Source organism: Mesorhizobium sp. USDA 4132 (genome assembly GCF_056279545.1).
Map to the genome: position 1 here is coordinate 1,590,223 of NZ_JBWCCP010000002.1, position 48,677 is coordinate 1,638,899.

Here is a 48,677-nt window from a genome sequence, read left to right on the forward strand (position 1 = left end):
GAAAGCGTCGCGCGGCGTGAGACGGCCCGGATCAAGGCCGGCGCGGAACGCTGAAACACGAGAAGGCAACGGGGGAGACGACATGGCGAGCGAACGCGAAAAGATGGCAGCCGGCGAATGGTATTGCTGTCTGGATCCGGAACTCGACACTTTGAGGAACAAGGCGCGCATTGCCGTCCATGCGCACAACACCATGCCGCCCACTGAACGCGGCGTGATGGCGCCTGCCCTGCGGACGCTGTTCGGGGCAGCCCCGGACGCCTTTCTGGAAGCCCCCTTCCACTGCGCCTACGGCTTCAACGTCTTTCTTGGGCAAGGCGTCTATCTGAATGCCGGCTGCACGATCCTCGATAGCGCACCGGTCAGGATCGGTGCCCGCTCGATGCTGGGACCTGGCGTGCAGCTCTATTGCGCCGATCACCACCGCGACCCCGTCCTGCGCGCTCAGGGCCGCGAGATTGCCCGCCCGATCGACATCGGCGACGACGTCTGGATCGGCGGCGGCGCGATCATCCTCGGCGGCATCACGATCGGCGACGGGGCGATCGTCGGCGCCGGCTCGGTGGTGACGCGGGACGTGCCGGCGGGCGCCACGGTTGCGGGAAATCCAGCCCGGTTGATCACGCCGCGCGTCTGATTTCAGAACATCGCCGCGCGTAAAGATTGGATTCAGCATTTTTTGGTAATTTTCCGTTAGCAATTCCTGTCAGGGGTTCTCGACGGCAAGGGGCAGCCGTCTTTGTTGTTTTGCGTACGGGTTTTCAAATGCGTTTATCGGCTGTGCCAGCACTCCTCGTCACCTGCTTCGCCTTGGCGGGCTGCGCCTCGACATCCGGCCCGGAAGAGCTGGTGGCCGGCGTCGCGACGCAGGAGAAGACGGGCTCCGTCGACCTGCCCGCCGCCCCCGTTCCATCGGTCGGTGTCGGCAAGACCTCCCGGATCGGCGCACAGCAAACACCCCAGCGGCAGGCGCCGCCACAGCAGGATATCGCCTGGACCGGTCCGATGCCGGAGCCGCAAGCCTTCGTGCGGGAAACGACGGTCGGCATGCCGCTTCCCGCCGAGCGACCGGTCGCCATGCTGATGCCCGACAGTCCGGAGGCGGAACCCGCCCCTCGCCGCGGTCGCATGCAGATCTACAGCCGCCAGTTCCGCGATGCCAAGCCGATCAATTTCGGCAGAGTGTCGCCGAGAAGTTATGCCGTCCACGGCGTCGACGTGTCGCGCTGGCAGGGCGATATCGACTGGGCGAAGCTGAGGACGCAAGGGGCCAACTTCGCCTATATCAAGGCGACCGACGGCGGCGACCATCTCGATCCGATGTTCAAGACCAATTGGCGCGGAGCCAAGGAAGCCGGCATCAAGCGCGGCGCCTACCACTTCTTCTACTGGTGCCGCACCGCCGGCGAACAGGCCGACTGGTTCATTCGAAACGTGCCGCGCGATCCGGACGCGCTGCCGCCGGTCATCGACGTCGAATGGAATGGCGAGTCGAACTGCAAGGCAAAACTTTCGCGCGCCCGGGTGCTCGACAAGATGCAGGTCTTCATGGACAAGCTGGAGCGCTATTACGGCCAGCGGCCGATCATCTATACGGCGCCGGATTTCTACGAGGACAACCTGTCGGGCGAGCTTCCCAATTATCCCTTCTGGCTGCGTGCCGTCGCCCAGCATCCCTCCAAGGTCTATCCGGGCCGCAAATGGCTGTTCTGGCAATATTCCGGCTCCGGCCTGTCGCACGGCGTCGCCGGCAAGATCGACCTCAACGTCTTCCATGGCTCGGAAGAGCAGTGGCACAGCTGGATCGGGCCGCGCACGACGCTGGCGCAGAACTGAGCACGACGGCAGGCGGCCCCCTGAGCCCGGTTGACAGCTGTCAACTCATTGTTAACCACAACGGGCAAGGGCCCGTTCGAGGCTCCGGAATATCCTCGCATCCTCGGACTGCGCCACGTTGAAGCGCAGGAAACTTCCGGCGTTCTGGGAGAGGCTGAACGCGTTGCCGGGGGCGAGCACGATATTGTCGGCAAGGCAGGCGCGCGCCACCTCCGCAGCCTCTATCCCGTTCGGAAGCCTGCACCAGAGAAACAGGCCGGCGCGCGGCTGCAGCCAGGGGGTGATGCCGAGCGTTGCCAGCCGGCCGGTCGTCGCGTCCATCGCCCGCGACAGCCGGACGCGCAGTTCTTCCAGATGCTTCCGGTAGCTGCCGTCGGTCAGCAGCAGCAAGACGAGCTCCGAGGACAACCGGCCCGCCGCGAAGCTGGTGGCGATCTTCAGGTCGACCAGACCTTCGATCCATTCCGGCCTGGCGGCGATAAAGCCGCAGCGGACCGAAGCCGACAGGGTCTTCGAAAAGCTGCCGATATGCACCACGCGGTCAAGGCCATCGAAGGCGGCAAGTCGCGGCGCCGGCTCGTGTTCCAGGTCAGCGAAGATATCATCCTCGATGATCGTCAGGCCGGCGCGGTCGGCGAGTTTCAGCAGCCGGTGCGCCACGACCGGCGAAAGCGTGGCGCCGGTCGGATTGTGGATTGCCGAATTGGTGATGTAGAGCCGCGGCTTGTGCGCCTCGATCGCGTTTCCGAAAGCCTCGACATCCGGCCCGGCCGGCGTCATCGGCACGCCGACGACTTTTGCGCGATGCGCACGCAGCAGGGCGTGGAAATTGAAGTAGCAGGGATCGTCGACCAGAACCGCATCGCCCGGCTCGACCAGGAAACGGCAGAGAAGATCGATCGCCTGGGTGCCGGATTCGGTGAGGATGATCTGGTCCGGCGCCGCCGGTATACCGTGCTCGCTCATCCGACGGGAGAGGAGCTGCCGCAGCTGCGGCGAGCCAAGCGGTGTGCCGTAGTCGGACAGGACCCGGTCCTCGCTGCGCGACAGGCTGCGCAGAGCCCTCCGGATCGCCGCCTCCGGCATCCAGGAGGACGGCAGCCAGCCACAGCCGGGCTTCAGCAGGTCACCCTCCTCCAGCGCCTGGCGTGACACCCAGAACGGATCGACAGCCCTGTCGAGCTTCGGGCCGATCTCGGACAGCGACAGCGGCGCCAGCGGGGTCGACACGTAGAAACCCGATCCGGGTCGCGAGCGGATCAGCCCCTCGGCGGCCAGCCGCTCATAGGCCTCCACCACCGTCGAGGCGGAGACATGCATCGCCTTGGCGAAGGCCCGCACCGAAGGCAGCCGCGAGCCGGGCACCAGCCCGCGCCCGGCGATGCGACTGCGGATCTCCGCCATGACGGCGCCGATACGCTGGCCGCCGCCCTTCTGATCCACCCTTGCATCCACCGTACTGCTCCGCAAACCATAACAGTTTCTGGGAATTGTATCGCATTGTCTCTGGCGCCGCCATGGCTTCCGGCCGATAGCGGGAAAATACCCAAGGAATGTCTGCGAAGAACGTCCAAGGGAGACGTTCAAGGGCGATGCTTCGCCCAATACAGGAGACTTTCGATGAACAACACGACAAGCGGCTGGATCAGCGGTTTCGTTGGCGTTCTGATCTTCAGCGGGTCGCTTCCCGCTACCCGCATTGCCGTTGCGGATTTCGATCCGCTGTTCCTGACCGTGGCCCGCGCCACGATCGCCGGGTTGCTCGCCATATGCCTGCTGCTCGCCTTTCGCGAAAGACGCCCGGCGCGCTCCGATCTCCTGCCGCTTGCCATCGTCTCGCTCGGCGTCGTCATCGGCTTTCCGCTGCTGACGGCGCTGGCGCTGAAACACATCACCTCGGCCCATTCCATCGTGTTCGTCGGCCTGCTGCCGCTGTCGACGGCGATCTTCGGGGTGCTTCGGGGCGGCGAGCGCCCGAAGGCCGTCTTCTGGTTGTTCTCCTGCCTCGGCAGCGCCATCGTCGCCGGTTTTGCGCTGTTTCAGGAAGAGGCAGCCTCCTCGGTCGGCGATCTCCTGATGCTCGGAGCGATCCTTGCCTGCGGGCTCGGTTATGCGGAAGGCGCCAGCCTGTCGCGCAAGCTCGGCGGATGGCAGGTTATATCCTGGGCGCTGGCACTTTCCCTGCCTGTGATGCTGGCCCTGTCGATTGCGGTGATGCCGGTCTCCTTGCCCGATCTCGACAGCACGTCCTGGTTCGGTCTTGCCTATGTGTCGCTGTTCAGCATGCTGATCGGATTCATCTTCTGGTATCGCGGCCTGGCGCTGGGCGGCATTGCCGGAGTGAGCCAGTTGCAACTTCTGCAACCCTTTTTCGGCCTGGTCCTGGCCGCCGCACTCCTCGGCGAAAAGGTCAATCTCGGCATGTTCGCGGCGACGCTTGCGGTGGTTGCCTGCGTGGCGGGCGCCAAGAGATTTGCGCGTTAATTCGGCACAGCCTGGATTTCCCGGTTCACGAAATCGGGAACCAAAGGCGTATCGGGGCATTATCCGGCTGCAGAAGGAGGAAGCAAAGCATGACTTATGATCCCAATGACAGAAAGTTCGAGACCCGTGATCCGGACCTCCGGACCACTGAAGTCCGGAGCAGCACCTCTTCGTGGGTACCGTGGGTGGCGGTGATCGCCGTCATTCTGGTCGGCGCATTCGTATGGTCGCAGATGGGCGGTTCCTCGACCGACCAGCAGACCACGTCTTCGACCAACCCGCCGGTAACCGACAACTCCAAGTCGTCTCCCGCACCTGCTCCGATGACCCCGGCAGCCCCGCCGGCTAACAATGCCACCCCGGCAACTCCGCCGGCTGGCGGCGCAACGGGCGGCACCGGCACGCGGCCTTAAGCCTCCCGCCCGAGAGATTACCAAAGCCGCCCGCGTTCGAAGCGGGCGGCTTTTCTGTTGGTGCAATTAAAATTCGATCTCGCCCGGCACCGCCTGCGGCCACCGCTGCAGCGCCTGCCGCCCGGCCTCCGTCAGTCCGTAGACGCCCTTGTCGATCCGTTCGAACCAGCCGTAATAATTGGCGCGCAGGATCGCGCCGGCAGTGGATGCCGCTTGCTTCAGGTCGCGCGGGCGGAGCGGTCCGCCGCTCAGCGCCGAAGCGCAGGCGAGCGCCTGCTGGCGATAGGCGGTCATCACCGGCACCTTGGTGCTGCCGCCGACGGCCGGATCGCCTTTGCGCTTGCGATGTTCCCTGACGAGCCGCGTGCGCCGTTTCGGATTGGTGCGCGGCATCGGCGAGACCGAACTGACCAGCACGCTGACCTCGCCCTGATCCGAGACACCAAGCATGCCGATGCCCAGCCGGCGGCAGAGATCGCGATACCGCTTGTCCGCCTCCCGACCCCTACCCTTGGCGGAAACCCGCGCAGCGATCCACACCTCGTCCGAAACACCCGCCCGGTCGACCGCCTGCAGGATCAGTTCGAGATTGAAGGTGAGCTTCAGCTCGCAGATCACCACGACCGGCGGATCCGTCTCGCTCAACCCCACCAGATCGCAGCCGCCCACTTCCCCCTTCACCTCGTATCCGAAGCTTTCGAGAAAGGCTTTGACGGGGAGATAAAGCGAAGTTTCCATGCGGTCCGGCGGTGGTGAATCAGTCGGCGGACAGTATCATATCATTCCCACCTGAGCCGCATGCAGCCGGGTATAGGCACCGCGTTTGGCGATCAGGTCCTGGTGTGTGCCCTGTTCGAGGATGCCGTTGCCGTCGATGACGACGATGCGGTCGGCGCCCTGGATCGTGGCGAGGCGGTGGGCGATGATCAACGTGGTGCGGCCTTGCGAGAGTTCGCCAAGCGAACGCTGGATGGCGCGTTCCGTCTCCGTGTCGAGCGCCGAGGTCGCCTCGTCGAGGATCAGGATCGGCGGGTTTTTAAGGAACATGCGGGCGATCGCGACGCGCTGTTTCTGGCCGCCCGAGAGTTTCACGCCGCGCTCGCCGATCACCGTGTCGAGCCCCTGCGGCAGGCCGGCGAGCATCTCTTCCAGCCGTGCCTGCCGTGCCGCCTCGATGATATCCGCTTCGCTGGCGCCGAGGCGTCCATAAGCGATGTTCTCGCGGATCGTCCCGCCGAACAGGAAAACGTCCTGCTGGACGATGCCTATCTGCTGGCGCAGCGACACTTTCGTCATCGCGCGGATGTCCATGCCGTCGATGGTGATGCCGCCGCCGCCGATCTCGTAGAAACGCGGCAGCAGCGAGCAGATCGTCGTCTTGCCGGCGCCCGATGGCCCCACAAAGGCGATCGTCTCGCCGGCGCGGATCGAAAGATCGACGTTTTCGAGCACCGGCTTGTCCGGACTGTAGCCGAAGGAGACGTTCTGATAGGCGATCTCGCCCTTGAGGTGGTCGACGTCGACCGCATCGGGCGCATCGGCGATATCCGGCTCGGTATCGATCAGCTCGGTGAAACGGCGGAAACCGGCGATACCCTTCGGATAGGTCTCGATCACCGAATTGATCTTCTCGACCGGGCGGAAGAATACGCCGACCAGCAGCAGGAAGCCGATGAAGCCGCCGGCGGTCAGTTCGCCCGACAGCACGAAATAGGCGCCGGCGATCATCACCACCATCTGGGTCAACCGCATGCTCATATAGCTGAGCGAACTGCTCGCCGCCATCAGCTTGTAGGCGTCGAGCTTGACGCGCCGGTAATTCTGGTTGTCCTGTTCGAACAGTTTCCGTTCGTGTTGCTCGTTGGCGAAGGCCTGCACGACGCGGATGCCGCCGACATTCTCCTCGATGCGGGCGTTAAAATCACCCACACGCTGGAACAGCCGGCGGAAATTATGGGTCATGCGGCCGCCGAAATGGCTGGTGACCCAGGCGGTCAGCGGCACGACGACAGCGGTGATCATCGCCAGCTGCGGGTTGACCGAGAACATCAGCGCGAGAGCGCCTGCAAAGGTCATGATGGCGATGAACAGGTCTTCCGGCCCGTGATGGGCGACCTCGCCGATCTCTTCCAGGTCCTTGGTGAGGCGCCCGACGATATGGCCCGTCTTCTGGTTGTCGAAATAGCTGAACGAGAGCTTCTGCAGGTGATTGAAGGCGGCGCGGCGCATGTCCGTCTCGATATTGATGCCGAGCATGTGGCCCCAATAGGTAACGATCGCCATCAGGCCGGTATTGATCGCATAGATCACCAGCAGCGCCGCCGAGGCGAGCAGGATCAGCAGCCATTCCTGGCTGAGGAGAAGCCGGTCGACAAACAGCTTCACCGCCATCGGAAAGCCCAGTTCCAGCACGCCCGACACGATCGCGCAGCCGAAATCGAGGATGAAAAGGCCGCGATAGGGCCGGTAATATGAGAAAAAACGGCGAAGCATCGGACACTCTGAAATCGATAGATGAGCAACAGGGGCAAGTTTTTGAAACCCGCTTAGCCGGGTTCGCCGACGAGGTAAACTCCGCTCTCCTGATCGCCCGGACAATAGGTGCGGGATAGATATCAGGCGCGGCGGCTGCGCAACAGGGTGCGGGCGGAGGTATGCGGTTCGGCGAGCTGATCCGCCTCCAGCGAGGCGAACAGCCAGTCGATGAAGACCCGCACGATCGGCGCCGAGCGCATGGCCGGCCGGCAGGCGACATAAAAGGCGTCGTTGGCCGGAACGCTGAGGTCGAAAGGCACGACTAGTTCGCCGCGGGCGATCAGCTTGCTGGCGGTGATCGTATCGCCGAGCGCGATCCCCTGGCCATGCAGCGCCGCTTCCGTCGAAAACCGGGCGTCGCCCATGAAATATTGCTGCCGGCGCGGCAGGTCGACGGCGTCGGCAGCGGAAAGCCAGGTGTTCCACTCACGCCCGTCCGCATCGCCATGCAGTAGGACGTGGTCTTCCAGATCGCGCATCGAACGCAGCGGCCGGCTGTTGAGCAGGGTCGGGCTGGCGACCGGGAAAAGCTGCAGGTTGCTCCACAGCCGCGTCCAGGCGTCCGGCCAGTTGCCGTCGCCATAAAGGACGGCGACGTCGACATCCGAAGAATGCAGCACGGCCGGATCGTTGGAGGCGGCGAGCTTCAGCCTGACGCCCGGAAACTGCTCGGTGAAGGAATTGAGGCGCGGGACGATCCAGAAGGACAGCAGCGCCGGTACGCAGGTGATCGACAGCTCGCCCGATGTCGCCGGCCGCTTCATCTGCGCGGTCGCGGCGGCGATCTCGCCGAACGCCTGGCTGACGGCGGGCAGCAGCAGCGCGCCCTCCGAGGTGAGCTTCAGTCGCTTGGCGCCGCGTTCGAACAGCGAGACCTGCAGCGAGCTTTCCAGCGCCTTGATCTGATGGCTGACCGCGCCGTGGGTGACGTTGAGCTCGCGGGCCGCTGCAGAAACCGAGCCGCGGCGGGCCGTTGCCTCGAAGGCGCGAAGCGGGTTGAGGGGCGGCAGCCGGTTGGTCATTTCATTCCTCGGATTGAACCTAAGTGTGAGTTTTTCTCACACTGACTGCTAGAACAATCTCAATTGCTTTTCCACCCGCACCTGACGGATAATGATGAAAACAAGGGCGGCAAGCCCGGTGGAACAAAAATTAGGCTGCGCACAAGCGGCCCTGCAGACAGGCGAGGCGATCATGACATTCGACGCGAAGAAGCTCGGCGAATTGCGCGCAAAATACCTCGATAGCCGGGGTGGCGAGATTTTTGACCCGAAATTCAAAAAGGTCGGCGAGAAGATCTTCGACAAGGCCGGCACCCGCGTCGCGCCCTATGCGGGCATTCCCACGCTTCTCGATGCGCCCTACAGGCCGCTCGATGCGGAGAACCCGGATTTCGGCGACCTGCAGGTGGCGATGGTCGGCATGCCGATGGATCTCGGGGTCACCAACCGGCCGGGCTCGCGTTTCGGGCCGCGGGCGCTGCGCACGATAGAGCGTGTCGGACCCTACAACCACGTGATGGAATGCGCGCCGATCTATGAGCTTAACGTCGCCGATATCGGCGACGTCGCCTTCCGCAGCCGCTACCGGCTGGAGATGAGCCATGACGATATCGAAAAGCGGGTGGGCCAGATCGTCGATGCCGGCGTGCTGCCGCTCTCGGTCGGCGGCGACCATTCGATCACCCATCCGATCCTGAAGGCGGTCGGCAAAAAGGCGCCGGTTGGCATGATCCATATCGACGCCCATTGCGATACGAGCGGCTTTTTCGACGAGACCAAGTTCCACCACGGCGGCCCGTTCCGCAACGCGGTGCTCGACGGCGTGCTCGATCCGACCCGGACGATCCAGATCGGCATCCGGGGTGCGGCCGAATATCTCTGGGAGTTCTCCTACGAGTCCGGCATGACCGTCATCCATGCGGAGGAAGTGACCGGCATGGGGCTGCCCGCGATCATCGAGAAGGCCAAGACAATCGTCGGCGATGGCCCGACCTATCTCTCCTTCGATATCGACAGCCTCGACCCGAGCTTTGCGCCCGGCACCGGCACGCCGGAGATCGGCGGGCTCACCACCCGCGAAGTGCTGGAACTGGTCCGCGGTCTCAAGGGCATCAACATCGTCGGCGGCGATGTGGTCGAGGTGGCGCCGCAATATGACGCGACCAACAACACTGCCCATGCAGGCGCTCAGATATTGTTCGAAATTCTGAGCCTGATGGTGTTCAGCCCTTCCGTGAAGGGCCGCGCCTGACATAAACTGCAGACAACAAGGGAACTCGCCAGCCGGCAAAGCACCGGCAGGCCTAAAAAACAAAGGAGAACATCATGCGTGACATTCTGAACGCCAAACTCGGACGCCGCGGCGTGCTCGGTGCCGGTCTCGCCGGCGCCTCCATGCTGGCCATGCCCTCGGTGCTGCGCGCCCAGGACAAGTCGCTGAAGGTCGGCGTCTATGGCGGCTTCTTCAAGGATTCGTTCGACAAGAACATCTTCCCGGACTTCACCAAGGCGACCGGTATCGCGATCGAATCCGTCGCCGAGCCGACCGGTGAAGCCTGGCTGGTTCAGCTCGAACAGGCCGCCAAGGCGGGTGCGGCTCCGGCTGACGTTTCGATGATGTCGCAGGTGGCGATGCTGAAGGGCCAGACGACCAAGCTCTGGGCGCCCCTCGACGCAGCCAAGCTGCCGAATTCCAAGAACCTCATCGACCACTTCGTCAACAAGTACCCGGACGGCAAGATCGCCGGCATCGGCGCCGTCTCCTGGTACATTACGCTGGTGACCAATACGCAGGCATACAAGGAAGCCCCGACGTCCTGGGCGGCCCTGTGGGACAAGGCGAATGCCGACAAGCTCGGCCTCCTGGCGCTGGTCTCCAACTCCTTCCTCCTCGAAGTGACCGCCAAGACCTTCATGGGCGGCACCAAGGCGCTGGATACCGACGAGGGCATCCTCAAGGCGCTCGAAAAGCTCTCGGAGGTAAAGCCGAACGTCCGCCTCTGGTATCGCGACGAGGCGCAGTTCGAACAGGCGCTGAAATCGGGCGAAATCCCGATGGGCCAGTATTACCACGACGTCACCGGCCTTGCCGCCTCGCAAGGCAGCCCGGTCCGCTCGACCTTCCCGAAGGAAGGCGGCATCCAGGACAGTGGCTGCTGGGCGCTGTCGCGTGCCTCGAAGAAGACCGAGGAAGCGCACACGTTCATCAACTACATGTGCCAGCCTGCCATCCAGGCGACCCTGTCGCGGAAGGTCGGCACCTCGCCGACCGTCAAGCGCGACCTGCTCGACCTCACCGCCGCCGAATTCGCCTCGGTCTCCTCCGACATCGAGCCGATCATCCCGCGTTACGATCTCTACCAGACCAAGTCCGACTTCCTGAACCAGAAGTGGACGGAGATGATCGCGGGCTGATCACAGCCTCGCGCTCCAAGGCCGCCCCTCACCCTAGCCCTCTCCCCGCTTGCGGGGAGAGGGGACGTGCCCAACGCTCAAGTTTGCGATAGCCGAGACGGTGCGGCATATTCCTTCTCCCCGCAAGCGGGGAGAAGGTGGCGGCAGCCGGATGAGGGGCACTAGCCCTGCCAAGACGTACGGAGACCGAATGTCCGGATTGAACCTCAACCATGTGACGAAGCAGTTCGGCAATTTCACGGCCGTCAACGACGTGAGCCTTTCGGTTCCGGACGGCACGTTCGTCTGCCTGCTCGGGCCATCCGGCTGCGGCAAGACCACGCTGATGCGGATGATCGCCGGCCTGGATCTTCCGACGCGCGGCTCGATCGAGCTCGGCGGCGCCGATATCACCGCGGTACCCACCCACAAGCGCGATCTCGGCATGGTCTTCCAGTCGCTGGCGCTGTTTCCGCACCTGACGGTCGGCGAGAACATCGCCTATTCGCTGCGCATCCGCGGCGTGGCCAAGGATGTGCAGAAGAAACGCGTCGACGAGCTCTTGGCGATGATCCATCTGCCGGGCTTCGCGGATCGTTCCGTGGCAAAACTCTCCGGCGGCCAGAGGCAGCGCGTGGCGATCGCCCGGGCCTTGGCGATCTCCCCAAAACTCTTCCTGCTCGACGAACCGCTGTCGGCGCTCGACGCAAAACTGCGCGAGGCGATGCAGGTGGAACTGCGCCAGCTGCAGCAGCGGCTCGGCATCACCACCATCGTCGTCACCCACGACCAGCGCGAGGCGATGACCATGGCCGATACCGTCGTCGTCATGAACGGCGGCGAGATCCGCCAGGCGGCCGCCCCGGTCGATATCTACCGCCGCCCGGCCGACAGTTTCGTTGCCGACTTCATCGGCCAGACCAACCTCCTGCCCGTCGCAGCCGACAGCGCCGGCCGCGCCAGCGTGCTCGGCGAGGTGGTCGAGGGCATCGCGCTGCCCGCAGGTGCTGCAAAAGGCATGCTGTCGGTGCGGCCGGAAGATGTGCAGCTCACCGCCCCCGGCCACGGCGCGATTGCCGGCACCGTCACCTTCATCCGCGATCTCGGCGGCGCCATCGAAACCTTCGTGGAGGCGGGCAGCACCCAGGTGATCGCGGTGTCTTCGCCGCGCAACCGGCCGGACGTCTCGGTCGGGCAGAGCGTCGGCATCAGGCTCGATCCGGCCACCAGCGTGGTGCTTGCCAGATGAGACGCGAACCGCCGCAGCGTCTTGCCGATTACGGACCGCTCTTTTTCCCGGCGGGCATGCTGACCGTGTTCTTTGTGGTGCCGTTCGCCACGATGATCGCCGTGTCCTTTTTCCAGCGCGAACAGGGCGGCTTTTATACGCCCGCCTTCGTGTTCGACAACTATGCCCGTTTCCTCAGCCTGTTCTTCGGCAAGGTCCTCGGCTTTTCGCTGTTCCTGGCGATCGCAGTTGCGGCCACCTGCGTGGTGATCGGCATTCCCTTCACCTATCTGCTCTCCCGCTCGGCGCGAAGAATCCAGATCGTCTGGCTGGTGGCGCTGCTCTCCATCCTGTCGCTCTCGGAAGTGATGATCGGCTTTGCCTGGTCGACGCTGTTTTCGCGCACCGCCGGCATTACCAACCTGTTCGTCTGGCTGGGGCTGATGGCCCAGGCCCCAGGCGCTGACCCCGAGTTTCGGGGCGGTCATGACCGCCATGACCTACCAGGCCTTCCCCTATACGGTTCTGGTCCTCTATCCGGCGCTGGTGCGCCTCGACCCGACGCTGACGGAAGCGGCGCGCACGCTCGGTGCCTCACCGGTCAAGGCCTTCTTCACCGTCGTGGTGCCGGCGCTGCGCAACACCATTCTGGCAACGCTGATCATGGTCTTCATCTTCGCGCTTGGCTCCTACCTGCTGCCGCAGCTGCTCGGAAGGCCGCAGCAGTGGACGCTGTCGGTGCTGATCACTGACCAGGCGATCTACCAGTCGAACATGCCCTTTGCCGCCGCCATGGCCGTTTTCCTCGTGCTCGTGTCGCTGGCGCTGGTGGGCCTTGCGCTTTACGCCGGAAAGCAGAGGCAAGCGAAATGACCGCGCTGCGCCGCCTTTTCTTCTTCGTCGTCGGCCTGTTCCTGGCCCTCCCGCTGATCGTCGTCGCCGGCGTCTCGATCAATGCGCGCCAGACGCTCGCCTTTCCGCCGCAGGGCTTTTCGCTCTCCTGGTACGGCCAGATCTTTACCAATGCCGAATGGCGCAATGCGCTGATCGCCTCGCTGACGCTTGCCGCCTCCTCGGCTTTGCTGGCGTTGCTGATCGCCCTGCCGCTTGCCTGGTTCCTGTGGCGGCGGGTCGCCCCCTGGGCCAACATCTTCCAGCTTTTGGGTGTCGCACCCTTCACCCTGCCGCCGGTCATCACCGCGCTTGGGCTCCTCACCTTCTGGGCGACCACCGGTTTCTACGGCCAGGCCTGGACGGCGGTGATCAGCCACGGCATCTTCTTCGTCACCCTGCCGCTTGTCACGCTGTCGCTCGGCTTTTCGGCGATCGACCGTTCGCTGGTGGAAGCGGCCGCGACGATGGGCGCTGACGACCGGGTCATTTTCCGCACCGTCGTTCTGCCGCTGATCCTGCCCTATCTCGTCTCGGGTTATGCCTTCGCCTTCGTTCTGTCGCTGAACGAATATATCGTCGCCTACATGACCGTCGGTTTCACCATGGAAACTCTGCCGATCAAGATCTTCAACGCGCTGCGCTACGGCTACACGCCAACCATGGCGGCGGTCACGGTGCTGTTCCTGGTCATTGCGGCAGTGATTTTCGGTCTGGTGGCACGCTTCGGAGACCTGCCGAAACTGCTCGGCGCCATGTCCGACGAGCGCTAAAGGGAAAAGCCCATGAAAATCGCCGGTTTCCAGATGCAGCCCGTCGTCGGTGACATCGAGGCGAACCTCGCCAAGATCGAAGCGGCAGCTGACGAAGCTGCCGCCATGGGCGCGGCGCTGCTGATCGCGCCGGAGCTGGCGCTGACCGGTTATGGCGCGGCGGAGAAATTTCCCGATCTCGCCACGCCCGCGCACGGCGAGGTGACCGGCCGGTTGTCGCAGATCGCTTCAAAACGTGGCCTGGCGATCGTCGCCGGTTTTGCCGAAAAGACATTCGAAAACACCTTCAACAGCGCCTTCTTCACCGACGGCATGGGGCAGACGGCGGTCTACCGCAAATGCAACCTCTACGGCCCCTATGAGCGCAAATGGTTCGCCCAGGAGGACCGCCGCCAAGTTCTGGTAACGCTCGGCGGCATTAGGCTCGGGTTCCTGATCTGCTACGATGTCGAGTTTCCCGAAAACGTCCGGCAGCTCGCGAAAGGCGGCGCCGATCTCGTCGTGGTGCCGACGGCGTTGCCGACCGGGTGGTCCGGTCAGTTCATCGCCGAACACATGATCCAGGTCCGCGCCTTCGAGAACCAGGTTTTTGTCGCCTATATCAACCACAGTGGTTCGGACGACTTGTTCGCCTATGCCGGCCTGTCGCGGATCGCGGCACCGGACGGCAAGCTGATTGCCGAGGCGCCCGCCGAGGGCGAAGCCCTGATCATCGCCGAGGTCGATCCGGCGGCCTACACCCGGTCGAGGGCGGAAAACACCTACCTCGCCGATCTCGTGTGAACTCCAGGCCGACCGGAGTAATCGACCCCAAGTCAATAAGACCTTAGCCAAACTCCCATTTCCTTTGATAATGTTGTACAGCATTCGGCGTTACAGCATTCCGGGGGGAGGCATGACACGTATATTCCGGGCGCCGGCCTTTTATATTCAAGGCCCGGGAGCCCTGAGCCAGCTCGGCGAAAAGGCGGCGACGCTCGGCCGTTCGGTCGTGGCGATTTGCGACGCCGTGGTGCTTCCGCATATCGAGGCGGATCTCACCGAGACCCTGAACCGGCAGGATATCACGCCAACCGTCATCCCCTTCGACGCGGATGTCACCCACAGGGAAATGGACCGCCTGGCCGAAATGGTGCGCGCCAGGGGCGGCGAAGTGGTGGTCGGTATCGGTGGCGGGCGCACGCTCGACGTCGCCAAGGGTGCCTCTCGCCGCACCGGTCTGCCCTTTGTCAGCGTGCCGACGGTCGCGTCCACCGATGCGCCCTCGACCCGCGGCATCGTCATCTATGACGACCATCACAGGATGGTCGCCGTCGAGCAGATGGACCAGAACCCGGCCTTCGTGATCGTCGACACCGCGATCATCGCCAGGGCGCCTGCCCGGCTGCTGCTCGGCGGCATCGGCGATGCGCTGACCGCAAAATTCGAGACGGAAGGCGCCTGGAAGGGCACCGGCCTTTCCAAGCAGGGCACGCGGCCCTTGAAGACCGGCGTGATGCTCGGCGACGTCTGTTACCGGATGCTGCTCGAACACGGACCGGGTGCCGTGCGGGTGGCCGGCACCGGCCAAGTGACGCCGGATCTCGAAGCCGTCGTCGAGGCCATCCTTTGGCTCAGCGCCGTCGCCTTCGAAAACACCGGCCTCTCCATCGCCCATGCGGTCGCGACCGAGCTCGGGGCGATCGAGCCGGTGCGAAAACACTCGCTGCATGGCGAACATGCAGCCTACGGCACGCTGGTGCAGGCAATGGCGGAAGGCCGCCCCGAGGACGAACTGACGACGCTGTTCGGCTTCTATGACGAGATCGGCATGCCGCGCCGGCTTGTCGACCTCGGCATGCCCGATATCGGCGATACGGCGATCGAAAATCTTGGCGCAGCCTGCGCAAAAAGCCCGTTCCTGGTCAACCAGGAGCGGATGCTCGATGCCAATGATCTGGCCGCCGCCTTCCGGGCTGTGGAAAACTACGTTTAAAGCGGGCTCGACCTGCTACAGATATAAATATAATCAACTGGGAACACAGGGGATTTAGGATGCCGTCAGATAAGACCAAGGCGCCGGTGGAATGGACCCAGCGCCGCATTCAATCGATCGAGGTCGGCTTCCAGGTCATTCGCGCCATGGAGGCGGCGAACGGCCCGCTGCCGCTGCGCGATATCGCCGCCGCCGCCGGCATGCCGCCCAGCAAGGCGCATCTCTACCTCGTCAGCTTCGTCAAGGAGGGCGTCGCCTTCCAGGATCCTGTCACCGGGCATTACGGGCTTGGCCGTTTCGCGATCCAGCTCGGCCTGTCGGCCATCCGCCAGCTCGACGTGGTGGAATTCGCCCGCGAGGAGCTCGCAGCGCTGCAGCGCACCGCCGGTTTCGCCACCTATCTTTCACTCTGGGGCGATCGCGGCCCGGGCATCGTTTCCAAGGTGGACGGCGAGCGGCAGGGATCGCTTGCCGTGCGCCTCGGCTACGTGCTGCCGCTCCTGACCTCGGCGACCGGCCAGGTCTTCCTCACCTATCTCGACGAGAGCGAGACCATGGCGGTGCGGCAGGACGAAATTGCCGCGGCCAAGCGGGATTCGTCGGATGACGCGGCCTCGCTCTCGCCGCGCGTTACCAGCACCAAGGAAATCCAGAAGATCATCGAGACCGTGCGCCACCAAGGTTATGCGATGACGGTCAACAGCATCAATTCGAGCTTCGCCGCTATCGCCGCGCCGGTCTTCGATTATAGCGGCCGGATCGTCGCGACCATGACCGTGCTCGGTTCCGACAAACAGCTCGCCGGCCCCCGCAAGAAACCGACGATCGACGCCCTGATGGCAGCCGCCCACCGGCTTTCCGAACGGCTCGGCGCACCCGGCCGCGGGGCAAAGGGCGAGGACAAGGTCAAGCCGCCCGCGCCACCGAAGCCGACGCGGGCGAAGAGCACGGCGGGACGATAGGCGGATCTCCCCCACAAAGGGAGGAGATCAGGAGAGCCCGCGGCAATCCCAATGCAATTGACCTCCCCAAATTAATTAGTATACCTTACGATCTTCGGCTGGAGGAGCCGAGGAGGAGGATTTCATGCGCGAGATCGATGCCACCACCGTTGCGAAACGGGAAGAATTTTATGCGCGGCTCAAGCCGCACAATATGGCCCCCCTCTGGGAAGTGATGAAGGGCATGCTGCCGCCCGAGCCGACTTCGAAGGCGCAGGCGCATCGCTGGCGATACGATGACATCCGCCCGCTGATCCTCGAATCCGGCAGCCTGCTGACCGCCGAAGAGGCCGAGCGCCGGGTGCTGATCCTCGAGAACCCGGCCTTCCCGACCCAGTCGCGCGCCACCTCGACGCTTTATGCCGGCATCCAGATCATCATGCCGGGCGAAGTGGCGCCGGCTCATCGCCACACGCCGTCGGCGCTGCGCTTCATGCTGGAAGGTTCGGGCGCCTATACGACCGTCGGCGGCGAGCGCACCCGCATGGCGTTTGGCGATTTCGTCATCACGCCCGTCTGGGCCTGGCACGACCACGGCAATGACGGTTCCGACCCGGCCGCCTGGCTCGACGGTCTCGACGTGCCGATGATCGCCTTCTTCGAAGCGGTGTTCCGCGAGGATTCCAATGACACCGAGCAGGAACTGCTTCGGCCGGAAGGCGACTCGCTTGCCCGGTTCGGTTCCGGCATGCTGCCGATCGGCGGCGCCAGCCCCTATGGCCAGACGACGCCGATCTTCAACTATCCCTATGAGCGCAGCCGCGAAGCCCTCTACCACGCCTCGCGTGGCGAAGAAATCGACGCCCATATCGGCACGACGCTGCGCTATGCCAACCCGATCGACGGCGGCTGGACGATGCCGACCATGTCCGCCTGGCTCAGCCATTTCCCGAAGGGCATGGAAACGGCGAAGATCCGCTCCACGGATCATATCGTCATGTGCATCGCCGAAGGTACCGGCTCGATCACGATCGGCGCCAAAACCTTCGACTTCGGCCCCAAGGACGTGATCGTCGTGCCCGGCTGGTCGTGGCGCTCGTTCAAAGCCAACGAGGACGTCGTCGTATTCTGCTTCTCCGACCGCGTGGCGCAGGAGAAGCTGGGCTATTTCCGCGAAGACCGCACCCGCGTCTGAGCGAACGACATCAGGGAGAGAAATCATGCGTTTTTGCCGCTACGACGATAATCGTCTCGGCGTGGTCGTCGGCGATCAGGTGAAGGATGTCACCAGCGTCCTCGATCGCCTGCCGAACTACCGTTACCCCTTCCCCCATGGCGACCAGTTCATGGCCCATTTCGCCGAGCTGCGGCCAGTCATGGAGGAGATGGCGAAGACCGCGGCTTCGAAGCCGCTGTCCGAAGTCGCGCTTCTCAGCCCGATCGCCAATCCCGGCAAGATCGTCGGCGCCCCGGTCAACTACCGGCTGCATCTCGACGAAGTGCTGGACAGCGACCAGTTGCATCACGGCATGAAGATCAAGCCGATCGCCGAGGCCGGCGTGTTCCTGAAGGCGGTGAGCTCGCTGGTCGGCCCCTCGGAAGGCATCGTCGTCGACTGGGCGGATCGCCGCACCGACCATGAGATCGAGCTCGCCGTCATCATCGGCAAAAAAGGTTTTCGCGTGTCGGAAGCCGATGCGCTGGATTACGTCGCCGGTTACGCGATCTGTTACGACATCACCATCCGCGGCCCTGAAGAGCGCAGCTACCGCAAGTCGCTCGACACGTTCAGCGTGCTCGGACCGTATATGGTCACCGCAGACGAGATCCCGAACCCGAACAATCTCGATTTCGAACTGACGATCGGTGGCGAGAGCCGACAGAAATCGAACACCAGCATGCTGATCTTCAACGTCCAGAAGCTGATCGAATTCGCCAGCAAGGCCTACACGCTCTATCCGGGCGACATCATCATGACCGGCACGCCGGAAGGCGTCGCACCGATCGCTCCCGGCGACGTGCTGCACGGCAGGTTCGAAGGCATCGGCGCGATGGACGTGAAAGTCTACGGCAACTGGAACAAGACATGAGTTTGGAACCGAATGCACCGGCAGAGAGAGATGGCCATGCCGTCCTTCTCGACGGTGTCGTCGGCATCCGCATCCGCCGCCTGCAGGCGTTGTTCGGCATCCACTGGCAGAACTGGTTTCGCGCTCGCTCGCTTGCGGTCACCCCGGTCCAGGGTGGCGTGCTGCTCCTGATCCGCCGTTATCCCGGCATCAGCCAGATCGCGCTCGCAAGGCGGCTGCGCATCGAACCGCCGACCCTGGTCCAGACGCTTAGCCCCCTCATCAAACTTAAACTCGTCGAACGCGACCGCGCCGCCGATGACGGCCGCGTCTCCGAACTGCGGCTCACCAAGGCCGGGCTGGACGCCGCCGCACTGGTGGAAACCTCGCTGCCGCAGCACGAGGCCGACCTGCTGCGGTTTTTGTCCGTCGAGGAGCGGCAAGCGTTTCTGGAACTGCTCGACAAGGCGATTGCCGGCGCTGAGGCGGCGATCGAGGGGCAGGAGAACGTGGAGTAGCGGGACTCGATACGGCGGCCCTAAGCTGCCCTCGTTCTCCTTTCCTTTATGGAGAGCCATCCCAACCTCTCCGCAGCTATCCAACCTCTCCGTCGTCATCCTCGGGCTCGACCCGAGGATCCATCCACGCGAAGTCCTTCGCGTGAAAAGAGCCCTTCGCCGCAGACGCGGCGCTGGATCCTCGGGTCGAGTGTAAAGCCCGGGGACATAGCTGACAGATGTTCGGAGACATGCCTGACAATCAGTGCTGGCTTTTGAGGTCGATTTTTGCGACCTGTGTTGCGCCGAAGAAGACGCCGTAGAGGCCGTCGCGCTGGAGCGGCCGGATGGCGAGGCATTCGGTTCTGAATGCATTTGGCACGCGCCAGAAGCGTCCCTTGAAGCTGACATAGCCCTTGGTTGATCCGACGCGGCGCACGATCTCCGAGCTGTCATAGGCCGGTTCGGGCAGGCGGTCGGGAAACGGGCGCGGTGAAGGTCTGTACCGGCTGGCCGGCACGGCCATGTCGATACCCTGGTGGGGGCGACAATGGTTGTAGATGTCGCGCCAGCGATCGAAGGCTCGTTGCGCTTGGGTGTGGCTGGCGAACGCGGCGAAGTCGAAGACCTCGGCCTTGAGGCTGCGGTGGAAACGTTCGTTCTTGCCGCGGCCCTGGGGGTGGTAGGGCCTGGCATGAATGAGGTCGATGCCGAGCTTGAGCAGCCAGACACGCAACCTCGTCCATTGGTTGGGCACGCCGGTGCCCCATGGATTGCCGTTATCGGTATAGATGGCGATAGGCAGGCCGTGGCGGCGCAGGATGGGCTCCAGCCGGCCGCGGACGGTCTGCATGCGCTCGTCGGCGCAGGCTTCGAGCCCGACGGCGAAGCGGGAATGGTCGTCGATGATTGTCAGGGGATGGCACCAGAGGCTTGAGACGAGCTGCGTGCGGCCCTTGAAGTCCATCTGCCAGAGCAGGTTGGGTGCCTCACGTTCGAAGCGGCCGAGCGCCGGCCGCCCGCCTGTCTCCGGCCCAATGCGGTCGTGGCGCACCAGGATGGCATGGACGGTGGATGCAGACGGCGGCTCAGTCCCGAGATCCTGCAGGCGGCGGGCGATCTTGCGAGCCCCCCAAGCCGGATGTTCGTCACGGATATCAAGAACCACGCGCTCGAGATCGGCTCTGGTCCGCCGCGGGCTCGCATGCGGCCGGCGAGAGCGGTCCTCCACCGGCTCGCCCGCCTGCAGGCGCCGCAGCCAGACGTAACCCGTCTGCCGGCTGATGCCGAAGCGCTGGCAAAGCTCAGAGACGTTCGCCCCCTCCAGCCCTGCCAGCCGGCAGAATTCCAAACGCTCATCCACAACTGACCTCGACCGCCAAACCATGCCAACCTCCCGACAAATCATCCCGGAAGTGTCAGGCATGTCTCCGAACATCTGTCAGCTATGTATCAAGGCCGTACACTCGACCCGAGGATGACGACCGTGGTTGGGCAGCCGCCACGATTTTGAACCAGCGCATAACCCAACTCCATTTCCCAATTGCCACATAACAGGCACCCTGATATGTTCCATACATCTGGGAGGAGCTAGATCATGCGGTCATGGCAAGTATTCGAAGCATCGGAAGTGCTCCGGGAGGTCGAGGAGGCGAACCCGCAGCCGGCGGGCTCGGAGGTCGTCGTTTCGGTATCCCATTGCGGGCTTTGCCATTCGGACCTGACCCTGTGGAAGGGCATTTTCGACATGGGCGACAGACAGGTGTCGATCGACAGTATCGGCATGAAGCGCCCGCTCACCCTCGGCCATGAAATCCTCGGCACCGTCACCGCCATTGGCCCCGATGCGACGGACGTGAAGGTCGGCGATAGAAGGCTCGTCTATCCGTGGCTCGGTTGCGGCGCGTGCGAAACCTGCCGTGCCGGACAGGAGAACCTCTGCATGCAGGGCCGGCCGCTCGGCATGCGCAGGCCCGGCGGTTTCGGCAGCCATGTGGTGGTGCCGCATAGCCGCTATCTCATTGACACCGGAGATCTCGACCCGGCGCTTGCGGCCACCTATGCCTGCTCCGGCCTCACCGCCTATTCCGCCATCCGCAAGGCCATGCCGGTGCGCCCCGACGAGGCGATCGTCGTGGTCGGCGCCGGCGGGCTCGGCCTCAGCGGCATCGTCATCCTCAAGGCGCTCGGGCACGAAAACATCGTCGTGGTCGACGTCTCCGAGGAGAAGCTGAAGATCGCAACCGATGCCGGCGCCCACAAAACCGTGCTTGCGACCGGCGACGACGTGACGGCGAGGATCGTCGATACGGTCGGCCGGCCGGTGCGCACCATCATCGATTTCGTCAACAACAGCCAGACGGCCGCCTTTTGTTTCCCGGCGCTGGCGCGCGGCGGCCGCATCATCATGGTCGGCATGTTCGGCGGGCAGCTCACCATCCCGACCATGCGCATGGCGCAAGGGGGCCTGAGCCTGATCGGCAGCATCACCGGGTCTTTGCAGGAATTGCGCGACCTGGTGGAACTCGCCAAAAGCGGAAAACTTGACGCCATTCCCTATGAAGCCATCCCGAAATCATCGATCAACGATGCGATGAGCCGGCTCTCCAAGGGTGCGGTCAAGGGACGTATCGTTCTGGAGGAGGAGCCGGCGTGAGTGCGCAACAAGGCGAAATGCCCGAAGCCCCGATGATCGAGGTTTGGCGCGGCAGCGTGCGCCAATGGGAAGTGGACGAGAACGCCCACTGGAACACCCAGTATTACGTCGCCCGCGCCAATGAGGGCCTCGCGGTTCTGTTCGGCCTCAACGGCCTGACGGGCCTGTTCTCGCCGACGTCGGCCACGACGATCGCGTATAACGAACATCATATCCGTTTCCATCGCGAAGCGCATGCGGGCACGTCGCTGCATATGACAGGCGGTTTCCTCGAGATCGGCGAGAGAACGGCGTTTGCGGTGCTGATGCTCTACAACAGCCATTCCGGCCAACTGGCCGCGAGCTTCAGGGTGCGGCTGACCCATGTGGATACGGCCGACCTCCAGACGCCCCTTTCCTGGCCAGCGGCCTTCCGCGAAAAGGCTTCCATCTCGCTGGTCGACGCCCCCAGGGAGGCGCTCGCCCGCGGTACCGGCGATGAGCCGGTAACGATCAGCGCCTCGCGCGACCGGGCAATCACGCTCAGCCTGAAACGCACCGCGATGAGCCTGATCGAACCGGAGGCCTGCGACGCCTTCAACCGCCTCGCCCCCCAGAAATTCATCGGCGCGGTCGGCGGCGGGGTGAAGCAGCTCACCGGCCCGATCCGCCAAGTCGTCAGCAAACATGCCGAAACGCCGCCCGGCAAGGTCGGCGGCGCGGTGCTGGAATTCCGCATCCTTTATGGCGAAACGCCGCGTCTCGGCGACTGTTTCGAGATCTGGGGCGGATTGCAGAAAACCGACCAGCGCGTCATGTCGCTGATCTTCTGGATGGTCGATCCCTTCACCGGCCGGGTATTCGGCACGATGCAATCGGTCGCCGTCGTGTTCGATCTCGATGCACGGGCCATCGTGCAGATCTCGCCGGCGGCCACGGAGGCGCTGGCTCCGCTGGTGACCGAAGGTCTGGCGCTTTAGGCGGCCGCTCTTGGGAACCGCGTAGACCCGAAGCAGTTCAGGCTCTCACCTCGAAGATCATGTTGAATGGAGTTTCGCTCGCCCGCCGGAAGTGCGAATAGCCGGCGTCGAGCACCACCTTGCGAAGCTTCATCTCCCCAGCCTGCGCTCCAAGGCCAAGGCCTACCTCCTGTGCCATGGAGGCGGGGGTGCAGATCATCGTCGAAGCGCCGTAATAAACGCGCCCGACCGGGTTGAGATTGTCCTTCAAGCCGTCATGCGCGAAAGGTTCGACGATCATCCAGGTGCCACCCTTCGCCATCGTCTCGCGGATATGACGGCCCGCTCCGACCGGATCGCCCATATCGTGCAGGCAGTCGAACATGGCGACGAGATCGTAATTGCCGCCGGGGAATTCCTTCGCCGAAGCCTGATGGAACGTCACCCGGTCGCCGACGCCAGCCTCCTGCGCTGCGCGTTTCGCCCGCTCAATGGAAGGGGCGTGGTAGTCGAACCCGTGGAAATGCGACTTCGGAAAGGCCTTGGCCATGAGGATCGTCGAGGCGCCATGGCCACAGCCGACGTCGGCGACCTCCGCCCCTCGCTCCAGCTTTTCCCTGACGCCTTGAAGCGCCGGAATCCATTCGTCGACCAGATGGCTGTTGTAGCCGGGCCGGAAGAAGCGCTCGGTGCCCCGGAAGAGGCAGGTGCTGTGTTCGTGCCAGCCGAGCCCGCGGCCGGTGCGAAAGGCTTCCTCCACCTTCGGTTCGTCCATCCACATCGACTGGACGATTTCGAAAGCGCCCCCGAAAAAGGCCGGGCTGTCCTCATTGGAAAAAACCATCGCCTGCTCGGGCGTCATTCCGAACTTGTTCGACTTTTCATCGAACATGACGTAGTCGGCCGCAGCCATGGCAGCGAGCCATTCACGCACATTGCGCTCGGTCAGCCCCGTCGTTTCCGCGATCTCCATCGAGGATCGCAGCCGTCCGTCCATCATTGCCCGGAACAGGCCGAGATGGTCGCCGAGCACGACGAGAACACCGGACACGCCAGCGCCGAGATCGCCCACCAGCCGACCGACAAGTGCATCGAGTTTCTGCATATCAGGTTCCTGCATGGCACCCTCCATAGATACCGCCAGCCCCCAGCCCAATGGGTTTTACCCAAAGCGATCCTACGCCGGGTCCGCACCCGGTCAATGAAGCATTCGGACTAGGTGGCCGATCAGAAGGCTTAACTCCCCGAGGCATGACAGCATTATTCCGCATCCCCTCTCCCCAACGAGAAGGTGCAGGTATGTGGATGAAAGGGATTCTGGCTGCGGATCTATGTCAGCGGAACTTTTCCGCCGTCGCAACGCAGTTGATCAGTGCGGCCAGTTCCTTGCGGGAGGCGAAGGAGGTTTCCGGGCTCATCGAGAGGAAGGCCTTGATGCCGCGAACGGTCGGCACCGAGTTCTTCTCGAGCTGGCCGACCACGCGTTCCACTTCCGCGTCGATGCCGGCGTCGGCGACGGTGATGCCGACGATGCCGAGCATCTTGGCTTCGGTCGCGGGGATCACGTCGCGGGTGAACACCATGCGGGAAAGCGTAGCGCGGGAAACCCGGTCGGCGAGCGCGTTGAGTACCAGCGTCGGGGCGATGTCGTGGTTCATTTCCGGCACCTGGAAACTGGCGCTTTCGGCGGCGATCGCCACGTCCGCGAGAGCCGCGATGGCGCAGCCGACGCCGGCGGCCCTGCCGCGGATGGCGGTGATGAACGGAACCGGGATTTCGCGCAGCACTTCATAAAAATCGAGGACCGGATCGGAGATCGCGGTGCGCAGGTCGAGCGCGGTGGCACGAGAACCCGCAGCCGGCATGGCGGCGCTGCGGCCGGTGCAGAAATCGCCGCCCTTGGCGTTCATCAGCACGACGCGGGTTTCCGGCGACAGGGATTTCAGCGCAGCGGTGATGGCCTGCGCCATCTCGGGCGTCAGCGCATTGCCCTTGTCGGGACGGTTGAGAGTGATCTCGAGGACGTTCCCCCGGATATTGATCAGGACGTCGGACAATGTTTTCTCCTCACGCTTCTTGTTTGGCTTTTGCCGCCCGGATCGCTCCCCAGATACGGGAGGGCGTTGCCGGCATTTCGATATGGGTGACGCCGAGATCGGCGAGCGCATCGGTGATGGAGTTGATCGTCACGCCGAGCGACGGTGTCGTACCACCCTCGCCGCCCGGACGGAAACCGAGCGGATGGCTTTTGGCCGGCACTTCGCTGATATGGGTGTCGAAGCTCGGGAAATCGGAAGCACGTGCCACCTGATAGTCCATGAAGGTGGCCGACAGATTCTGGCCGGTCTCCTGGTCGTAATGCGACCATTCGAAAAGTGCCTGGCCGACACCCTGGACGATGCCGCCATGGGTCTGGCCATCGACGATCATCGGGTTCAGCGCCTTGCCGACATCGTCGACGGTCGAATAACGCGGAATATGGAAGAACCCGGTTTCCGGGTCGATCTCGATTTCGCAGACCGCAGCGCCGTAGGGATAGGCAAGCCCATGGGTGGTCTCGTCGGAAATCGCCGCAAGCGTGCCCCGCAGCTCGTCCGGCAGGCCGAGATCGTTTTCCGCAGCCTGGGCCGCCTCGAACAGGCTGACGACGCCGTTCGATCCGCGGGCGCGAAAATGGCCGTCGGTGAAGTCGATCTCTTCCGGCGCGACGTTCAGCATGAAGGCGGCGATCCTGCGGCCGCGCTCGATGATCTCGGCAGTCGCCTTGTGCATGACGATGCTCGCAAAGCGCAGCGAGCGGCCGGAATGCGAACCGCCGCCGGCCGAGACGAAATCCGTATCGCTGGCGCGGATCTGCACGACCTCATGGGAAACGCCGAGGAATGAGCCGACGAGCTGGGCAAACGCCGTCTCGTGCCCCTGCCCCGTATTCTGGGTGCCGATCACGACGTCAACGATGCCGGCGGTCGGATCGATGGTGATTTCGGCGCGCTCGCGCGGCACGCCGCTGGTGCCCTCGATATAGTTGGAAAGGCCGATGCCGCGATACATGCCGCGTTTGCGGGCTTCAGCGCGGCGCGCCTCGAAGCCCTTCCAGTCGGCCATCTCGAGCACCTTGTCCATACAACCGATATAGTCGCCATTGTCGTAAATGACGCCCATCGGGTTGGAATAGGGAGAGGCCTCTTCCGGGATCATGTTGATGCGCCGTAGCTCCACCCGGTCGAAACCGAACTTGCGGGCGGCAAGGTCGATCATCCGCTCGATGATGTACATGGCTTCGGGGCGGCCGGCGCTGCGATAGGGGATGGTTGGCACGGTATTCGACATCGCCGCGCGGAATTCCACATGCGCGACCGGCACCCGATAAAGGCTGGTCATCAGCTGGATGCCCTTGTTGAGGGGCGTGTAGGACACCGTATGGGCGCCGATATTGCTGGTATTGACCGAATGGAAGGCAAGGAACCTGCCGTTTTCGTCGAGCGCAAGCCTGGCCTTCACATGCAGGTCGCGGCCCTGAAAATCCGACAGGAAGGCTTCGATGCGTTCCGCCTGGTGCTTGACCGGCCGGCCGGTGAGCTTGGCGGCATAGGGCAGCAGCACGAATTCCGGATAGGTGGCGTTGCGGGTGCCGAAATTGCCACCGACATCGCGGGGCGCGACGACGCGCACGAAGGCCATTTCGACGCCGAGAGACGCAGCGATCTGCTCACGCATCATCACCACGCCATGACCGCCGGAGGCGTGGATGGTGAATTTGCCGGTCTCCGGGTCGTATTCCGCAGCGGAGGAACGCGGCTCCATGTGGACGCCGGTGACGCGCTGCGCCCAGCTGGTAAATTCGAGGACGTGGGCGGCCTTGGCGAATGCCTCTGCGGTGCCGGCCCTGTCGCCGACTTCGCCGTCCATCGCCTTGTTGCCCGGAACATGGTCCCAGAGCTGCGGCGCGCCTTCTTCCAGCGCGTCAACGCCGCGCACAACCGCGGGCAGTTCCTCCCAGTCGACTTCGATGGCTTCGGCGGCATCCTTGGCGAGATTGGTGCTCTCGGCGATCACCATGGCCACCGCCTCGCCGACGAAGCGGGCACGGTCGGTCGGCAGCGCCTGGTGATGGGTGCGAGCACGCTCGGTGCCGTCATGGTTCTTGATGCGGATGTCGGAGCCGAACTGCGAACTGCCGATCGCGTGCGGGATCGGCGCAATGCCGGCCGCTACGATATCCTCGCCGGTCAGCACGGCGAGCACGCCCGGCATGTCGCGGGCAGCCGACGTGTCGATGCCGCGGATGATCGCATGGGCATGCGGCGAGCGCACGAAGGCGGCATAGGCCGTGTTCTCGAATTTGAGGTCGTCGGCATACTGGCCCTTGCCGGTGATCAACCGGTTATCTTCCTTGCGCCTGACGTCTTCACCGATCATGCCATTCCTCCCATTCACATCGTCCCACATATCCCGGACGATGGCATTCCGCATGCGGCTCTTGGGCCTTCCTGAAGCGAAACGCAAATCAATTCATAATAGACACATTATATCCGTCAATGTTGAAAATTACAGCTTGCGAAAATTGCCTGTAAAGCCTTTCTCTTTCGACGACAGCCGAGCGCCCACCGGAATGAGGGAAAACGCAATGTCCCTACAAGAAAAAAGGCCCAGACCGAGGTCTGGGCCAAGCTTCCCCTGGGAAGGGTATCGCCTCAGGCGGCATCAGGCCCCCTGGTTGAGCACGTAGCCGGGGCCGCGCTTCAGGAAGTCGGTCCAGAGCCGCAGCGTACGTTCCGGCTGGTCGACCTCGATCGAATGGGCAGCGTCGAAGATGAAGGCGCGCTGCGAGGTCGGGATGTTGCGCTTCAGGTGCGCACCGGCCTCCGCCGGCACGACCTTGTCTTCGGTGCCGAGCAGGATCAGCGTCACCGCCTCCATCGAGGGCAGGCGCGCACTCAGTGCCTCGTCAACCTGAATGTCGTTCGCGAGGCGCTCGTAGGTTTTGCCGTTGCTGGCCATCACTTCAGGCGATTTCGGCGTCGACTTGATCTTCTGCGGATGGGCGTAGAGCGCCTTGAAGCGCGCGTCCGGATCGGCGGGAAGCCCGCCCTTGCCCTCGAAGCGGAACCCGGCCGGGACGCCGAGGATCAGGTGGTCGACCATTTTCGGGTGCTCGGCGGCGAGCCACAAAGCCGACCAGCTGCCGAAGGACGAGCCGATCACATCGAACCGCGGGCCGACCAGCTTTTCGGCGAACTCGGCGACCATGGCCACCCAGTCCCGCACCGTCTTCAGGTTTTCGTTGCCCTCGGTGCCGTCGAAGCCCGGGCAGACCGGCGCATAGACCGTGTGGTTCGCGATAAGCGCCTTCAGCGGCTCGGTCAGCATCACGCCGCCGGCGGCATGCAGGTAGACAACCGGCTGCCCCGTGCCGCCGACATGATAGGAGAGCCTGCCGCGGGAAAGCTCGATCGTCTTCAGTTCAAAGCTCATGGATCAAACTCCTCTTACAGGCCAGCGACTTCGGGGGCGACGCGGTCGCGGAACAGTTCCATGCCGCGGCGAACGACGCTGCCCGGCATGTTGCCGACCTTGATCGTCAGGTTCAGCAGGCCGCAATCGAGTTCCTGGCGCAGGCGCTTGATCTGCCGGATGACCGATTGGGGGCTGCCGCAGATGATCGAACCGGCTTCGATCTGTTCTTCCACCGTACGGCCGCGCAACGTTGCGAGGCGCTTCTGGAAGTTTTCGCCGGCGTCGGCCTCGGTGTAGTAGCGGCTCTGCCCGAGCACGAGCTGCTGGGCGGAGCGCTGCGGGCGCATCAGCGTCTGGTGGAAATAGGTTTGGGCGGCGGCCATGTGGTGCCTGGCCTCCTCGTCCGTATCGGCAATGCAGATCTGCTGGCCGACCAGGATATCGTCCGGCGTCGGTTCCCAGCCATAGGAACGGGCGGTCTTCTTGAAATTCTCGACAGCAGCCTTGGCGATCGACAGATCCTGGATCAGCGTGATGCCCATGATGGCGCGCATCTTGGCGACGAATTCGGCCGATTCCGCGTTGCTGGCGGACATCAGGATGCGCGGATGCGGCTTCTGGATCGGCTTCGGCCAGATCGAGATAGCCGGGAACTGATAGTGCTCGCCTTCCCAGCCGAAGGGCTCGTCCTCCGTCCAGCACTTGATGATCAGCTCGGTCGCCTCGCGCAGCCGGCTGCGGGATTCGCTCGGGGGGATGTTGTAGGCGATGTATTCGTGCGGGATGCCGCGCAGGAAGCCGGCGACGAGGCGGCCGCCCGACATCACGTCGATCATCGCATATTCTTCAGCGACGCGGACCGGGTTCAGCAGCGGCAGCAGGTTACCGACGATGGCGATCTTCGCCTTGGACGTCTGGCGGGCGAGCGCGCCGGCGATCAGGTTCGGGTTCGACATCAGGCCGTAGGGGCTGAAATGGTGCTCATTGCAACCCACCCAGTCGAAACCGTAATTCTCCGCATCGACCATCTCGTCGATATACTCGTTGTAGAGCGCCTGGATGCGGGTGCTGTCGATCCCGTGGGTGCTGACCGGCCATTCATGCGGCAGCTTGTTGTAATCGGGATAAGGCATCAGGTGGAAGAAGTTGAACTTCATGGAAAGCTCCGCTGGGACCGCGGCCGGATGAGGGCAACGGATCCGACGATGGTGATTGAAATTGGATCAGTTGCTGGCGACGAGGCGCGGCGCGGCATCTTCGACGCAGCTTGCCATCATCATTTCGGCGAAGCTGACGACCTGCGAGGCGACGATTTCGAGCGGCTGGGCGACCTCGCGGCGGGCCGGTTTACCGTCGACGAAAGGTTTTTCGTTGGATTTGATGGTCGCCGCGTAAGGGGTCGGCCAACCGCGCAGCGCATGCACGATCGAGCGCAGCCCGATCAGCGTCGAGCCGAGCGCCTGGTCGCCGGCGGCGCAGATAATGCAGCCGACGGCGCGGCCCTCGAAATAGGAGCGGGCGTCCTCGCGCATGTCTTCCGTATAGTCGATGACGTTCTTGATCATGCCGGACATGCCGCCGTGATAGCTCGGCGTTGCGATGACGATGCCGTCGGCGCGACGAAGGGACTGAAGAAGATTAAGGGCGGCCGGCGTGCGGTCCGTCACGCCCGGATCGAAGAGCGGCAGTTCGAGCGCCGTGCCGCAGATGAGGTCGGTTTCCGCGCCGGCCTTTTCGGCCGCGGCAAGGCAATGGCGCAGGGCGAGCTCGGAGCTCGAGCCGGGGCGCTGGGTTCCGCCGATACCGACGATAAAAGGTTTGCGGGTTTGAGTCATGGTGGTCTCCTCCCTCGGCCGTAGCCGATTGCCTTGTCAGGCCTCCTGAAGAAATCTTTGTATACCTTTAATGCGGAAGTCAAGGCATAACCATCGTATAAGAGCTTGCCACGCTAGTCTGGTATACACTTTTTGACGATAGACGATTGTCATATTTTCCCGCATCATCATCACGACAAGGAAAAGGTGGCCGCTTGACCAAGGAGACAACCAGAGACGATGCCAAGGACGGGGCAACGCAGAGCGCTGTCGAAACTGCCTATCACCGTATCCGGCATCTGATCCTCACCGGCGAGATGCGCTCCGGCGACAAGCTGCTCGAAAACCAGCTTGCCGCCGCGATCGGGGTGTCCCGCACGCCGATCCGCGAGGCGTTGAACCGGCTGAGCGCTGAGGGCCTGGTGGTGCTGGAACGTTACCGGCGGGGGATCGTCGCGGATTTCTCGCTCGACGACGCGATCGAGATCTTTCGGTTACGCGCCATTCTCGAAGGCCATGCGACCAGCCGCGCCGCCACACGCATTTCGGAAGCCGACCTGCAGCGGCTGCAGGAGTTGGAACGGCTGATGGAGACCCAGTTCGAGGAACTCGGCTGGAACGAGCACCTCGAAGGTTTCGACAGGCTCAACGCCGAATTCCATGCGGTGATCGCCGCCGCCGCCGAAAGCCCGCGGCTCGAAAAGATCCTGGCCTCTTCGCTGGAACTGCCGGCCTCGATCTTCAACCGTTACTCGGAGCCGGTCGAGGTGCGCACCCGCCGCACCCATGCCCAGCACCGGGAAATCCTCGCGGCGCTCAAGGCCCGCAATCCCGAATGGGCGCAGGCGGCAATGAACGCTCACCTCTTTTCGCTTTTGCCGTCTGCCTCCGGCTCGCTTGAGCATGAAGACGGGGCAAAATGAGTGCGGTAGTGCCGCTCTCTTCGAAGCTCCCGCCGACTGGCCGTTGCCGACCTGCTACCGGTTGGTCGCCATCCACAGGACGTGGCGGCCGCCGCGCTTGCCATTGGCGCGCACAAAGATTTCCTCGGCGGCAAACCCCGCATCCCGCAGCCGGCGGGTAAAGGCGGCATCCGGCGCCGACGACCAGACGGCCAGGACGCCATTTTCGCGCAGTGCAGCCTTGGCGGCCCGGAGCCCGGCGTGATTATAAAGGCTGTCGTTGGAGGCCCGCGTCAGCCCGTCGGGGCCGTTGTCGACATCGAGCAGGATCGCATCGTAGGCGCCGTTGCGCGACCGGATCAGCGCCCCGACATCGCCGACATGAATATCGACACGCGGATCGTCGAGCGTGCCCTTGTGAAATTCCGCCATCGGCCCCCGCGCCCAGTCGACCACGGCCGGTACCAGTTCCGCGACGGTGACCCTGGTATCCTCCGGCAAAGCGCCCAAGGCCGCCCGCAGGGTAAATCCCATGCCGAGGCCGCCGATCAGCATCCGGGCATTCTTCCGCCCGGCGATCCGCTCGCAGGAGAGCGTCGCCAGCGCCTCTTCCGAACCGCTCAGCCGGCTGTTCATCAACTCCGTCGAGCCGAGCAAGATCGAAAATTCGGCGCCGCGCTGCTTTAGGCGCAATTCGCCGCCCTCGCCGGGAATGGTTGCACGGTCAAGCTGGATCCAGGGAAGCATCGGCGTGTCTCATTGTCTTGCGTGAGGCCTCCTAACACAGACCTCATGCGAAAAACACAGCTATGCATTCGGTCATCGTCGAATGCACGATCAATGGGAGATCGAGCCTATGGACACGTTGAAGGGAGGTTGTTCAGCCTCCGTCGCCCGGCTTCCAGCCGATCGGCGGAGGTGGAAATGTAAGTGCCTCGATCAGCACGGGGACGAACTTTTCAAGTTCGTCATCGGTAAGCTCCGGATAACCGTCTCCGTTCGGAAAATCATCCGAGCACGCGTCGTCGTTTTTTGGAATCATGTCTCGCCCCAGCCCGCGGCGAACATGCATGGAATTTGGCAAATAGCATCATCTTTTCGATGTCGTACTGCAAAAATAAAAAGGCCCGCGCCTTTTTCCCCCTGCGCGGGCCTCTCCTAAGCCGGTACCTCTTCTACGTTCGGCTTAGGATGCAGTCATTGTACTCCCGACTGCGAAGTCCTCAACTCGTCCAAAGGACCTAGCGCAAGGGGTATAGCCCCGAGGGGGTAGCGGCCGGCTTTTTTGGGGCGCCGGCCGCTGAGACCGCATCGACTGGGGGGTGACAATTGCGCGGTCCTACGCCTCAAATGACGGCATTCACAACCGCACATCAAGCTGAACCTTGGGTGATATGGCTACGCCCAAAGGCTTCATAGCGTTACCAAACTCATCAAATCGGCGCCCCCCTCAAGCCGCCGTCCTGGATGTCGCGTTGCGCAGATATGGCATGACCTCCCTGGAATAGATCTCCATGTTCTTACGGGTTAGCTCGGCCGGTAGGGTACCGAACTGCAGGAGCGTCAAGAGGTGACCGAAGCCGATCTGGGCCTGGTACTCCTCCAGCTTCTCGCGCACCGTCGCCGGGCTGCCGCAGATGAATTTGCCCTCTTCGATGACGCTGTCGATCGTCTGCTTCATCGCATGGCCGGCCTTGGCCGACATCGCCCCGACCATCGACTTTACCGAGGTGTAGCCCGGCGGCAGCAGCATCTCCATCGGCATGCGCAGGAACTTCTGCAGGAAGGCCTCGATATGCTCCTTGGCTTCGCGGCGGGCGATCTCGTCGGTCTCGGCGACATAGAGCGGCAGCGACCAGCCGAGCTGATCTTCGGTCGCCTCGTAGCCGTAGCCGGCCGCAACGTCCTTATACATCTTCATGTAGCGGGCGACGGTGGAGACCGAGGCGAAGGTCTGGAGATAGGTGTATTTGCGGTCCGGGTGGGCCGCCCACTCGATCGTTTCGCTGGAACCCTGGCTGGGGATCCAGATCGGCGGATGCGGATTGTCCTGGTAGACCCGCGGCCAGACGTTCACGTATTCGAAATTGTAGTGCTTGCCTTCGAAGACGCTCGGGCCGGGTTGCGTCCAGGCCTGCAGGATCAGGTCATGGGCTTCCTGGAACCGCTCATGTGAAAAGGCAGGGTTGACGCCCCAGGAATGGTATTCGGCGCCGATGCCGCGCACCATGCCGGCGATCAGGCGGCCGCCGGTAATGTTGTCGACCATCGCGAATTCTTCCGCCACGGTCAGCGGGTTGTTGAGGAGCGGCAGCGCCCGGCCGAGAATGGCGATCTTGACGTTCTTGGTGCGGCGGGCGAGCGCCCCGGCCATGACGCCCGGGATCGGCATCAGGCCATAGGCGTTCGAATGGTGCTCGTTGACGCAGATGCCGTCGAAACCGAGCTGGTCGGCATATTCGAGCTCGTCCAGGTAACGATTGTAGAGCTGGTGGCCCTTCTTCGGATCGTAATAGGTGTTCGGCAGGGTGACCCAGGCGGAATTGTGCTTTTCGTCATAGGACAGATCGAGATCCGCATAGGGCATCAGGTGCATGAAGTAGAATTTCATCGCGTAACCTCCCCGATGAAGCCATTGACCAGTTCAACGAAACGGTCGGCCTTTTCGATCTGCGGCACATGTCCGCAATTCTCGACGATCTCGAGCCGCGAATTGGGAATGAGGTCGCGCCAGGCTGGGGCGTAACCGACCGGCATCGCCTTGTCGTCGCCGCCCCAGACGATCAGCGTCGGCACCGGAATCCGATGCAGCCACTTGTGCAGGTGCGGATTGAGGAAACGTGGCTCCCAGGCGAGCTTGGCCGACGTGAGCTTGTTCCTGAGAAGGATTTCCATCCCTTCCTTCGACGGCGGCGGGGCGGCCAGCATCGCTTCCGCAAACGCCTGGTCGTGGAAGAGGTTGCGGGCGGTCTCCTCCGGGTTCCACATGAAGACGTCGCCCTTGCGCACGCCCTTCACCCGGATACCGGCCGGCGCCACGACAGTCAGGGAGCCGAGTTTCGTCGCATTGCGGACGGCGATCTCCGCCGCCAGCCAACCGCCGATCGATTGGCCGACCAGGTTGACCTTCTCCAGGCCGAGATGGTCGAGGACATCCAGATAAAAGAAGGCAAGGTCGGAAATATTGTCCAGCCATTCCGGATCGTCGGAGGCGCCGAAACCGGGATGTTCCGGCACGATCACCTCATGGGTTTCGGAAAGATGCTCCATGAAGGGCAGCCAGCGCGAGGCGCCGCTCGCACCGTGCAGGAAGAGCAGCGGAGCGCCCTTGCCTCCCCGCATCAGCCGGATCTTCGTTCCGGTGACGGTTTCAAAGCTTTCGGTAAAGCTCATCGGTGTTTCACCCTCCCCGGGACCTGACGACCGTTAAGGCAGGCGCTCCTCTGCACCCGCGAATGGCGGCAATCTGTATAACCTTTCGGGGAGGGTCAATATGACTCTGTCAAATTTTGATTGATAATAGCAAATTTCTAACTTGCATCTTCGACAATTGCATACAAGGTTGGAGCCGCTTGGGTGGGTGATTTTGCTTGATCAGGCGTGGGCGACCACCGTCCGCCCCTCATCCGGCTAACGCCACCTTCTCCCCGTTCTTGACGGGGAGAAGGGATATGCCGCACCGTCGCCGCTCCCCCTCGCCCCGCGTGCGGGGAGAGGGTCGCCGAGCGTAGCGGAGGCGGGGTGAGGGGCTGCCACGGCGCCCAGGAGACTAAGGGAGGAGAAAAAATGCAGGCCGAAAAACTATTCGATCTCAAAGGCCAAATCGCCGTCGTCACCGGTGCGGCGAGCGGCCTTGGCCTTGCCATCACCAAGACGCTGGCGGCCAATGGCGCGCATGTGGCGCTGCTCGATCTCAACCCCGAGACGCTTGCCGCCGCTTACCAATGGCTGAACGGCCAGGGCTTTTCCGCCGAAAGCCATCAGGTCGACGTCTCCGATAGCGCGAGCCTGCGCAACACCATCGATGGCATTGCCGAAAAACACGGGCATCTCGATATCCTCGTCGCCAATGCCGGCATCAGCGGTGGGCCGAATTCCCGCACGGAAGCGGGAGCGATCGAAAATGTCAGCGACGAGCTGTGGAACCGGGTGGTGGATGTGAACCTCACCGCCACTTTCGTCGCCATCCAGTCCGCCGCCAGGCATATGAAGAAACAGAGACAAGGCCGTATTGTCGCAATCGCCTCGATCGCCGGCATGCGCGGCGATCCGATGACCGGTTACGCCTATGCATCCAGCAAGGGCGCCGTTGTCAATCTCGTCAAGCAGGCCTCGTGGGAGCTGGCGCCTTATAACGTGCTCGTCAACGGCATCGCGCCCGGCCCCTTCCGCACCAATATCGCCGGCGGCCGCATCCGCGAACCGGAGGTGGAAAAGGCCTTTGCCGACACGGTGCCGCTCGGCCGCATTGCCGAGACGGACGAGATCATGGGCCTCGCCCTGCTTTTGGCATCGAAGGCCTCGAGCTTCATGACCGGCGCGGTAATCCCGATCGACGGTGGTACGATCGCTATTTGAGCCGACGTGAACGTCGGAATTGACAATATCAGGCTCCCTGCTTTATCCCCTTGAAGTGGACGAGGAAGCCGGGTTTGAGAAAAACCCGAAATTGACGAATGCCAGACGCACTCGTCTCATGAAAACGGAGGAGACGACCATGAACATCGCGACCAATCCAGCCCGTTCGTCCGACGCTTACCAGTCCGCGCGTCTCCTGATCGATGGCGCCTGGCTGGAGAATGGCGACCGCAAGACGCAGCCGCTGATCAACCCGGCCACCGAAAAGGCGATCGGCGTTGTGCCGCATGCGACGGCGCAGGATCTCGACCGGGCGCTCGAAGCCGCAAAGCGAGCCTTTCCGCTATGGCGTGCGACGAGCCCGCGCGAGCGTGGCCGCATCCTGAAGCGCGCAGCCCAGTTGATGCACGACCGGCAGGAAGAGATCGCCACACTTGCAACGCTCGAAATGGGCAAGCCGATCGCCGAAGCGCGGCTCGAAACCCATTTCGCCACGGAAGAAATGGAGTGGTTCGCCGAGGAAGGCCGCCGCACCTATGGCCGCGTCATTCCGGGCCGCATCGGCGAAACCCGCTTTCAGGTCGTCAAGGAACCGGTCGGCCCGACCGCCGGTTTTTCGGCGTGGAACTTCCCGGTCGGCAATGCCGCCCGCAAGATGGGCTCGGCGCTCGCTGCCGGCTGTACGATGATCTACAAGCCCGGCGAAGAGGCGCCGGCGTCCGCCGCGGCTGTCGCCCAATGCCTTTTGGATGCGGGCGTTCCGGCCGGCGTCATCGCCGTCGTCTACGGCGTGCCGGACTTCATCTCCCGCCACCTGCTCGCCTCGCCGATCATCCGCAAGATCTCGTTCACCGGCTCGGTCCCGGTCGGCCAGCACCTCATCCGGCTTGCCTCGGAAACCCTGAAGCGCACTACGATGGAATTAGGCGGCCATGCGCCGGTGGTCGTCTTCGACGATGCGGACCAGACCGCCGCACTCGACATGTCGGTGCAGCGCAAGTATCGCAACGGCGGCCAGGTCTGCGTTTCGCCGACCCGCTTCTACGTGCAGGACAAATCCTATGACGCCTTCTGCGCCGGCTTTGCGGAGCGTGCCGCGAAGATCACGGTTGGCGACGGCCTCGATCCGGCGACCGGCATGGGGCCGCTGGTCCACGGCCGCCGCCGCGACGCGATCGAGGCGCTGGTGCAGGACGCCACCTCCAAGGGCGCCAAACTGCTCGCCGGCGGCCATCGCATCAACAACGAAGGCTTTTTCTACGCCCCGACTGTTCTCGCCGACGTGCCAGGCGATGCGCGGATCATGAGCGAGGAGCCGTTCGGCCCGGTCGCGGTGCTCAACCGCTTCTCGGATTTCGACGATGCGGTCACCAAAGCAAATGAACTGCCCTACGGCCTTGCGGCCTACGCCTTCTCCAATTCGCACAAGACCATCGCAAAACTTTCCGACGCGCTGGAAGCGGGCATGGTCGGCATCAATTCCTTCAACATCTCGATGCCGGAAACGCCGTTCGGCGGGGTGAAAGCGAGCGGCCACGGTTCCGAAGTCGGGATCGAGGGCGTCGATGCCTACATGGTTACCAAAACGGTCAGCATCACCTGACGGACGAGTTTCTGGCGGGTTCTTAAAAGTTTCCAAGAGGATTGCAGCATGAAACACGAAAAACCCACCGGCACGTTCGCCGCCGAGGCCGTTCTGACCCACATGAAGGCCGCAGGCATCGATGTCCTGTTCGCCAATGGCGGCACCGACTTCCCGTCGATCATCGAGGCGTTTGCCCGCCAGCCGGAAACCGGTCTGAAAATGCCGGAAGCTCTGGTCATCCCGCATGAGGGTGTCGCGGTCGGCATGGCTCATGGCTATTATCTGATGACGTCTAAACCGGCCGGCGTCATCGTCCACGTCAATGTCGGGCTTGCCAACTCGGTCATGGGCCTGATCAACGCCCGGTCGGAAAACGTGCCTGTCATGATGTTTTCCGGCCGCACGCCGATCACCGAGCACGGCCGTTTCGGCTCGCGTTCCTCGCCGATCCATTGGGGCCAGGAAATGTTCGACCAGGGCGGCATGGTCCGCGAAGTGGTCAAGTGGGACTATGAACTGCGCTATCCGGAACAGGCGGGCATCGTCATCGACCGCGCCATGAGCATCGCCATGAGCGAGCCGCGCGGTCCCGTTTATCTGAGCCTGCCGCGCGAGGCGCTGGCCGAAGGTGCGGAGGTCGAGATCAGCCAACGCTCGACGGTCACCCCGACCACCTACGGCCCGGCCGATCCGGAATTGGTCGCTCAGGCTGCCGACCTGCTCGCCAAGGCAAAAACCCCGCTGATCATCACCCAGAGCCCGGAGCTCGCGCCGGATTTCGAGCCGCTCGCCGGTTTCGTCGAAAAGTTCGCGCTGCCGACAATCGAGATGTGGGCAACCCGCCTGGCACTGCCGAGCGGCCACCCAATGATGATCGGCCGCGACTCGACCCAGGTCCTGAAGGAAGCCGATGTCGTGGTCGTGATCAATGCCGCGGTTCCGTGGATTTCAGACCATACGGAGCTTTCAGCCGGCGCCAAGGTCATCGCCATCGGTCCGGACCCGCAGCATAGCCGCGTACCGATCCGCAGTTTTCCGATCGACATCGCGCTTGCGGGCGGCGTCAACAAGACGATCGCAGCGCTTGCCACTGCGATGGCCGAGCGCGTGCCGGCTTCGGAAACCTTCTCCGAGCGTCGCGAAAAGTGGGCGAAGATCAAGGCGGCCCAGGCAGAGGCCGCCGACAAGCGCGCCGCCATGGGCAACGGTTCGCCGATGACACCGGCCTATGTCAGCCGCTGCATCTCCGATATTCTGGACGACAGGACGACTGTGGTGAACGAACTCGGCATTGATCCGTCGGTGATGAGCTTCAAATATCCGAAATCCTACTTCTCGACCCCGCTGTCCGGCGGTCTCGGCTTCGGCCTGACGGCAGCGCTCGGCGCCCAGCTCGGCGACCGCAGCCGCCAGGTGATCGCCACGATCGGTGACGGTTCCTACATGTTCGCCAACCCGGTCGCTTGCCACCAGACCGCGACCGCGCTGAAACTGCCGCTGCTGACGGTCGTTTTCAACAACGGCATCTGGAATGCGGTGCGCCGCTCGACGCTCTACATGTATCCGGATGGAAGTGCGGCGACCGCCAACACCATGCCGATCACCGCGCTCGATCCGGCTCCGGACTATGCCGCCGTCGCCCGCGCCCATGGCGCCCATGCCGAACGCGTCGAGACCGGCGCCGATCTGCCGGCGGCGCTGCAGCGGGCATTGGCCGCGACCAGGAGCGGGCAGCAGGCCATGCTCGAAGTCATGGTTTCGTACTAAGAGGCGTCGGTCATGGGGGGAGCCGGGAACGACGCAAGGACGATCGAGACGCTGGCGGAGCTCCGCCGGCGTTATCCGATGGTCGGCGACCTGGAAAAACGGGCGAAATGGCGCATACCGCGTTTTGCCTACGAATTTCTCCAGGGCGGCGCCGGCGACGAGACCGGCCTCAACCGAAACCGGACCGCACTGCAGGCGGTCGAAGTCGTACCGCGTTATGGTATCGACGTTTCCAAGGTCGACACCTCGGTCGAGCTCTTCGGCCATCGTTACGCCGCCCCGATCGGCATCTCGCCGATCGGCTTTGACGGCATGATGTGGCCGGGCGCCACCGAACAGTTCGCCAAGGCCGCCCAGGCCCACAATATTCCCTATCTGGTCGGAACGCTGGCCTGCGCGACGATCGAGCAGGTGGCGGAATGGGCGCCCGATGTCACCTGGTTCCAGCTCTATCCGATGGCGCCGAACAACCACCAATACAGCCTGGAAATGACTGATCGCGCCCGCATCGCCGGCGCGAAGGTTCTGGTCGCGACACTCGACGTGCCGGTGCGCGCCAAGCGCCCGCGCGATCTTCGCAACGGCCTCACCATGCCCTTCAAGCTGACGCCGAAGACGATGATCGCGGCGGCGATGGCGCCGTTCTGGCTGGACGCGATCCGCCGCAAGGGCATGCCGACCTTCGCCAACATGGCAGGCTTTGCCGGCGCGCCGGACCGCGTCACCACCTCCGCCTTCGTGCAAAAGCATATCGGTGGCGGCTTCCCCTGGGAGCAGATCGCCCGGTTGCGCGACAGATGGCCGGGGCCGATGATGGTCAAAGGCGTCATGCACCCGGCGGATGCGGAAAAGGCGCTCGAACTTGGCCTCGACGGCGTGATCGTCTCCAACCATGGCGGCCGCCAGTTCGATGCGGCACCGGCAACGATCGACGTCCTGCCCGAAATCGCCCGCACGGTCGGCACCCGTGGTACGGTCCTGTTCGACAGCGGCGTCGTCTCCGGCGTCGACATGGTGCGCGCAGTCGCCTGCGGCGCCCATTCCTCCTTTGCCGGCCGCGCCTTCATGCTCGGTCTTGCCGCACTCGGAGACCATGGCGCCACCCATATGGCGCAGGCCTTCATCGAGGAATACCGCATCACGCTCGGCCAGAGCGGACTGCTGAATACGGACCAGGCCCGTCGCGCATCCGTACGCCATCCCGGCGCCTGGACCGCACAAGACTTCCAACCGCACCTCTAATCGACCATGTCTCCGGGGAGGAGAAACCCATGAAAGTTGCCGACGCCATCGTGGAAATTCTGAAGCGCGAGGGGATCGAGGTCATTTGCGGTTACCCCGTGAACCACGTCCTCGAACACGCGGCCATGGGTGATATCCGCCCGATCATCGTGCGCCAGGAGCGCCACGGCCTGCATATGGCCGACGCCATGTCGCGCTTAAGCTCCGGCAAGACGATCGGCGTCTTTGCCATGCAGCTCGGACCGGGCACCGAAAACGCCTATGGCGGCATCGCCCAGGCCTATTCCGAATCGGTGCCGCTGCTGGTGCTGCCGATGGGCTACGAGCGCCGCGTCGCGCATGTCGACCCGAACTACAATGCGACCCGCTCGATGCGCGACATCACCAAGTCCGCCGAGCCGATCACCTCGGCCGCCGAGATCCCGAACATTTTCCGACGCGCTTTCTCCAAGTTGCGCAACGGCCGCGGCGGCCCGGTTCTGGTCGAGATCCCGAACGACATGTGGCAGGACGAGGTGCCGGAGCCGCTGAACTACCGGCCGGTTCTTTCCACCCGTTACGGTCCGGACCCGATTGCCGTGCGCGACGCCGTCGACCTGCTGCTCGCCGCCAAGCGGCCGATCCTCTATGCCGGCCAGGGCATTCATTACGCGCAGGCCTGGCCGCAGCTGAAACAGCTCGCCGAACTGCTGGCGATCCCGGTTTCCACCAGTCTCGAAGGCAAGAGCGCGTTTCCGGAAACCCATCCGCTGTCGGTCGGCGCCGGCGGGGCGGCAATTTCCAAGACGCTGCGCCATTTCCTCGACAGTTCCGACCTGATCTTCGGTATCGGCTGCTCTTTCACCGAGACCGCCTTCGGCGTGCAGATGCCGCTCGACAAGACGGTCATCCACGCCACGCTCGATCCTGACCACGTCAACAAGGACATCGAAGCCAAGGTGGCGCTGGTCGGCGATGCGGCGCTGACGCTCGACGCGGTGCTTGCCGAGCTCGAAGCCCGCAAGGTTTCTCCGCGCGACCATACGGAAATTGCTGCCGAAATCGCCAAGGTGCAGGAGGAATGGCTTTCCGAATGGATGCCGAAGCTCACCTCCGACAGCAAGCCACTGTCGCCCTATCGCGTGCTCTGGGACCTGCAGCACACGGTCGATATCGAGAACACCATCATCACCCATGATGCCGGCAGTCCGCGCGACCAGCTTTCGCCGTTCTGGAAGTCGGTAAAGCCGCTTACCTATATCGGCTGGGGCAAGACGACCCAACTCGGTTATGGCCTGGGCCTCGCCATGGGCGCCAAGCTGATGCATCCGGACAAACTCTGCATCAACGTCTGGGGCGATGCGGCGATCGGCTTTACCGGCATGGATTTCGAAACCGCAGTGCGCGAACGCCTGCCGATCCTGTCGATCCTGCTCAACAATTTCTCGATGGCGATGGAACTGCCGATCATGAAGGTGTCGACGGAAAAATACCGCTCGACCGACATTTCCGGCGATTACGCCGCCTTTGCCCGCGCGCTCGGCGGTTACGGCGAACGGGTCACCGACCCGGCCGAAATCATCCCGGCGATCAAGCGCGGCATCGAGCAGACGCAAAAGGGCGTGCCGGTCCTCCTCGAATTCATCACCACGCAGGAAATCGCCCGTTCCCGCTACCACCGCATGCTGACGGGTGAGAAAAAATGACCTCCCTGCAATCCACGATCGACGCCCTGAAGCTCCACTTCGGCGATCGGCTTTCGACGACGGAAGCGGTGCGCGAACATCACGGCCACGACATGTCCCGCCAGCCCACAAGGTTGCCGGATGCGGTGGTCTATGCCGAAAACGAGGACGAGGTGGCGCGCGTCGTCTCGGCCTGTTTCGGGGCCGGCATACCGGTAACGCCGTTTGCGGCAGGCTCGTCGATGGAAGGCCACACGATCCCGCTGAAGGGCGGGATCTCGCTCGATCTCACCCGCATGAACAGAATAGTCCAGGTCAACCACGAGGATTTCGACGTGCAGGTCGAGGCGGGCGTCACCCGCAAGCAGCTCAACACCCATATCCGCGATACCGGCCTGTTCTTCCCCATCGATCCCGGCGCCGACGCCTCGCTCGGCGGCATGGCCTCGACCCGAGCTTCAGGCACCACGGCCGTGCGCTACGGCACGATGCGCGAAAACGTGCTGGCGCTGCGCGTCGTCACCCCCCAGGGCAAGATCATCACCACCGGCCGCCGCACCAAGAAGTCTTCCACCGGCTACGACCTGACCAAGCTTTATGTCGGCGCCGAAGGCACGCTCGGCGTCATCACCGAGGTCACCGTCAGGCTGCACCCGATCCCGGAAACGATCGCCTCCGCCGTCTGCGCCTTCGAGACGATGCGCGGCGCGGTGGAAGCCGTCGTTGCCACCATCCAGAGCGGCATCCCGGTCGCCCGCATCGAATTCCTCGATGAAGTGGCGGTCGAAGCCGCCAACCGGCATGCCGGCCTGACCCTGAAGCTCGCGCCGACCCTGTTTCTCGAATTCCACGGCAGCCCGCGCTGGGTGGAGGAACAGTCGAACACCGTGCGCGAGATTGCCGATGAATTCGGCGGTTCGGACTTCGAATGGTCGACCCGCACCGAGGACCGCGAGCGGCTGTGGAAGGCGCGCCACGAGACGATCTATTCCAACCAGACGCTGCGCCCCGGCTGCAAGGCGTTTACGACGGATGTCTGCGTACCGATCTCGCGGCTTGCCGAAGCCGTCCTCGCCGCCCGCGAGGACATCGACAATTCCTTCGTGATGGGCAAGATTATCGGCCATGTGGGCGACGGCAATTTCCATGTCGGCTACCTGATCAAGCCGGAAATCCCCGAAGAACTCGCCGAAGCCGAGCGCCTCGCCGAACGGCTCTACCAGCGCGCCATGGACATGGGCGGCACGTTCAGCGGCGAACACGGCATCGGCATCTCGAAGCTGAAATATCTCCGCCGCGAACATGGCGACGCCGTCGACATGATGAACGCCATCAAGGCCGCACTCGACCCGAAAGGCATCATGAACCCCGGCAAGCTGGGTCAGGTGGAGTAAGGGCGGACAAGGCCCTTAGATGATCACCGGCTGAGATCGATGCGGCTGGTCACCACCGATTTGCCGCTCGAAAGATCCTTGTCGACCGTTTGAAGCCGGAGGCGGTCGTTGCCGATCTTCTCGATCGTCATGTTGGCGACGCGATCCCCGTTGATCACCCTCGCCCAGCGGACGCCAAGATTGATCGCATTGCCGCGGCGGTTGCCGGAAAGCATCGAAGGCTGCCCGGAGGGCCCGACATAGGTGCCGCTATAACCGTTTTCCGAAGCCTGCAGGTCGGCCGATATGCTGCGCCGGATGACCAGCAGGCCACGGCAGATTCCCTGCATCGACAGGGTGGTCGCCCCGGCCGTCGAGGTGAAGCTGCAGGTGACGTTGATGGGCGTTGCCCCGATGCGGGTCAGAACCGTGCCCTCGCCGCTCCAGTTGCCGGAAAGTGTTTTCAGGAAATCGCTTTCGGCGGCCAAAACGAGGCCCGGCAAAAAACCGGAGGCGATAAACGCAGCAGCGGCGAGAAATGAGCGCATGGCGACGATCCATCTGAACGCTCGCATCGAACGCCGGCTGAGCCATTCCGTTCCATCCGGCATGCGAAGCTGCCATCAAGTGGCCCAGCACCGCGTAAATCCACTTCAACCTTGCTGCCGCCCGGGAACATGCTACATATGTAGCACTTTCAGGAGCGAACCATGCCGGTCACCACCAAAATCAGACGCCAAGGCGGTGCCGCGGTGATTACCATCCCCCCGGCCCTGTTGAAGCTGATGCATACCGAAGTCGGCGATCAGCTGACGCTCGACGTCGCCAACGGTGAATTGATCGCCCGTCCCGTCGAGAACGGCCGCAAGCGCTACACCCTTAGCGAATTGCTGAAGGGAAGCGATGCTATGGCGATGCTGAATGCCGCTGTCGCCGATGCGCAGGAAGGCGATCCGATAGGACACGAGATCTGATGATCCGCAGCAACGTGCCGAGGCGCGGCGATGTCTACTGGATCGACCCAAACCCCGTCGCCGGCCGGGAAATGAAGAACCGGCATCGTTTCGTTGTCATCACACCGATCGAGATCAGCAGGCTGGGCGTCAGCATGACGGTGCCCATCACCACCGGTGGGGCTTTTATCCGCGATGTCGGTCTTGCGGTGGCGATTTCCGGGCACGACACGACCGGCGTCGCCGTTTGCAACCAGGTCCGCAGCTTCGACATTCCCGCCCGCATCCAGCAGAAAACCGCGCAATATATCGAGACGCTGGACGAGGCGACGATGAATGAAATCGTCTCGCGCGTGGTCAGCGCCATCGACCCGGCACCTGAACCCGCCTGATCTCTTCCCTTCATCCTCCCCTGCCCTAACTGAATTTTCCGGGCGAGGAAGAAGGAGGACAAAGGATGATCATCCGGTCTGGAAGCTGCCTTTGCGGCAACGTGCGGTATTCGGTGAAGGATGCGCCGGTCAGGATCGGGCTTTGCCATTGTGCCGATTGCCGCAAGGAAAGCGGCTCGAGCTTCGTCACCTTCGGCATCTGGCCGCGGCACGGCTTTGAAAGCACAGGCGAGGTCAAGTATTTCCATGGGCGCGGTTTCTGCCCCGAATGCGGCTCGCGCGTTTTCAATGAGAGCGACAGCGACGAGATCGAGATCCGCGTCGGATCGCTCGACATGGCGCCGACCGACCTCGAACCGGTCTATGAGATCTGGGTGAAGCGGCGGGAGAACTGGCTGAGCCCGCTTGCCGTCCCTCAATTCGAAGAAGATCGCAATTGACGCATTGTCGCCAGGCGAGGACCCTATAAAGTGCCGCCGAGCGGACGGGAGACAGACAGATGTCGGAACTGATCGACAAGGCAATTGTCATCGCGACCGAGGCGCATGAAGGACAGTCGTCGAAAACCGGCGGTCCGTTCATCGACCATGTCCGGCGCGTCGCCGAAAACGTGGCCGGCGAGGACGAAAAACAGGTCGCCTGGCTGCATGACGTGGTCGAGAAAGGCCCCGGCTGGACGTTCGAGCGGCTGCGCGAAGAAGGCTTTTCCAAAGCGGTCGTCGATGCCGTCGACGCGATGAGCAAACGCGACGGCGAGGAATATTTCGCTTTCGTCCGCCGCTCGATCGAAAATCCGCTCGCCCGACCGGTCAAGCGCGCCGATCTCACCGACAATCTTGCCCAGATGCGCCAGATGGGCGGCGACGGTTCGAAATTCGCCGAAGGCCTGCGTATCCTCAACGAGCGATATCCATCCTGAGATATCCAACCTGACGGGCGGAACCTTGCGCCATCCCTTGCCGTTCGTTTTCGCACGGCAGAAGCCGCGATCCAGCGACAGGATGGACTCATGGAACTCAAGAATCAGGTGGCTCTGGTAACCGGGTCAGGCTCGGGCATCGGCAAGGCGGCGGCGATGAAACTCGCGGCGGAGGGCGCAAAGATCGGCCTGCTCGGTCATACGAGAACGGAGATCGAAAAGGCTGCCCGGGAAATAGAGAAGGCCGGCGGAGAAGCGCTGGTGCTCGAAGCCGACGTTTCCGACGAGAACCGGATGCGCGAAGCGATCGACCGGCTTGCCGAAAAATTCGGGCGGCTCGACATTGTCGTCGCCAATGCCGGCATCAACGGCGTGTGGGCGCCGATCGACGACCTGAAGCCGGAAGAGTTCGACAGGACGATCGCCGTCAACCTGCGCGGCACCTATCTGACGCTTCATCTTACCGTGCCGCATCTGAAGGCGCAGGGTGCAGGCTCGATCGTCGTCGTCTCCTCGATCAACGGCAACCGCACCTTCACGACGCCCGGCGCCACCGCCTATACGGCCACTAAGGCCGCGCAGGTGGCGATGGTGCAGCAGCTGGCGCTGGAACTCGGCAAGCACCACATCCGCGTCAACGCCGTCTGCCCCGGCGAGATCGAGACCAATATCCACGACAATACCAGGCTTCGCCACGAGCAGGAAACCGCAATCCCGGTGGAATGGCCGGAGGGCCAGGTCCCGATCAGCGACGGCCGACCGGGAAAAAGCGCGGACGTCGCCGAAGTCATCGCCTTCCTCGCCTCCGACCGCTCCCGGCACGTGACCGGCACCCCGATCTACGTGGACGGCGGCCAGGGGCTGCTGAGGTAGGATTGCTTTCCGCTTTGAGCGGCGTCGCTGAAGTTGTGCCCTGGAACGGTTGGCTGAAGGGCGGACATAGGACTTCAGTCCCAATCCCTTTCGTGGAACCCCCTTCCTCAATCCGCGTTCATGTCGCGCAAAAGATTGAGGAAACACCCAATGAAAAAACTGCTTCTCGCATCGGCCCTGGCCATTTCTTCCATTCTCTCGGTCGCCGGCCCGTCCGACGCCGCGAGTGTCACCGTCACCACCCATGAGCGGGTCGCTCCGCGTCATACCGTCCGCGAAGTCTACCGTCCGTATCGTCCCCGCCACCGTGACTGCATGGTCAAGAAGGTGAAGACCCGCTACCACGGCCGGATCGTCGTCAGGACCACCCGCGTCTGCCGCTGATCCCCGGATCGCAAATGAGAGAGGGCGGCGGCGATCGGGCCGGCGCCCTCTCGTTCGGGAAAACCGATCGGGCGAGTGCCGGAGGTTCAGGATCGCCTTTTTCCGGGCGACAGGCGCCGTCGGAAGATCTCAATATGCCTGCGGTGGATCGTGCGGATAACCGTAAAATTCGGTTGCAATGCCACAGGAATCCGGCAACTTCCCTCTCCTGAAATGGAGGCAAGCCCATGTCCAGCAAATCCGCGGAAAAAGCGCCGGTCATCGTCATCGACCTGCAGACCAACATGTTCGACGGCCTTGTCGAGGCGCCTCTTCATGAGGCGGATCGCCTCACCGACCGCGCCCGCAAGGTGATCGACTGGGCGCGGCGCGAAGGCCGGGCGATTGCCTTCGTGCGTCATGACGGGCCGGAGGGCGATCCGCTGGCGCCGGGAGAGCCGGGCTGGCCCGTCTGGCCGGCACTTGGCCAGCGGGACGACGAGCCGACCTTCTCGAAGACCGTCCGGGACTCGTTCAGCAACCCGGAACTCGGCCAATGGATCGAGAACCAGGGTGCGCCCGAAGTGGTGATCCTCGGCGCCCAGACGGATTTTTGCGTCGCCGGCACGGTGCAGGGGGCGATCGCGGCCGGGCTGAAGGTGACGGTGGTTGCCGACGCCCACAGCACGCTCGATCAGCCGCAGGAGAGCGCCGCCGCCATCATCCGCCGCTACAATGCCCAGTTCGCCGAGGCCGGCGTCAATCTGGTGACCACCGAGGCGCTCACCGGTTCCCCGGCCGCCTGACCGGTTCTAACCCAGCTCCAGCCGGCGGGTGATGCCGATCGCCTGAAGAAACACCTCGTCGTGGCTGACCACCAGTAGCGCGCCGTCATAGGCGCGCAACCCGGCCTCGACCGCGGCGATGGAATCGATATCCAGATGGTTGGTCGGCTCGTCGAGGATGAGCAGCGACGGCGGTTCCGGTCCGCCGAGCACGCAGACAAGCCCTGCCCGCAGCATCTGGCCGCCCGACAGCGTGCCGACCATCTGCAGCGCGGCGTCGGCGCGGAACATGAAACGGGCGAGCGCCGCGCGGCCGGCATTTTCGTCCGCCTGTGGATTGAGACGCCGGAAATTGTCGCGGATCGACAGCGCCGGATCAAGCAGGCTCACCCGCTGGTCGAGCATCGCGGATCTGACCGGAACCCGTACCGTGCCCGAGAACGGCGACAGGCTGCCCGAAATCAGCGACAGCAGCGTCGTCTTTCCCGAGCCGTTCGGACCGGTGACGGCGATCCGTTCCGGCCCGGTGATCTCGAAGGAGAAGTCGCGCAGGATCGGCTTTCCCACCTCGTAACCGGCGGTGACGTTGTCGATCCTGAGCACGACCCGGCTCGCCGGCAGGCCGGTCGGCGGCAGCGTCACGGAGAGCGGCTGCAGGGTCTCGATCTTTTCACGCGCGGCGGAGATGTCGGCGGCCGCCTGGGCCCGCAGCCGCTCGGCAAGCCGGGCATTGTCGCCGCTGGTGTTTTCCGCCCGCCGCTTCATGCCGCCGGCGACGATGCGCGGCATATCGCCCCGGGCAGCCTTCTTCTTGCCAACGCTGTCCTTGCGCGCCTTGCGTTCGGTGGTTTCCTGCGCCACGCGGTTGACCTCCGCCATCCGTTTTTCGGCGTCAGCGAGATCGTGCTCGACAGCGGCCAATTCCAGCGCCTTGCGCTCAAGGTATCGGCTCCAGTTACCGCCATAACGGGTGGCACCGAGCGAGGTCAGTTCGACGATCGCGTCGACGGTTTCGAGCAGTTCGCGGTCGTGGCTGACGATGATCGCCCCGCCGCGCCAGCCGGCGAGCAGGTCGACCACCGCCTGGCGGCCGTCACGGTCGAGATTGTTGGTGGGTTCGTCGAGGATCAGGAAGTCCGGCCCGGCGAAGATCAGCGCGGCCAGCCCCGCGCGGGTGCGCTGGCCGCCCGACAGCGTTTCGAGCGGCGTGTTCGCATCCGCATCGAGGCCTGCCCGCGCCAGCGCTTCCGCCATGCGCGCCTCCAGCATCCAGTCGGCATTGGCGAGTTCCTCGGCGGATGCCTCGCCCGCTTCGGCGCGGGCAAGGATGGCCAAGGCAGCGCGTGTGCCAAAAAGGTCGGCGATGGTCTCATCCGGCG

The 48,677-nt window shown here is 63.6% G+C and carries 47 protein-coding genes and 2 pseudogenes (1 of these 49 running past the window's edge); 32 read left to right on the forward strand and 17 right to left on the reverse strand.

Translation table 11 applies throughout. The features are described from left to right. The 3 genes from ACZ9IU_RS30235 to ACZ9IU_RS30245 all read left to right on the forward strand — a co-directional run. A protein-coding gene (locus ACZ9IU_RS30235) for a GFA family protein (RefSeq protein ID WP_040124105.1) crosses the window boundary here: on the forward strand, positions 1 to 54 show its 3' portion. The gene continues 432 nt to the left of window position 1, outside the view; 54 of the gene's 486 nt are visible here — the last part of the coding sequence; its start codon lies beyond the left edge, outside the window; it ends in the stop codon at positions 52 to 54. Positions 55 to 82: 28 nt separating this feature from the next. Next, complete coding sequence (locus tag ACZ9IU_RS30240) at positions 83 to 637, forward strand: sugar O-acetyltransferase (protein ID WP_040124103.1); 555 nt, start codon at positions 83 to 85, stop codon at positions 635 to 637. 128 nt (positions 638 to 765) lie between these two features. Continuing rightward, complete coding sequence (locus tag ACZ9IU_RS30245) at positions 766 to 1,836, forward strand: glycoside hydrolase family 25 protein (protein ID WP_040124102.1); 1,071 nt, start codon at positions 766 to 768, stop codon at positions 1,834 to 1,836. Between the two features lie 51 nt (positions 1,837 to 1,887). On the opposite strand, the gene ACZ9IU_RS30250 is transcribed toward ACZ9IU_RS30245, so the two are convergent. Beyond that, positions 1,888 to 3,240, reverse strand: coding sequence for an aminotransferase-like domain-containing protein (locus ACZ9IU_RS30250; RefSeq protein ID WP_051900682.1), 1,353 nt, complete (start codon positions 3,238 to 3,240; stop codon positions 1,888 to 1,890). 216 nt (positions 3,241 to 3,456) lie between these two features. Here ACZ9IU_RS30250 and ACZ9IU_RS30255 point away from each other — a divergent pair, with 216 nt between their 5' ends. Both ACZ9IU_RS30255 and ACZ9IU_RS30260 read left to right on the forward strand, forming a co-directional pair. Further along, positions 3,457 to 4,320 carry a DMT family transporter gene (locus tag ACZ9IU_RS30255; protein ID WP_040124100.1) on the forward strand — a complete coding sequence of 288 codons (864 nt, stop codon included), beginning with the start codon at positions 3,457 to 3,459 and terminating at the stop codon, positions 4,318 to 4,320. An 89-nt stretch (positions 4,321 to 4,409) separates the two neighbouring features. After that, on the forward strand, positions 4,410 to 4,733 hold the full coding sequence (locus ACZ9IU_RS30260; RefSeq protein WP_040124099.1) for a hypothetical protein: 324 nt from the start codon (positions 4,410 to 4,412) through the stop codon (positions 4,731 to 4,733). 66 nt (positions 4,734 to 4,799) lie between these two features. On the opposite strand, the gene ACZ9IU_RS30265 is transcribed toward ACZ9IU_RS30260, so the two are convergent. The 3 genes from ACZ9IU_RS30265 to gcvA all read right to left on the reverse strand — a co-directional run bounded on the left by ACZ9IU_RS30265 (position 4,800) and on the right by gcvA (position 8,290). After that, positions 4,800 to 5,471 (reverse strand): DUF2161 domain-containing phosphodiesterase, encoded by a 672-nt coding sequence (locus tag ACZ9IU_RS30265; protein WP_040124097.1) that lies wholly within the window; start codon positions 5,469 to 5,471, stop codon positions 4,800 to 4,802. Positions 5,472 to 5,507: 36 nt separating this feature from the next. Then, complete coding sequence (locus ACZ9IU_RS30270; RefSeq protein ID WP_040124096.1) at positions 5,508 to 7,226, reverse strand: ABC transporter ATP-binding protein; 1,719 nt, start codon at positions 7,224 to 7,226, stop codon at positions 5,508 to 5,510. 122 nt (positions 7,227 to 7,348) lie between these two features. After that, on the reverse strand, positions 7,349 to 8,290 hold the full coding sequence (gene gcvA / locus ACZ9IU_RS30275; protein ID WP_040124095.1) for a transcriptional regulator GcvA: 942 nt from the start codon (positions 8,288 to 8,290) through the stop codon (positions 7,349 to 7,351). A gap of 172 nt (positions 8,291 to 8,462) precedes the next feature. Here gcvA and speB point away from each other — a divergent pair, with 172 nt between their 5' ends. The 11 genes and pseudogenes from speB (at position 8,463) to ACZ9IU_RS30330 (ending at position 19,058) form a co-directional block, all read left to right on the forward strand. Continuing rightward, positions 8,463 to 9,521 (forward strand): agmatinase, encoded by a 1,059-nt coding sequence (speB, locus tag ACZ9IU_RS30280; RefSeq protein ID WP_040125682.1) that lies wholly within the window; start codon positions 8,463 to 8,465, stop codon positions 9,519 to 9,521. 74 nt (positions 9,522 to 9,595) lie between these two features. Further along, the gene (locus tag ACZ9IU_RS30285) at positions 9,596 to 10,684 is read left to right on the forward strand and encodes an ABC transporter substrate-binding protein (protein WP_040124093.1); all 1,089 of its coding nucleotides are present in this window, start codon (positions 9,596 to 9,598) and stop codon (positions 10,682 to 10,684) included. Between the two features lie 190 nt (positions 10,685 to 10,874). Beyond that, positions 10,875 to 11,912, forward strand: a complete 1,038-nt coding sequence (locus tag ACZ9IU_RS30290; RefSeq protein ID WP_040124091.1) for an ABC transporter ATP-binding protein — start codon at positions 10,875 to 10,877, stop codon at positions 11,910 to 11,912. Next, a pseudogene (locus ACZ9IU_RS30295) lies at positions 11,909 to 12,764 on the forward strand (ABC transporter permease). The gene ACZ9IU_RS30290 and the pseudogene ACZ9IU_RS30295 overlap by 4 nt, the downstream one beginning before the upstream one ends. After that, positions 12,761 to 13,555 carry an ABC transporter permease gene (locus tag ACZ9IU_RS30300; RefSeq protein WP_040124088.1) on the forward strand — a complete coding sequence of 265 codons (795 nt, stop codon included), beginning with the start codon at positions 12,761 to 12,763 and terminating at the stop codon, positions 13,553 to 13,555. Before ACZ9IU_RS30295 ends, ACZ9IU_RS30300 begins: the two are co-directional and overlap by 4 nt. Positions 13,556 to 13,567: 12 nt before the next feature. Further along, the gene (locus ACZ9IU_RS30305; RefSeq protein ID WP_040124087.1) at positions 13,568 to 14,338 is read left to right on the forward strand and encodes a carbon-nitrogen hydrolase family protein; all 771 of its coding nucleotides are present in this window, start codon (positions 13,568 to 13,570) and stop codon (positions 14,336 to 14,338) included. Positions 14,339 to 14,450: 112 nt separating this feature from the next. Beyond that, positions 14,451 to 15,530: an iron-containing alcohol dehydrogenase gene (locus ACZ9IU_RS30310; protein WP_051900295.1), complete on the forward strand. Its 1,080-nt coding sequence runs from the start codon at positions 14,451 to 14,453 to the stop codon at positions 15,528 to 15,530. A gap of 59 nt (positions 15,531 to 15,589) precedes the next feature. Further along, positions 15,590 to 16,492, forward strand: coding sequence for an IclR family transcriptional regulator (locus tag ACZ9IU_RS30315; protein WP_051900293.1), 903 nt, complete (start codon positions 15,590 to 15,592; stop codon positions 16,490 to 16,492). Between the two features lie 124 nt (positions 16,493 to 16,616). Then, on the forward strand, positions 16,617 to 17,666 hold the full coding sequence (gtdA, locus tag ACZ9IU_RS30320; RefSeq protein ID WP_157885282.1) for a gentisate 1,2-dioxygenase: 1,050 nt from the start codon (positions 16,617 to 16,619) through the stop codon (positions 17,664 to 17,666). A 25-nt stretch (positions 17,667 to 17,691) separates the two neighbouring features. Next, positions 17,692 to 18,561 carry a fumarylacetoacetate hydrolase family protein gene (locus tag ACZ9IU_RS30325; protein ID WP_040124086.1) on the forward strand — a complete coding sequence of 290 codons (870 nt, stop codon included), beginning with the start codon at positions 17,692 to 17,694 and terminating at the stop codon, positions 18,559 to 18,561. Beyond that, a complete protein-coding gene (locus ACZ9IU_RS30330; protein ID WP_040124084.1) occupies positions 18,558 to 19,058 on the forward strand; it encodes a MarR family winged helix-turn-helix transcriptional regulator in 501 nt (166 codons plus the stop codon). Before ACZ9IU_RS30325 ends, ACZ9IU_RS30330 begins: the two co-directional genes overlap by 4 nt. 197 nt (positions 19,059 to 19,255) lie before the next feature. Here ACZ9IU_RS30330 and ACZ9IU_RS30335 read toward each other — a convergent pair. After that, positions 19,256 to 20,424: pseudogene (locus tag ACZ9IU_RS30335) on the reverse strand (IS481 family transposase); the annotation flags it as partial. 210 nt (positions 20,425 to 20,634) lie between these two features. Between ACZ9IU_RS30335 and ACZ9IU_RS30340 the strand changes: the two are divergent. After that, positions 20,635 to 21,693 carry an alcohol dehydrogenase gene (locus ACZ9IU_RS30340; protein WP_040124080.1) on the forward strand — a complete coding sequence of 353 codons (1,059 nt, stop codon included), beginning with the start codon at positions 20,635 to 20,637 and terminating at the stop codon, positions 21,691 to 21,693. Beyond that, positions 21,690 to 22,652 carry a thioesterase family protein gene (locus tag ACZ9IU_RS30345; RefSeq protein ID WP_157885281.1) on the forward strand — a complete coding sequence of 321 codons (963 nt, stop codon included), beginning with the start codon at positions 21,690 to 21,692 and terminating at the stop codon, positions 22,650 to 22,652. The genes ACZ9IU_RS30340 and ACZ9IU_RS30345 overlap by 4 nt, the downstream gene beginning before the upstream one ends. 37 nt (positions 22,653 to 22,689) lie before the next feature. Here ACZ9IU_RS30345 and ACZ9IU_RS30350 read toward each other — a convergent pair whose 3' ends face one another. The 6 genes from ACZ9IU_RS30350 to ACZ9IU_RS30375 all read right to left on the reverse strand — a co-directional run bounded on the left by ACZ9IU_RS30350 (position 22,690) and on the right by ACZ9IU_RS30375 (position 29,923). Beyond that, positions 22,690 to 23,751 carry a class I SAM-dependent methyltransferase gene (locus ACZ9IU_RS30350; protein ID WP_040124077.1) on the reverse strand — a complete coding sequence of 354 codons (1,062 nt, stop codon included), beginning with the start codon at positions 23,749 to 23,751 and terminating at the stop codon, positions 22,690 to 22,692. Between the two features lie 214 nt (positions 23,752 to 23,965). Further along, a complete protein-coding gene (locus tag ACZ9IU_RS30355) occupies positions 23,966 to 24,688 on the reverse strand; it encodes an enoyl-CoA hydratase/isomerase family protein (RefSeq protein ID WP_051900289.1) in 723 nt (240 codons plus the stop codon). 10 nt (positions 24,689 to 24,698) lie between these two features. Next, entirely contained in the window at positions 24,699 to 27,050 is a 2,352-nt protein-coding gene (locus tag ACZ9IU_RS30360; protein ID WP_040124075.1) for a xanthine dehydrogenase family protein molybdopterin-binding subunit, read from the reverse strand. A gap of 285 nt (positions 27,051 to 27,335) precedes the next feature. Further along, positions 27,336 to 28,106 (reverse strand): alpha/beta fold hydrolase, encoded by a 771-nt coding sequence (locus tag ACZ9IU_RS30365; protein WP_040124073.1) that lies wholly within the window; start codon positions 28,104 to 28,106, stop codon positions 27,336 to 27,338. A 14-nt stretch (positions 28,107 to 28,120) separates the two neighbouring features. After that, positions 28,121 to 29,245: an LLM class flavin-dependent oxidoreductase gene (locus tag ACZ9IU_RS30370; RefSeq protein ID WP_040124072.1), complete on the reverse strand. Its 1,125-nt coding sequence runs from the start codon at positions 29,243 to 29,245 to the stop codon at positions 28,121 to 28,123. Between the two features lie 66 nt (positions 29,246 to 29,311). Beyond that, entirely contained in the window at positions 29,312 to 29,923 is a 612-nt protein-coding gene (locus tag ACZ9IU_RS30375) for an NADPH-dependent FMN reductase (protein WP_040124070.1), read from the reverse strand. A 194-nt stretch (positions 29,924 to 30,117) separates the two neighbouring features. Here ACZ9IU_RS30375 and ACZ9IU_RS30380 point away from each other — a divergent pair, with 194 nt between their 5' ends. Next, positions 30,118 to 30,825: a GntR family transcriptional regulator gene (locus ACZ9IU_RS30380; protein ID WP_051900286.1), complete on the forward strand. Its 708-nt coding sequence runs from the start codon at positions 30,118 to 30,120 to the stop codon at positions 30,823 to 30,825. A gap of 54 nt (positions 30,826 to 30,879) precedes the next feature. On the opposite strand, the gene ACZ9IU_RS30385 is transcribed toward ACZ9IU_RS30380, so the two are convergent. The 4 genes from ACZ9IU_RS30385 to ACZ9IU_RS30400 all read right to left on the reverse strand — a co-directional run bounded on the left by ACZ9IU_RS30385 (position 30,880) and on the right by ACZ9IU_RS30400 (position 34,197). After that, positions 30,880 to 31,551: a spermidine synthase gene (locus ACZ9IU_RS30385; RefSeq protein ID WP_040124068.1), complete on the reverse strand. Its 672-nt coding sequence runs from the start codon at positions 31,549 to 31,551 to the stop codon at positions 30,880 to 30,882. A gap of 133 nt (positions 31,552 to 31,684) precedes the next feature. Further along, complete coding sequence (locus tag ACZ9IU_RS30390) at positions 31,685 to 31,846, reverse strand: hypothetical protein (RefSeq protein ID WP_157885280.1); 162 nt, start codon at positions 31,844 to 31,846, stop codon at positions 31,685 to 31,687. Positions 31,847 to 32,254: 408 nt separating this feature from the next. Then, complete coding sequence (locus tag ACZ9IU_RS30395; RefSeq protein ID WP_040124067.1) at positions 32,255 to 33,415, reverse strand: LLM class flavin-dependent oxidoreductase; 1,161 nt, start codon at positions 33,413 to 33,415, stop codon at positions 32,255 to 32,257. Next, positions 33,412 to 34,197, reverse strand: a complete 786-nt coding sequence (locus ACZ9IU_RS30400) for an alpha/beta fold hydrolase (protein ID WP_040124066.1) — start codon at positions 34,195 to 34,197, stop codon at positions 33,412 to 33,414. The genes ACZ9IU_RS30395 and ACZ9IU_RS30400 overlap by 4 nt, the downstream gene beginning before the upstream one ends. A gap of 393 nt (positions 34,198 to 34,590) precedes the next feature. Between ACZ9IU_RS30400 and ACZ9IU_RS30405 the strand changes: the two genes are divergently transcribed. The 6 genes from ACZ9IU_RS30405 (at position 34,591) to ACZ9IU_RS30430 (ending at position 43,034) form a co-directional block, all read left to right on the forward strand. After that, positions 34,591 to 35,382 (forward strand): SDR family NAD(P)-dependent oxidoreductase, encoded by a 792-nt coding sequence (locus ACZ9IU_RS30405; RefSeq protein ID WP_040124064.1) that lies wholly within the window; start codon positions 34,591 to 34,593, stop codon positions 35,380 to 35,382. Positions 35,383 to 35,521: 139 nt separating this feature from the next. Next, positions 35,522 to 36,985, forward strand: coding sequence for an NAD-dependent succinate-semialdehyde dehydrogenase (locus tag ACZ9IU_RS30410; RefSeq protein WP_051900284.1), 1,464 nt, complete (start codon positions 35,522 to 35,524; stop codon positions 36,983 to 36,985). Positions 36,986 to 37,033: 48 nt separating this feature from the next. After that, the gene (locus tag ACZ9IU_RS30415) at positions 37,034 to 38,734 is read left to right on the forward strand and encodes a thiamine pyrophosphate-requiring protein (protein ID WP_040124062.1); all 1,701 of its coding nucleotides are present in this window, start codon (positions 37,034 to 37,036) and stop codon (positions 38,732 to 38,734) included. A gap of 12 nt (positions 38,735 to 38,746) precedes the next feature. Next, positions 38,747 to 39,976: an alpha-hydroxy acid oxidase gene (locus ACZ9IU_RS30420; protein ID WP_040124060.1), complete on the forward strand. Its 1,230-nt coding sequence runs from the start codon at positions 38,747 to 38,749 to the stop codon at positions 39,974 to 39,976. Beyond that, on the forward strand, positions 39,976 to 41,661 hold the full coding sequence (locus tag ACZ9IU_RS30425; RefSeq protein WP_498957855.1) for a thiamine pyrophosphate-requiring protein: 1,686 nt from the start codon (positions 39,976 to 39,978) through the stop codon (positions 41,659 to 41,661). The genes ACZ9IU_RS30420 and ACZ9IU_RS30425 overlap by 1 nt, the downstream gene beginning before the upstream one ends. Then, on the forward strand, positions 41,658 to 43,034 hold the full coding sequence (locus ACZ9IU_RS30430; protein WP_040124057.1) for an FAD-binding oxidoreductase: 1,377 nt from the start codon (positions 41,658 to 41,660) through the stop codon (positions 43,032 to 43,034). The genes ACZ9IU_RS30425 and ACZ9IU_RS30430 overlap by 4 nt, the downstream gene beginning before the upstream one ends. Before the next feature lie 23 nt (positions 43,035 to 43,057). Here the strand turns inward: ACZ9IU_RS30430 and ACZ9IU_RS30435 are convergent, their stop codons facing one another. Then, positions 43,058 to 43,561, reverse strand: coding sequence for a hypothetical protein (locus tag ACZ9IU_RS30435; RefSeq protein WP_040125675.1), 504 nt, complete (start codon positions 43,559 to 43,561; stop codon positions 43,058 to 43,060). Positions 43,562 to 43,723: 162 nt separating this feature from the next. Between ACZ9IU_RS30435 and mazE the strand changes: the two genes are divergently transcribed. From mazE to ACZ9IU_RS30470, 7 genes are all read left to right on the forward strand, one after another. Beyond that, entirely contained in the window at positions 43,724 to 43,987 is a 264-nt protein-coding gene (gene mazE, locus ACZ9IU_RS30440; RefSeq protein WP_040124055.1) for a type II toxin-antitoxin system antitoxin MazE, read from the forward strand. Then, a complete protein-coding gene (mazF, locus tag ACZ9IU_RS30445) occupies positions 43,987 to 44,358 on the forward strand; it encodes a type II toxin-antitoxin system toxin MazF (RefSeq protein ID WP_040124053.1) in 372 nt (123 codons plus the stop codon). The genes mazE and mazF overlap by 1 nt, the downstream gene beginning before the upstream one ends. A 65-nt stretch (positions 44,359 to 44,423) precedes the next feature. After that, positions 44,424 to 44,798: a GFA family protein gene (locus tag ACZ9IU_RS30450; RefSeq protein ID WP_040124052.1), complete on the forward strand. Its 375-nt coding sequence runs from the start codon at positions 44,424 to 44,426 to the stop codon at positions 44,796 to 44,798. Between the two features lie 59 nt (positions 44,799 to 44,857). After that, positions 44,858 to 45,277, forward strand: coding sequence for an HD domain-containing protein (locus ACZ9IU_RS30455; protein ID WP_040124051.1), 420 nt, complete (start codon positions 44,858 to 44,860; stop codon positions 45,275 to 45,277). 90 nt (positions 45,278 to 45,367) lie between these two features. Next, on the forward strand, positions 45,368 to 46,150 hold the full coding sequence (locus tag ACZ9IU_RS30460) for an SDR family oxidoreductase (protein ID WP_040124050.1): 783 nt from the start codon (positions 45,368 to 45,370) through the stop codon (positions 46,148 to 46,150). A 150-nt stretch (positions 46,151 to 46,300) separates the two neighbouring features. After that, positions 46,301 to 46,534, forward strand: a complete 234-nt coding sequence (locus tag ACZ9IU_RS30465) for a hypothetical protein (protein WP_040124049.1) — start codon at positions 46,301 to 46,303, stop codon at positions 46,532 to 46,534. 227 nt (positions 46,535 to 46,761) lie between these two features. Then, entirely contained in the window at positions 46,762 to 47,319 is a 558-nt protein-coding gene (locus tag ACZ9IU_RS30470; protein ID WP_040124048.1) for an isochorismatase family protein, read from the forward strand. A gap of 6 nt (positions 47,320 to 47,325) precedes the next feature. Here the strand turns inward: ACZ9IU_RS30470 and ACZ9IU_RS30475 are convergent. Continuing rightward, the coding region (locus ACZ9IU_RS30475; RefSeq protein WP_498957843.1) for an ATP-binding cassette domain-containing protein at positions 47,326 to 48,677 on the reverse strand (1,352 nt) is incomplete at its 5' end.

What these genes read in the sequence shown, in the direction of transcription:
- ACZ9IU_RS30260 (WP_040124099.1), top strand. Translation starts at nt 4,410, where the DNA reads ATGACTTATGATCCCAATGACAGAAAGTTCGAGACCCGTGATCCGGAC.
- ACZ9IU_RS30450 (WP_040124052.1), top strand. Translation starts at nt 44,424, where the DNA reads ATGATCATCCGGTCTGGAAGCTGCCTTTGCGGCAACGTGCGGTATTCG.
- ACZ9IU_RS30430 (WP_040124057.1), top strand. Translation starts at nt 41,658, where the DNA reads ATGACCTCCCTGCAATCCACGATCGACGCCCTGAAGCTCCACTTCGGC.
- mazF (WP_040124053.1), top strand. Translation starts at nt 43,987, where the DNA reads ATGATCCGCAGCAACGTGCCGAGGCGCGGCGATGTCTACTGGATCGAC.
- ACZ9IU_RS30455 (WP_040124051.1), top strand. Translation starts at nt 44,858, where the DNA reads ATGTCGGAACTGATCGACAAGGCAATTGTCATCGCGACCGAGGCGCAT.
- ACZ9IU_RS30360 (WP_040124075.1), bottom strand. Translation starts at nt 27,050, where the DNA reads ATGATCGGTGAAGACGTCAGGCGCAAGGAAGATAACCGGTTGATCACC.
- ACZ9IU_RS30410 (WP_051900284.1), top strand. Translation starts at nt 35,522, where the DNA reads ATGAACATCGCGACCAATCCAGCCCGTTCGTCCGACGCTTACCAGTCC.
- ACZ9IU_RS30265 (WP_040124097.1), bottom strand. Translation starts at nt 5,471, where the DNA reads ATGGAAACTTCGCTTTATCTCCCCGTCAAAGCCTTTCTCGAAAGCTTC.
- ACZ9IU_RS30375 (WP_040124070.1), bottom strand. Translation starts at nt 29,923, where the DNA reads ATGACTCAAACCCGCAAACCTTTTATCGTCGGTATCGGCGGAACCCAG.
- ACZ9IU_RS30315 (WP_051900293.1), top strand. Translation starts at nt 15,590, where the DNA reads ATGCCGTCAGATAAGACCAAGGCGCCGGTGGAATGGACCCAGCGCCGC.
- ACZ9IU_RS30270 (WP_040124096.1), bottom strand. Translation starts at nt 7,226, where the DNA reads ATGCTTCGCCGTTTTTTCTCATATTACCGGCCCTATCGCGGCCTTTTC.
- ACZ9IU_RS30405 (WP_040124064.1), top strand. Translation starts at nt 34,591, where the DNA reads ATGCAGGCCGAAAAACTATTCGATCTCAAAGGCCAAATCGCCGTCGTC.
- ACZ9IU_RS30415 (WP_040124062.1), top strand. Translation starts at nt 37,034, where the DNA reads ATGAAACACGAAAAACCCACCGGCACGTTCGCCGCCGAGGCCGTTCTG.
- ACZ9IU_RS30365 (WP_040124073.1), bottom strand. Translation starts at nt 28,106, where the DNA reads ATGAGCTTTGAACTGAAGACGATCGAGCTTTCCCGCGGCAGGCTCTCC.
- ACZ9IU_RS30395 (WP_040124067.1), bottom strand. Translation starts at nt 33,415, where the DNA reads ATGAAATTCTACTTCATGCACCTGATGCCCTATGCGGATCTCGATCTG.
- ACZ9IU_RS30240 (WP_040124103.1), top strand. Translation starts at nt 83, where the DNA reads ATGGCGAGCGAACGCGAAAAGATGGCAGCCGGCGAATGGTATTGCTGT.
- ACZ9IU_RS30370 (WP_040124072.1), bottom strand. Translation starts at nt 29,245, where the DNA reads ATGAAGTTCAACTTCTTCCACCTGATGCCTTATCCCGATTACAACAAG.
- ACZ9IU_RS30400 (WP_040124066.1), bottom strand. Translation starts at nt 34,197, where the DNA reads ATGAGCTTTACCGAAAGCTTTGAAACCGTCACCGGAACGAAGATCCGG.
- ACZ9IU_RS30420 (WP_040124060.1), top strand. Translation starts at nt 38,747, where the DNA reads ATGGGGGGAGCCGGGAACGACGCAAGGACGATCGAGACGCTGGCGGAG.
- ACZ9IU_RS30285 (WP_040124093.1), top strand. Translation starts at nt 9,596, where the DNA reads ATGCGTGACATTCTGAACGCCAAACTCGGACGCCGCGGCGTGCTCGGT.
- ACZ9IU_RS30390 (WP_157885280.1), bottom strand. Translation starts at nt 31,846, where the DNA reads ATGATTCCAAAAAACGACGACGCGTGCTCGGATGATTTTCCGAACGGA.
- ACZ9IU_RS30460 (WP_040124050.1), top strand. Translation starts at nt 45,368, where the DNA reads ATGGAACTCAAGAATCAGGTGGCTCTGGTAACCGGGTCAGGCTCGGGC.
- ACZ9IU_RS30465 (WP_040124049.1), top strand. Translation starts at nt 46,301, where the DNA reads ATGAAAAAACTGCTTCTCGCATCGGCCCTGGCCATTTCTTCCATTCTC.
- ACZ9IU_RS30435 (WP_040125675.1), bottom strand. Translation starts at nt 43,561, where the DNA reads ATGCGCTCATTTCTCGCCGCTGCTGCGTTTATCGCCTCCGGTTTTTTG.
- ACZ9IU_RS30255 (WP_040124100.1), top strand. Translation starts at nt 3,457, where the DNA reads ATGAACAACACGACAAGCGGCTGGATCAGCGGTTTCGTTGGCGTTCTG.
- speB (WP_040125682.1), top strand. Translation starts at nt 8,463, where the DNA reads ATGACATTCGACGCGAAGAAGCTCGGCGAATTGCGCGCAAAATACCTC.
- ACZ9IU_RS30330 (WP_040124084.1), top strand. Translation starts at nt 18,558, where the DNA reads ATGAGTTTGGAACCGAATGCACCGGCAGAGAGAGATGGCCATGCCGTC.
- ACZ9IU_RS30250 (WP_051900682.1), bottom strand. Translation starts at nt 3,240, where the DNA reads ATGGCGGAGATCCGCAGTCGCATCGCCGGGCGCGGGCTGGTGCCCGGC.
- gcvA (WP_040124095.1), bottom strand. Translation starts at nt 8,290, where the DNA reads ATGACCAACCGGCTGCCGCCCCTCAACCCGCTTCGCGCCTTCGAGGCA.
- ACZ9IU_RS30325 (WP_040124086.1), top strand. Translation starts at nt 17,692, where the DNA reads ATGCGTTTTTGCCGCTACGACGATAATCGTCTCGGCGTGGTCGTCGGC.
- ACZ9IU_RS30305 (WP_040124087.1), top strand. Translation starts at nt 13,568, where the DNA reads ATGAAAATCGCCGGTTTCCAGATGCAGCCCGTCGTCGGTGACATCGAG.
- gtdA (WP_157885282.1), top strand. Translation starts at nt 16,617, where the DNA reads ATGCGCGAGATCGATGCCACCACCGTTGCGAAACGGGAAGAATTTTAT.
- ACZ9IU_RS30470 (WP_040124048.1), top strand. Translation starts at nt 46,762, where the DNA reads ATGTCCAGCAAATCCGCGGAAAAAGCGCCGGTCATCGTCATCGACCTG.
- ACZ9IU_RS30350 (WP_040124077.1), bottom strand. Translation starts at nt 23,751, where the DNA reads ATGCAGGAACCTGATATGCAGAAACTCGATGCACTTGTCGGTCGGCTG.
- mazE (WP_040124055.1), top strand. Translation starts at nt 43,724, where the DNA reads ATGCCGGTCACCACCAAAATCAGACGCCAAGGCGGTGCCGCGGTGATT.
- ACZ9IU_RS30300 (WP_040124088.1), top strand. Translation starts at nt 12,761, where the DNA reads ATGACCGCGCTGCGCCGCCTTTTCTTCTTCGTCGTCGGCCTGTTCCTG.
- ACZ9IU_RS30310 (WP_051900295.1), top strand. Translation starts at nt 14,451, where the DNA reads ATGACACGTATATTCCGGGCGCCGGCCTTTTATATTCAAGGCCCGGGA.
- ACZ9IU_RS30290 (WP_040124091.1), top strand. Translation starts at nt 10,875, where the DNA reads ATGTCCGGATTGAACCTCAACCATGTGACGAAGCAGTTCGGCAATTTC.
- ACZ9IU_RS30340 (WP_040124080.1), top strand. Translation starts at nt 20,635, where the DNA reads ATGCGGTCATGGCAAGTATTCGAAGCATCGGAAGTGCTCCGGGAGGTC.
- ACZ9IU_RS30385 (WP_040124068.1), bottom strand. Translation starts at nt 31,551, where the DNA reads ATGCTTCCCTGGATCCAGCTTGACCGTGCAACCATTCCCGGCGAGGGC.
- ACZ9IU_RS30245 (WP_040124102.1), top strand. Translation starts at nt 766, where the DNA reads ATGCGTTTATCGGCTGTGCCAGCACTCCTCGTCACCTGCTTCGCCTTG.